Source organism: Pseudomonas sp. K8 (genome assembly GCF_014889455.1).
Lineage (GTDB): Bacteria > Pseudomonadota > Gammaproteobacteria > Pseudomonadales > Pseudomonadaceae > Aquipseudomonas > Aquipseudomonas veronii.
In genome coordinates this window covers 1-47420 of the sequence record NZ_VJWO01000048.1, presented here as the reverse complement: position 1 = coordinate 47420, position 47420 = coordinate 1, and the positions used below count along the sequence as shown (strand labels likewise).

At 62.8% G+C, this 47420-nt stretch carries 39 protein-coding genes, 1 rRNA gene and 2 pseudogenes; 27 read left to right on the top strand and 15 right to left on the bottom strand.

The window, feature by feature from the left end; translation table 11 throughout:
* The 7 genes from rrf to INT12_RS24905 all read left to right on the top strand — a co-directional run.
* Positions 1-101 (top strand): 5S ribosomal RNA (rrf, locus tag INT12_RS24935); the annotation flags it as partial.
* Between the two features lie 136 nt (positions 102-237).
* A complete protein-coding gene (recC, locus tag INT12_RS24930; protein ID WP_193059061.1) occupies positions 238-3690 on the top strand; it encodes an exodeoxyribonuclease V subunit gamma in 3453 nt (1150 codons plus the stop codon).
* Positions 3687-7361 carry an exodeoxyribonuclease V subunit beta gene (recB, locus tag INT12_RS24925; protein WP_193040537.1) on the top strand — a complete coding sequence of 1225 codons (3675 nt, stop codon included), beginning with the start codon at positions 3687-3689 and terminating at the stop codon, positions 7359-7361. The genes recC and recB overlap by 4 nt, the downstream gene beginning before the upstream one ends.
* Positions 7358-9427: an exodeoxyribonuclease V subunit alpha gene (recD, locus tag INT12_RS24920; RefSeq protein WP_193040538.1), complete on the top strand. Its 2070-nt coding sequence runs from the start codon at positions 7358-7360 to the stop codon at positions 9425-9427. The genes recB and recD overlap by 4 nt, the downstream gene beginning before the upstream one ends.
* 143 nt (positions 9428-9570) lie before the next feature.
* A complete protein-coding gene (locus INT12_RS24915) occupies positions 9571-10146 on the top strand; it encodes a YfiR family protein (protein ID WP_046382063.1) in 576 nt (191 codons plus the stop codon).
* A complete protein-coding gene (locus tag INT12_RS24910; RefSeq protein ID WP_046382064.1) occupies positions 10143-11405 on the top strand; it encodes a diguanylate cyclase domain-containing protein in 1263 nt (420 codons plus the stop codon). The genes INT12_RS24915 and INT12_RS24910 overlap by 4 nt, the downstream gene beginning before the upstream one ends.
* A 4-nt stretch (positions 11406-11409) precedes the next feature.
* The gene (locus INT12_RS24905) at positions 11410-11901 is read left to right on the top strand and encodes an OmpA family protein (RefSeq protein WP_046488232.1); all 492 of its coding nucleotides are present in this window, start codon (positions 11410-11412) and stop codon (positions 11899-11901) included.
* Between the two features lie 143 nt (positions 11902-12044).
* On the opposite strand, the gene INT12_RS24900 is transcribed toward INT12_RS24905, so the two are convergent.
* Together INT12_RS24900 and INT12_RS24895 are read right to left on the bottom strand one after the other, a co-directional pair.
* Positions 12045-12335, bottom strand: a complete 291-nt coding sequence (locus tag INT12_RS24900; RefSeq protein WP_046382066.1) for a DUF3077 domain-containing protein — start codon at positions 12333-12335, stop codon at positions 12045-12047.
* Positions 12336-12649: 314 nt separating this feature from the next.
* Positions 12650-13597, bottom strand: a complete 948-nt coding sequence (locus tag INT12_RS24895) for a LysR family transcriptional regulator (protein ID WP_046382067.1) — start codon at positions 13595-13597, stop codon at positions 12650-12652.
* Between the two features lie 131 nt (positions 13598-13728).
* Here INT12_RS24895 and INT12_RS24890 point away from each other — a divergent pair, with 131 nt between their 5' ends.
* A complete protein-coding gene (locus INT12_RS24890) occupies positions 13729-15246 on the top strand; it encodes a CoA-acylating methylmalonate-semialdehyde dehydrogenase (RefSeq protein WP_017849481.1) in 1518 nt (505 codons plus the stop codon).
* 15 nt (positions 15247-15261) lie between these two features.
* Entirely contained in the window at positions 15262-16149 is an 888-nt protein-coding gene (gene mmsB / locus INT12_RS24885; RefSeq protein WP_046488230.1) for a 3-hydroxyisobutyrate dehydrogenase, read from the top strand.
* Between the two features lie 50 nt (positions 16150-16199).
* Here mmsB and INT12_RS24880 read toward each other — a convergent pair whose 3' ends face one another.
* Entirely contained in the window at positions 16200-16544 is a 345-nt protein-coding gene (locus tag INT12_RS24880) for a cupin domain-containing protein (protein ID WP_010566207.1), read from the bottom strand.
* Positions 16545-16928: 384 nt separating this feature from the next.
* Between INT12_RS24880 and kynB the strand changes: the two genes are divergently transcribed.
* Positions 16929-17579: an arylformamidase gene (kynB, locus tag INT12_RS24875; protein WP_193059060.1), complete on the top strand. Its 651-nt coding sequence runs from the start codon at positions 16929-16931 to the stop codon at positions 17577-17579.
* Positions 17576-18448: a tryptophan 2,3-dioxygenase gene (gene kynA, locus INT12_RS24870; RefSeq protein ID WP_169884502.1), complete on the top strand. Its 873-nt coding sequence runs from the start codon at positions 17576-17578 to the stop codon at positions 18446-18448. The genes kynB and kynA overlap by 4 nt, the downstream gene beginning before the upstream one ends.
* A gap of 143 nt (positions 18449-18591) precedes the next feature.
* On the opposite strand, the gene INT12_RS24865 is transcribed toward kynA, so the two are convergent.
* From INT12_RS24865 to antA, 4 genes are all read right to left on the bottom strand, one after another.
* Positions 18592-19995, bottom strand: a complete 1404-nt coding sequence (locus INT12_RS24865) for an amino acid permease (protein ID WP_017849476.1) — start codon at positions 19993-19995, stop codon at positions 18592-18594.
* 73 nt (positions 19996-20068) lie between these two features.
* Positions 20069-21076 (bottom strand): anthranilate 1,2-dioxygenase electron transfer component AntC, encoded by a 1008-nt coding sequence (gene antC, locus INT12_RS24860; RefSeq protein WP_193040540.1) that lies wholly within the window; start codon positions 21074-21076, stop codon positions 20069-20071.
* A 150-nt stretch (positions 21077-21226) separates the two neighbouring features.
* Complete coding sequence (antB, locus tag INT12_RS24855; protein WP_017849473.1) at positions 21227-21718, bottom strand: anthranilate 1,2-dioxygenase small subunit; 492 nt, start codon at positions 21716-21718, stop codon at positions 21227-21229.
* Positions 21718-23109 (bottom strand): anthranilate 1,2-dioxygenase large subunit, encoded by a 1392-nt coding sequence (gene antA, locus INT12_RS24850; RefSeq protein ID WP_046382073.1) that lies wholly within the window; start codon positions 23107-23109, stop codon positions 21718-21720. The genes antB and antA overlap by 1 nt, the downstream gene beginning before the upstream one ends.
* 312 nt (positions 23110-23421) lie before the next feature.
* Here antA and INT12_RS24845 point away from each other — a divergent pair, with 312 nt between their 5' ends.
* Positions 23422-24414 (top strand): AraC family transcriptional regulator, encoded by a 993-nt coding sequence (locus tag INT12_RS24845; protein ID WP_193040541.1) that lies wholly within the window; start codon positions 23422-23424, stop codon positions 24412-24414.
* Positions 24415-24547: 133 nt separating this feature from the next.
* Here the strand turns inward: INT12_RS24845 and INT12_RS24840 are convergent, their stop codons facing one another.
* Complete coding sequence (locus INT12_RS24840; protein ID WP_046488219.1) at positions 24548-25423, bottom strand: LysR family transcriptional regulator; 876 nt, start codon at positions 25421-25423, stop codon at positions 24548-24550.
* A gap of 114 nt (positions 25424-25537) precedes the next feature.
* Here INT12_RS24840 and INT12_RS24835 point away from each other — a divergent pair, with 114 nt between their 5' ends.
* Genes INT12_RS24835 through catA form a run of 3 tightly spaced genes read left to right on the top strand, consistent with a single transcriptional unit; the run spans position 25538 to position 27939 of the window.
* Positions 25538-26665: a muconate cycloisomerase family protein gene (locus tag INT12_RS24835; protein ID WP_193040562.1), complete on the top strand. Its 1128-nt coding sequence runs from the start codon at positions 25538-25540 to the stop codon at positions 26663-26665.
* Between the two features lie 12 nt (positions 26666-26677).
* A complete protein-coding gene (gene catC / locus INT12_RS24830) occupies positions 26678-26968 on the top strand; it encodes a muconolactone Delta-isomerase (protein ID WP_017849468.1) in 291 nt (96 codons plus the stop codon).
* A 41-nt stretch (positions 26969-27009) separates the two neighbouring features.
* Entirely contained in the window at positions 27010-27939 is a 930-nt protein-coding gene (gene catA / locus INT12_RS24825; RefSeq protein WP_177033279.1) for a catechol 1,2-dioxygenase, read from the top strand.
* Between the two features lie 127 nt (positions 27940-28066).
* Here catA and INT12_RS24820 read toward each other — a convergent pair whose 3' ends face one another.
* Positions 28067-28540 (bottom strand): Lrp/AsnC family transcriptional regulator, encoded by a 474-nt coding sequence (locus tag INT12_RS24820; protein ID WP_017849466.1) that lies wholly within the window; start codon positions 28538-28540, stop codon positions 28067-28069.
* Positions 28541-28684: 144 nt separating this feature from the next.
* Here INT12_RS24820 and kynU point away from each other — a divergent pair, with 144 nt between their 5' ends.
* Both kynU and INT12_RS24810 read left to right on the top strand, forming a co-directional pair.
* Positions 28685-29935 (top strand): kynureninase, encoded by a 1251-nt coding sequence (gene kynU / locus INT12_RS24815; protein ID WP_193040561.1) that lies wholly within the window; start codon positions 28685-28687, stop codon positions 29933-29935.
* A gap of 636 nt (positions 29936-30571) precedes the next feature.
* Positions 30572-31978 carry an amino acid permease gene (locus INT12_RS24810; protein ID WP_193059059.1) on the top strand — a complete coding sequence of 469 codons (1407 nt, stop codon included), beginning with the start codon at positions 30572-30574 and terminating at the stop codon, positions 31976-31978.
* On the opposite strand, the gene INT12_RS24805 is transcribed toward INT12_RS24810, so the two are convergent.
* Entirely contained in the window at positions 31924-32820 is an 897-nt protein-coding gene (locus INT12_RS24805) for a LysR substrate-binding domain-containing protein (RefSeq protein WP_126586666.1), read from the bottom strand. The genes INT12_RS24810 and INT12_RS24805 overlap by 55 nt on opposite strands.
* Before the next feature lie 184 nt (positions 32821-33004).
* Between INT12_RS24805 and INT12_RS24800 the strand changes: the two genes are divergently transcribed.
* The 5 genes from INT12_RS24800 (at position 33005) to INT12_RS24780 (ending at position 38068) form a co-directional block, all read left to right on the top strand.
* On the top strand, positions 33005-33769 hold the full coding sequence (locus INT12_RS24800) for a sulfite exporter TauE/SafE family protein (RefSeq protein WP_193040559.1): 765 nt from the start codon (positions 33005-33007) through the stop codon (positions 33767-33769).
* Between the two features lie 123 nt (positions 33770-33892).
* Positions 33893-34483: an NAD(P)H-dependent oxidoreductase gene (locus INT12_RS24795; protein ID WP_046382082.1), complete on the top strand. Its 591-nt coding sequence runs from the start codon at positions 33893-33895 to the stop codon at positions 34481-34483.
* A 30-nt stretch (positions 34484-34513) separates the two neighbouring features.
* Positions 34514-35410: a LysR family transcriptional regulator gene (locus tag INT12_RS24790; protein WP_104904469.1), complete on the top strand. Its 897-nt coding sequence runs from the start codon at positions 34514-34516 to the stop codon at positions 35408-35410.
* Positions 35411-35513: 103 nt separating this feature from the next.
* Entirely contained in the window at positions 35514-36407 is an 894-nt protein-coding gene (locus tag INT12_RS24785) for an NAD-dependent epimerase/dehydratase family protein (RefSeq protein ID WP_046488201.1), read from the top strand.
* Positions 36408-36622: 215 nt separating this feature from the next.
* Positions 36623-38068 carry a SulP family inorganic anion transporter gene (locus tag INT12_RS24780; protein ID WP_046382084.1) on the top strand — a complete coding sequence of 482 codons (1446 nt, stop codon included), beginning with the start codon at positions 36623-36625 and terminating at the stop codon, positions 38066-38068.
* Positions 38069-38200: 132 nt separating this feature from the next.
* Here the strand turns inward: INT12_RS24780 and INT12_RS24775 are convergent, their stop codons facing one another.
* Positions 38201-38581: a lysozyme inhibitor LprI family protein gene (locus tag INT12_RS24775; RefSeq protein ID WP_193040558.1), complete on the bottom strand. Its 381-nt coding sequence runs from the start codon at positions 38579-38581 to the stop codon at positions 38201-38203.
* Between the two features lie 248 nt (positions 38582-38829).
* Here INT12_RS24775 and INT12_RS24770 point away from each other — a divergent pair, with 248 nt between their 5' ends.
* Genes INT12_RS24770 through INT12_RS24755 form a run of 4 tightly spaced genes read left to right on the top strand, consistent with a single transcriptional unit; the run spans position 38830 to position 42915 of the window.
* Positions 38830-40179 (top strand): gluconate:H+ symporter, encoded by a 1350-nt coding sequence (locus tag INT12_RS24770; RefSeq protein WP_198718519.1) that lies wholly within the window; start codon positions 38830-38832, stop codon positions 40177-40179.
* Positions 40180-40191: 12 nt separating this feature from the next.
* On the top strand, positions 40192-41052 hold the full coding sequence (locus tag INT12_RS24765; protein WP_017847741.1) for a MurR/RpiR family transcriptional regulator: 861 nt from the start codon (positions 40192-40194) through the stop codon (positions 41050-41052).
* 1 nt (position 41053) lies between these two features.
* On the top strand, positions 41054-42517 hold the full coding sequence (locus INT12_RS24760) for an N-acyl-D-amino-acid deacylase family protein (protein ID WP_193040557.1): 1464 nt from the start codon (positions 41054-41056) through the stop codon (positions 42515-42517).
* A 29-nt stretch (positions 42518-42546) separates the two neighbouring features.
* Positions 42547-42915 carry a glyoxalase superfamily protein gene (locus INT12_RS24755; RefSeq protein WP_017847743.1) on the top strand — a complete coding sequence of 123 codons (369 nt, stop codon included), beginning with the start codon at positions 42547-42549 and terminating at the stop codon, positions 42913-42915.
* Between the two features lie 605 nt (positions 42916-43520).
* Here the strand turns inward: INT12_RS24755 and INT12_RS32095 are convergent.
* Both INT12_RS32095 and INT12_RS32090 read right to left on the bottom strand, forming a co-directional pair.
* Positions 43521-44117: pseudogene (locus INT12_RS32095) on the bottom strand (methyl-accepting chemotaxis protein); the annotation flags it as partial.
* A 258-nt stretch (positions 44118-44375) separates the two neighbouring features.
* A pseudogene (locus tag INT12_RS32090) lies at positions 44376-45440 on the bottom strand (methyl-accepting chemotaxis protein); the annotation flags it as partial.
* 279 nt (positions 45441-45719) lie between these two features.
* On the opposite strand from INT12_RS32090, the gene INT12_RS24745 reads away from it, so the two are divergent.
* Positions 45720-46337 carry an FKBP-type peptidyl-prolyl cis-trans isomerase gene (locus tag INT12_RS24745; RefSeq protein WP_017847745.1) on the top strand — a complete coding sequence of 206 codons (618 nt, stop codon included), beginning with the start codon at positions 45720-45722 and terminating at the stop codon, positions 46335-46337.
* A gap of 135 nt (positions 46338-46472) precedes the next feature.
* Here the strand turns inward: INT12_RS24745 and INT12_RS24740 are convergent, their stop codons facing one another.
* Positions 46473-46730, bottom strand: coding sequence for a hypothetical protein (locus INT12_RS24740; RefSeq protein ID WP_003194088.1), 258 nt, complete (start codon positions 46728-46730; stop codon positions 46473-46475).
* Positions 46731-46888: 158 nt separating this feature from the next.
* Positions 46889-47230 carry a zinc ribbon domain-containing protein YjdM gene (locus INT12_RS24735; RefSeq protein WP_017847746.1) on the bottom strand — a complete coding sequence of 114 codons (342 nt, stop codon included), beginning with the start codon at positions 47228-47230 and terminating at the stop codon, positions 46889-46891.
* Between the last annotated feature and the right edge of the window lie 190 nt (positions 47231-47420).

The window sequence follows — 47420 nt, the reverse complement described above, 5'->3', positions numbered from 1 at the left end:
GCATTGGAACCACCTGATCCCATCCCGAACTCAGCAGTGAAACGATGCATCGCCGATGGTAGTGTGGGGTTTCCCCATGTGAGAGTAGGTCATCGTCAAGATTAAATTCCAGAACCCCTGTTTGCTTACGCAGACAGGGGTTTTGTTTTGGGCGGTTGGAAAGGGTCAAGTGGCTCATCGGACGGCCTTCAGTGCTAAAGTCCATGCCTCGATTTTGCTTTTGCCAAGGAAGCCGTTATGCCGGATGCGATGCCTCTCAGCGCAGGATTCATGGTGGTTCACGGTAACCGCCTGGACGAACTGCGCAGCCTAGTGGTCAGTTGGATGCGCCGTTATCCCCTGGCCCCTCTGGAAAATGAAATCGCCCTGGTCCAGAGCAACGGCATCGCCCAATGGCTCAAGCTGGCCCTGGCCGAAGATCCGGACGATGACGACATGGGCGGCTGCGGCATTGCTGCGGCGATCGACGTGCAACTGCCCGGCAGCTTCATGTGGCAGCTCTATCGCATGGTCCTGGGGCGCGACGAGATCCCGCCCAAATCCCTGCTCGATAAAGCCCCGCTGACCTGGCGCCTGATGCGCCTGCTCCCCGAGCTGATCAATCAACCGCACTTCGAGCCGCTGCAGCGCTTCCTCACGGACGACTCCGACCTGCGCAAACGCTACCAACTCGCCGAGCGATTGGCCGACCTGTTCGACCAATACCAGGTCTACCGCGCCGACTGGCTGGAAGATTGGGCCGCCGGCCGCCATCAACTGCGTAACGGCCGCGGCGAATCCAAACCCCTCGACCCCGCCAACTGCTGGCAAGCCGAGTTATGGCGCGCCCTACTGCTGGATGTGGGCGAAGCCGGCATGGCGCAAAGCCGTGCCGGTGTGCATCAGCGCTTTATCGAACGGATCAATAGCCTTGAGCAAGCGCCGCCAGGGCTGCCTTCCCGAGTGATTGTTTTCGGCATTTCCTCATTGCCCGCCCAAGCACTCGAAGCGCTCGCCGGCCTGGCGCGCTTCAGTCAGGTCCTGCTCTGCGTCCACAACCCCTGTCGCCACCACTGGTCCGACATCGTGGCCGACAAGGACTTGCTGCGTAACGAATACAAACGCCAGGCACGCAAAGCCGGCATGCCGGTCACCATCGACCCGCAAACCCTGCACCAGCATGCTCACCCGTTGCTCGCCGCCTGGGGCAAACAAGGTCGCGACTACATCAGCCTGCTCGACAGCTACGACGATCCCAACAGCTACCGCGCTGCCTTCCGCGACGGCCGCATCGACCTGTTCAGCGACGGCGAACCGACCACACTGCTCAACCAGCTCCAAGACGATATCCTCGAACTGCGCCCGCTCAACGAAACCCGCGACCTCTGGCCCGCCGTCGATCTGCAGCGCGATACCTCGATCCGCTTTCACATCGCCCACAGCGCCCAACGCGAAGTGGAAATCCTCCACGACCAATTGCTCCAACGCTTCAGCGCCGATCCGGCGTTGCGTCCCCGCGACATCATCGTCATGGTCCCCGACGTCGACAGTTACGCGCCGCACATTCGCGCGGTGTTCGGCCAGTTGGACCGCAATGACCCGCGCTTCATCCCCTTCACCCTCACCGACCAGGGCCAACGCGGCCGCGACCCGCTGTTGATCGCTGTCGAACACCTGCTCAAGCTCCCCGACAGCCGCTTCCCGGTCAGTGAAATCCTCGACCTGCTCGACGTCCCGGCCCTGCGCGAACGCTTCGCCATCAAGGAGCGCGACCTGCCGACGCTGCATCGCTGGATCGAAGGCGCCGGCATCCGCTGGGGCCTCAATGCCGAACAGCGCGCCGGTCTTGGCCTGCCCCACGAGCTGGAGCAAAACAGCTGGCGATTTGGTTTGCGCCGTATGCTGCTCGGTTATGCCGTGGGCACGGGTGTCGCCTGTGACGGCATCGAGCCCTACGACGAAATCGGCGGCCTCGACGCGGCCTTGATCGGCCCGCTGGTCGCGTTGCTCGACGCACTCAGCGACGCCCACCAAGCCTTGTCGCAACCTGCGGCTCCACAAGAATGGGGCGAGCGCCTGCAACGCTTGATGCAGCTGTTTTTCCTGCCCAGCAGCGAACACGACGACTACCTGTTGGGCCAGCTCGAACAGCTCCGCGAAACCTGGCTGGAAACCTGCGAATCCGTCGGCCTGCAGGACGAGTTACCGCTCACCGTAGTCCGCGAGGCATGGCTAGCCGGTCTCGACCAAGGGCGCCTGTCCCAGCGCTTCCTCGCCGGAGCTGTCCATTTCTGCACCCTGATGCCGATGCGCGCGATCCCGTTCAAGCTGGTCTGCCTGCTCGGCATGAATGACGGCGACTACCCACGCGCCCAACCACCGCTGGATTTCGACCTGATGGGCAGCGACTACCGCCCCGGCGACCGCTCACGCCGCGAAGACGACCGCTACCTGCTGCTCGAAGCCCTGTTGTCAGCCCGCGACCAGCTCTATATCAGCTGGGTCGGCCGCAGCATTCGCGACAACAGCGAGCGCCCGGCGTCGGTATTGATCGGCCAACTGCGTGATCATCTCGCCAGCGGCTGGCAGCCAAGCCAAAGCGACACACCGCTGCTTGACGCGATGACCCAGGAACACCCGCTCCAACCCTTCAGCGCACGCTATTTTCACGCCGGTGACCCGCTGTTCAGCTACGCCCGCGAATGGCAGTTGCTGCACGAAATCACGGATGCGCCGCCAGACAACACCGAACTGGCGGCCCATCGACAGGAAGAACCCCTGAGCCTCGGCCAGTTGCAGGACTTCTTGCGCAACCCGGTCAAACACTTCTTCAGCCAGCGTCTGAAAGTATTCTTCGAGGCTGCCGAAGTGCCGCTGGCCGATGAGGAACCCTTTGTCCTCGACGCCCTGCAACGCTACAGCCTGAGCGACAGCCTGCTGAACGCCGCGCTGAGCCAGCCCGATCATGTCGACCAGGCGCTCGCCGCCCAGGCCCGTCGCCTGCAAGGCAGTGGCCTGCTGCCCATGGTTGGTTTCGGCGAGTGTCTGCGCAACGAACTGATCGAGCCCTTGCCCGGCCTGCTGCAACGCTATCAACAACTGCTGGCCCTCTGGCCCACTCCGCACACCGGCGCGGAACCGATCAGTTTCGAGCATCAAGGCATTCAGCTCGAAGGCTGGATCAGCGGCCTGCATCGGCGCAGTGATGGCGGATTGTTGAGCGTCACCACCATCCCCAACAGCATCGGCTCGATCAAGACCCGCAAGTGGCATCGGCTGATTCGCCCGTGGGTCAACCACTTGGTCGCCTGCGCCTGCGGCCTGCCGTTGAGTACCGCGCTGGTGGCCAGCGACGACACCTTGTTGCTGGTCCCGTTGGAACCCTCCAGCGCCCAGGACATCCTCGGCGACCTGCTGCTGGCCTGGCACGTCGGCATGGCCAAACCGCTGCCCGTCGCGGTTAAAACCGCGTTCGCCTGGCTCGGTCAGACCGACCCGGCCAAAGCTGCGGCGGCCGCGAGCAAAGCCTACGAAGGTGATGGCATCAACACTGATGGCGAGCGCCGCGAAAGCCCCGCGCTGACCCGGCAATTCCCCGACTATGCGGCCCTGGTGGCCAGCGAAGCATTCGAAGGCTGGTGCGAAACCTTATACCGGCCCCTGATCAACGCCGCCTGGCGATCACTCACTGGCGAGGAGGCCGGCGCATGAGCAGCAAACCCTTGGCCCTGGCCTTCCCGCTCAAAGGCAGCCAGCTGATTGAAGCCAGCGCCGGCACCGGCAAGACCTTCACCATTTCCGCCCTGTACCTGCGCCTGGTGCTCGGCCACGGTGGCGATGACGCCGGCTTCGGCCGCGAACTGCTGCCGCCGCAGATCCTCGTGGTGACCTTCACCGACGCCGCCACCAAGGAACTGCGCGAACGCATCCGCATCCGCCTGGCCGAAGCCGCGCGGTTCTTTCGCGATGAGATCCAACAGCCCGACGCCCTGATCGCCGAACTGCGCGATCAATACCCGCCTGCGCAATGGCCGGCCTGCGCCAACCGTCTGGACATCGCCGCGCAATGGATGGACGAAGCCGCCGTTTCTACCATCCACAGTTGGTGCCAGCGCATGCTGCGCGAACACGCCTTCGACAGCGGCAGCCTGTTCACCCAGACCCTGGAAACCGACCACAGCGACCTGCTCGGCGAAGTGCTGCGCGACTACTGGCGGCTGTTTTGCTACCCGATGCACGACGATGCGCTCAACTGGGTGCGCAACAACTGGGGTGGCCCGGCTGCGCTGATGCCACGGGTGCGCGCGCTGTTTGGCAGCGAACGGCCCAGCGGCGAAAGCCGCGAGCCGGCCGAGTTGATCACTGCGTGCCTGCAAGAACGCCGCGCCGCCCTGGTCGCCCTCAAGGCGCCGTGGCCGCAATGGGCCGACGAGTTGCGTGAGATCTGCCTGCAAGCCGTCGCCGCCAAAGCCGTCGATGGGCGCAAGATGCAAGCGCGTTACTTCGAACCCTGGTTCGAAAAGATCAGCGCCTGGGCCGCGGACGAATCCCTCGAACAACTGGACATCGGCACCGGCTTCACCCGCCTGACCCCGGACGGCATGGCCGAAGCCTGGAAGGGCGAGCCGCCGCACCACCCGGGCATCGACGCCATGGCCAGCCTCAAGGCCAGCCTGGATGCGCTGCCCACCCCCGACGCCGCTGTGTTGCAACACGCCGCCGCGTGGGTCGGCAAACGCTTCGAAGATGAAAAACGCCGGCGCGCCGAAATGGGCTTCGACGACATGCTGATCCGCCTCAACGCCGCCCTGCAAACCGACGGCGGCGAGCGTCTGGCCAGCGTGATCCGCGAACAGTTCCCGGTCGCCCTGATCGACGAGTTCCAGGACACCGACCCGGTGCAATACAGCATCTTCGACAGCATCTACCGCATCGAAGAAAACCACCTCGACAGCGGCCTGTTCCTGATCGGCGACCCCAAGCAGGCGATCTACGCCTTCCGTGGCGCCGACATCTACACCTACCTGCGCGCGCGCCAATCCACCACCGGCCGGCATCACACCCTGGGCACCAACTTCCGCTCCAGCCACGCGATGGTCGAGGCGGTCAACCATGTGTTCCAGCGTGCGGAAACCGGGCGTGGCGCGTTTCTGTTCCGTAAGCCGAGTGGCGAAAACCCGGTGCCGTTCCAGCCGGTGCTGTCCCAAGGCCGCAAGGAGCAACTGCAGGTCGAGGGTCAGACGCTGCCCGCGCTGAACCTCTGGCACCTGCCCACCGATCAGCCGATTTCCAACGCGGTTTATCGCCAGCAACTGGCGGCGGCCTGCGCCACACAGATTGTCGAATTGCTCAACGGCGGGCAGCAAGGCCGCGCTGGTTTCCTACACGCCGACGGCAGCTTCGATGGCGTGTTGCCGTCGGACATCGCCATCCTCGTGCGCGACGGCAAGGAAGCCCAAGCCGTGCGCGGCGAGTTGGCCGCCCGTGGCGTGCGCAGCGTGTACCTGTCGGACAAGGACTCGGTGTTCGCCGCCCAAGAGGCGCACGACCTGCTGGCCTGGCTCAAGGCCTGTGCCGAACCGGACGTCGAACGCCCGCTGCGCGCCGCGCTGGCTTGCGTCACCTTGAACCTGTCACTGCCGGAACTTGAGCGTCTGAACCAGGACGAACTGGCGTGGGAAAGCCGCGTGATGCAGTTCCGTGGCTACCGCGCGATCTGGCGCAGCCAAGGCGTGCTGCCGATGCTGCGTCGCCTGCTGCACGACTTCAAACTGCCGCAAACCCTGATCGCCCGCAGCGATGGCGAGCGCGTGCTGACCAACCTGTTGCACCTCAGCGAACTGCTGCAACAGGCGGCCTCCGAACTGGACGGCGAACAGGCCTTGATCCGCCACCTGGCCGAACACCTCGCGCTGTCGGGGCAGGCCGGTGAAGAACAGATCCTGCGCCTGGAAAGCGACGAGCAACTGGTCAAGGTGGTGACCATCCACAAATCCAAGGGCCTGGAATACGACCTGGTGTTCCTGCCCTTCATCTGCTCGGCCAAACCGGTGGATGGCAGCCGCTTGCCGCTGCATTACCACGATGCCAACGGCAAGTCGCAGGTGAGCCTGCGCCCGACCACCGAGTTGATCGCCCAGGCCGATGACGAGCGCCTGGCGGAAGATCTGCGTCTGTTCTACGTCGCCCTGACCCGCGCCAAACATGCGTGCTGGCTGGGCATTGCCGACCTCAAGCGCGGCAACAACAGCAGCTCGGTGCTGCACCTGTCGGCGCTGGGCTATTTGCTCGGTGCCGGCGCCGCGTTGGCGGAGTCCGCCGGCCTGGCGCGCTGGTTGCTGGACCTGCAGGCAGGCTGTGCCGCCGTGCATTACGCGCCGATGCCCGAAGCCCACGCCAGCGTCTTCCACCCGCCGCGTAACGAAGCCACGCTGCTCGCGCCCTTGCTGCCCAAACGCAAGGCCGCGGAAAACTGGTGGATCGCGTCCTACAGCGCCTTGCGCATCGGCGACAGCATGAGCGCCGCCAACCTTGAAGCGCCGGAAAGCCCGCAAGCCCAGAAGCTGTTCGACGACGAACGCCTCGACCCTGACGCACCGCGTGAAGCGGCTGCGTCTGGCAGCGATATTCACCGTTTCCCACGCGGCCCTAACCCCGGCACCTTCCTCCATGGTCTGCTGGAGTGGGCGGGCGAAGACGGCTTCGACGTGACCCCGCAGGCTATCGAAAAGGCCGTGGGCGCGCGCTGCAACCGCCGCAACTGGGAAGGCTGGATCATCACCCTCAGCGGTTGGCTCGGCCATCTGCTGCAAACACCGCTGCCGCTGGATAACGATCAGGTCACGCTCAGCGGCCTGCAGCACTACCAGATCGAAATGGAGTTCTGGTTCGCTAGCCATAAAGTCGACGTGCTCGCCCTCGACAAACTGGTGTGCCAGTACACCCACAACGGCGTCTCCCGCGTCGCAGCGGAACCGGTGTTGCTCAACGGCATGTTCAAAGGCTTCATCGACCTGACCTTCGAGCACGACGGCCGTTACTACGTGGCCGACTACAAATCCAACTGGCTCGGCCCCGATGATTCGGCCTACACCCAGGACGCCATGGAACAGTCGATCCTTGAGCATCGGTACGACCTGCAATACGTGCTTTACCTGCTGGCCCTGCATCGCCAACTCAAGGCGCGCCTGCCGGATTACGACTACGACCGCCATGTCGGCGGCGCGCTCTATCTGTTCCTGCGCGGCACTCGGGCCGCCAGCCAGGGGGCGTACTTCACGCGGCCGCCACGGGCGCTGATCGAGAGCCTGGACCTGATGTTCCAAGGCCAATCGTTACCGCCCAAGGCTGAGCCCGCCTGGGAACAAGGAGTGTTGCTATGAGCCTGTCGCCGTTACCGCTGGAGGCACTGATGCCCCTCAGCCGCGCCGCCGATCTGGTGCAACTGTTCGAACGTTGGGTCGAGCGTGGCTGGCTGCGCGCGCTGGATAAGGCGTTCGTCGGCTTTCTGCACGAACTCGACCCGCAGGCCGCCCCCTTGGTGTTGCTGGCCGCGGCCCTGACCAGCCATCAACTGGGCCACGGCCATGTGTGCCTGGACCTGTTCGAGACCCTCAAGGCACCGGATTTCGCCCTGTCCCTGCCGCCGGAAGGCGACCTGCAAACCGGCACCATGCTGCTGCCGTCGCAACTGCTCGCGGGCCTGGACGGCGCGCATTGGTGCCACGCCCTGGCCGCCAGCCCCTTGGTCGCGTTGGCCGTCGACGGCAGCGAGGCCGCGCAAAGTCGCCCGTTGGTGCTGTCCGGCAAACGCTTGTACCTGCGCCGCTATTGGACCTACGAACGGCGCATCGACACGGCCTTGCGCCTGCGCCTGGCCACAGCAGAAAGCCTCGCCGCCGATCTGCCCCAGCGCCTGAACGGCCTGTTCGACCAAGCGCCGCCCGATGGCGTGATCGACTGGCAGAAACTCGCCTGCGCCCTGGCCACTCGCGGGGCGTTCAGTATCGTCACCGGCGGCCCCGGCACCGGCAAGACCACCACCGTGGTGCGCTTGCTCGCGCTGTTGCAGGCGCCGGCCGTGGAAGCCGGCAGCCCGTTGCGCATTCGTCTGGCGGCGCCCACCGGTAAAGCCGCCGCACGGCTTACCGAGTCCATCAGCCAGCAAGTGCTGTCGTTGAATGTGCCTGACGACGTGCGGGAAAAAATCCCGACCCAGGTCACCACCGTCCACCGCCTGCTCGGCAGCCGCCCGGGCACCCGCCACTTCCGTCATCACCTGGGCAATCCATTGCCGCTGGATGTGCTGGTGGTGGATGAAGCCTCGATGATCGACCTGGAAATGATGGCCAACCTGCTTGATGCCTTGCCGCCCCACGCACGCTTGGTGCTGCTGGGCGACAAGGACCAACTCGCCTCGGTCGAGGCTGGCGCCGTACTCGGCGACCTGTGCCGCGACGCCGAGGCCGGCTGGTACAGCGCCGACACCCGCCGATGGCTGCAAGCGGTCAGCGGTGAAGACCTGGGCAACAGCGGCCTGCAGGAAGACCGCGACGGCAGCCATCCGCTGGCCCAGCAAGTGGTGATGCTGCGCTACTCGCGGCGCTTCGGCGAAGGCAGCGGCATCGGCCAACTGGCGCGTTGGGTCAACCAGCAGAACGCCGAAGAAGCCCGACGGTTACTGACCGCGGGCAGCCACCGCGACCTGTTCTGCGTCAGCCTCAAGGGCGAACACGACCACGCATTGGAACGCCTGGTGCTGGACGGGCCGGGCGATGGCGCCGAGGGCTACCGTGCCTACCTGAACCTGCTGCACGCCGCGCGCCCGTCTCTCGACACCCCGCGTGATGACCCCGCCTGGACCCATTGGGCGCAACAACTGCTGCACGCCTTCGACGCCTTCCAACTGCTCTGCGCCGTGCGCAAGGGCCCTTGGGGCGTGGAAGGGCTGAACCTGCGCATCACCGCCGCCTTGCGCAAAGCGCGGCTGATCGACGGCGACGAGCAGTGGTACGAAGGCCGCCCGGTGCTGATGACCCGCAACGATTACGGCCTGGGCCTGATGAACGGCGACATCGGCATCGCCCTGAAATTGCCCGAAAGCGCCGGCGGCCCCCACGTGTTGCGCGTGGCCTTCCCGCGTAACGACGGCCAGGGCGGCGTGCGCTTTGTGCTGCCCAGCCGGCTCAACGATGTGGAAACCGTGTACGCCATGACCGTGCACAAATCCCAGGGCTCCGAGTTCACCCACACCGCGTTGATCCTGCCGGACGCGCTGAACCCGGTGCTCACCAAAGAACTGATCTACACCGGCATCACCCGCGCCAAGCGCTGGTTCAGCCTGATCGAGCCACGCGGCGGGGTGTTCGAAGAAGCCGTGCGGCGCAAGGTCAAGCGCTTGAGCGGGTTGATGCTGGAGTTGGGGCATGAGCCCGGGAAACCTGACTGATCGGTCATTTGGTATTTCGGATTTGAGTGTCATATTTTTCTGAAAAAATAGCGGGACCCTTCGAGGCGTAGCCTCGCGGGGCTTTCCGCCGCTGTGCTATCGTTGCGGCATCACCCCTCGTTGACACCTGAGAGAATCGCTGCATGAACGTGGCTGTCTCGTCCACAGAGCATCGCTTGAGCTGGAGACGCATGTTACTGGTGGCCGTGCTGTGCCTGCTCGCGCCGCGTGCTTTTGCCCAGACGGCCAGCCCCGTGGGCATGGCCGACTCCCGTGCCCAGGCGGTGACCCAGGTGGTGCTGGGTATCCTCAGTTATGCGCGCTGGCCGGTGGAACCGGCGCAACTGCGCCTGTGCGTCGTCGGGCCGACCCAATACACCGACGACCTGGTCAAAGGCACCACCCAAGCCACCGGTCGCCCGGTGGTGGTGCAGCGCCTGCTGGCCGACAACCCCGATATCGTCAATGCCTGCGACGCTGTGTACATCGGCGAACTCAATACTGATGAGCGCAGCCGCTTGTTTGCGTCATTGATGGGCCACCCGGTGCTGAGCATCAGCGAAGGCGGCGACCAATGCACCGTCGGCAGTCTGTTCTGCCTGCGGGTGGGCGATGAGCAGGTGTCGTTCGAGGTCAACCTCGACTCCGTGGCCCGCAGCGGCGTGCGTATTCACCCCAGCGTGTTGCAGCTGTCGCGCCGTCGAGCGCCTGCGTCATGAGATGGACGAAAGCGCAACCGACCCTGCGCTCGGTCATCGGCCGCGGGCACTTGATCCTGGCGTTGGTGGCGGTGACGCTGGCCAGTGTGTCCTTGACCTTGCTCGGGGTGCTGGCGCTGCGCGTGTATGCCGAGCACAACCTGCACCTGATCGCACGCTCCATCAATTACACCGTGGAAGCGGCGGTGGTGTTCAACGACCGTGCGGCGGCCACCGAAGCCCTCAGCCTGATCGCCTCCACCGAAGAAGTAGCCCAGGCCCAAGTCTTCGACGCCAACGGCCGGCTGCTGGCGCAGTGGCTGCGGCCGGACACCGGGATGTTGTCCCGGGTCGAGCTGCAACTGGCCCATTCTCTGCTCGAACAGCCGATCAGCCAGCCGATCGTTCACCAGGGGCGCACCATCGGCAGCATTCACCTGACCGGTCACGGCGCCAGCCTGTTGCGCTTTTTGCTCAGCGGCCTGGCCGGGATTCTGATCTGCACCGTCCTCAGCGCCTGGGTCGCCGTGCATTTGGCGCGGCGCCTGTTGCAGGGGATTACCGGGCCGTTGCATAGCCTCGCGGCGGTGGCCCACGCCGCGCGCATCGAGCGCGACTTCGACCGCCGCGTGCCACGGGCACAAATCGCCGAACTCGACAGCCTGGGCAACGACTTCAATGCCCTGCTGGAAGAAATGCAAGCCTGGCAAAACCACCTGCAAAGCGAAAACGAAAGCCTTGCCCACCAGGCCAATCACGACAGCCTGACCGGCCTGCCCAACCGCGCGTTCTTCGAAGGCCGCCTGATCCGTGCCCTGCGCAGCGCCGCCAAGGCCAACGAGCGGGTGGCGGTGCTGTTTCTCGACAGTGACCGCTTCAAAGACATCAACGACAACTTCGGTCACGCCGCCGGCGATGCGGTGCTGGTGGCGGTTGCCACGCGCGTGCGCGCGCAATTGCGCGAAGACGACCTGGTGGCACGCCTGGGCGGCGACGAGTTCGCCATCCTGCTCTCGCCGCTGCACAAACTAGAAGATGCCCAGCGCATCGCCGACAAGATCATTGCCAGCATGGACATACCGATTCCGGTGCCGGGCGACACCCACGTGTTGACCTCCCTGAGTATCGGCATCGCCATCTACCCCGATCATGGCGTCACCCCCGGCGCCCTGCTCAACGCCGCCGATGCGGCGATGTACCAGGCCAAACGGTTGTCACTGGGCGGCCAGCAAACGGCGGAGGCGGAGCTCCCCGTCGTCAACGTTCACCACAGGAGTTGATCCCTTGTTCTCGACTGCACGCGTTGTGTTTATCACCTTATTCGTGGCCCTGCTGGCCCTGAGCGGCTGCCAGACACCACCTCCCAAAGGCCTGAGCCCGGCGCAAGTCGCCGTCCTCAAGCAACAAGGCTTCGAACTGACCGACGACGGCTGGGCGTTCGGCTTGTCGGGCAAAGTGCTGTTCGGCAGCGACGTCGAAAGCCTCAACGCCCCCAGCACGGAAATCGTCGAGCGCATCGGCAAGGCATTGCTGGACGTGGGCATCGACCGCGTGCGGGTAGACGGCCACACCGACGCCTCGGGCAAAGAGAGCTATAACCAGCAACTGTCCCTGCGCCGCGCCAAAAGCGTGGCCACGGTGCTGACCCGCGTGGGGATGAAGGAGGAAAATATCCAACTGCGCGGCCTGGGCAGCAGCCAGCCGGTGGCCGCCAACGACACCGCCGCAGGGCGCACCGAGAATCGGCGGGTGTCGATTGTGGTAAGTACCGACTAAGCGACTTCGCCCATTCCAATGTATGAAATGCAATCAAATGTGGGAGGGGGCTTGCCCCCGATGGCGGTGTGTCAGTCAGCATGCATCTGTCTGACCGACCGCTATCGGGGGCAAGCCCCCTCCCACATTTATACCGTGTTCGCTTAACCGCTCGGCGTCAGCGCCTGCGTCAAGTCATCCACCACCGCCTTGCCCATCTCACACAGATAATGCGCCGCCCAGGCGTATTGCTCGCCGCGCACATCCATGGCGGCTTCCATCGCGAGTTTCTTGGCGTAGTAAAGCAGGGTAGAGGCGTGTTCCAGCGCCTCGCCGAGCGGCATGCCCGCGTTGACGCGGAACAGTGGTTTTTCGTTTTCGCCGTAGTCGCCGAAGGTGACGACGCCGAGGGTGGTGAAGGCAGAAAGCGGTGGATCGGGGACGATTTTGGTCATGATCTATACCTGGGAGTTTTAGGAACCACCCATTCATGTCGCTAAACATGAAAGGGTGGCAGCTGTACGCAGGTTAGCGAACCGGACCCAGGACCCGGCAGACCCGAAGATCTCCCACGCACAGCCGCCATAACACGAGAACGAAGAGCACAAAGCTCCTGCCGTTGGGGGCTGTGTCCGGGTTCGGGTCGCTAAACCCGTTCGCCGATTTCAGCGAAGTACGGAGGCTAGTGACTCGCACCCTAAGGCGCAATAGGGTGGAGATTCTCTAGGAATCGTCCTGCAATTTAAAGCGAATCGTCGTTGCTGGCCCTTTAATCCGCAAACCGCATCTCCCGCGTCTCCCCCATCAACAACCCCCGATTCTGCTCCGTCACTTCCCTGATGTAGTCCCACAACAACGTAATCCGTTTCAACTTCCTCAAGTCCTCCCGGCAATACATCCAAAACTGCCGCGTAACCGCAATCTGCTCCCCGAGCACCGGCAATAACCGTGGATCCTGCGCCGCCAAAAAGCACGGCAGAATCGCCATCGACCGTCCTTGCTGCGCCGCCACGTACTGCGCGATCACGCTGGTGCTGCGCAGGCTGGCGCTGGCGCCGGGGACTACGTTGGCCAGGTACAACAGCTCCGAGCTGAAGGCCAGGTCGTCGACGTAGCTGATGAACGGATGCTCGGCCAGATCCGTCGGGCGGTGGATGGGTGGGTGTTGGTCGAGGTAGTCCTGGGTCGCGTACAGCTGCAACTTGTAGTCGCACAGTTTGCAGCACACATACGGCCCGTGTTCCGGGCGTTCCAGGGCGATGACGATGTCGGCTTCGCGCTTGGACAGGCTGATGAAGTGGGGCAGGGGCAGGATGTCGACCGAGATCGCCGGGTAGGTGTCGACGAAGTGGCTCAACTGCGGGGTGACGAAGAAGCTGCCGAAACCTTCGGTGCAGCCCATGCGGACATGCCCGGACAGCGCCACGCCGGAGCCGGAGACTTGTTCGCAGGCCATGTGCAAGGTGCTTTCGATGGATTCGGCGTAGCCGAGCAAGCGCTGGCCTTCGTTGGTGAGGACGAAACCGCTGGTCCGGGATTTTTCGAACAGCAGGGTGCCGAGTGATACTTCCAGTGAACTGATGCGCCGCGACACGGTGGTGTAGTCCACCGCCAGCCGCTTGGCAGCGACGCTGGCCTTGCGGGTGCGGGCCACTTCGAGGAAAAACTTCAGGTCGTCCCAGTTCAGGGAACCCAGTGATGTGATGTTTTTTTGCATATTGGACCGGCTTTTATGTGCGTTCTTATTAGAAGTTTGCACATCTATACTCCAAAAACAGTCCGAACGCCTCATCCTCAAGGCGATTCAACGCCTTGGTTCTCTGCCTATAAATACAAATTGGAGACCACATGAACGCATCTGCCGATATTTCCGTGCAACAGGTCAAATTGTTGATCAACGGTGAATGGGTCGAGTCCAAGACCACCCACTGGCAAGACATCGTCAACCCGGCGACCCAGCAAGTGCTGGCCAAAGTCCCGTTTGCCACCGCTGAAGAAGTCAACGCTGCCATCGACGCCGCCCATCGTGCCTTCCAGACCTGGAAGCTGACCCCGATCGGCGCACGCATGCGTATCATGCTCAAGCTGCAAGCCTTGATCCGCGAGCACTCCAAGCGCATCGCCGTGGTCCTCAGCGCCGAGCAGGGCAAGACCATTGCCGATGCCGAGGGCGATATCTTCCGTGGCCTGGAAGTGGTGGAGCACGCCTGCTCCATCGGCACCCTGCAAATGGGCGAGTTCGCTGAAAACGTCGCCGGTGGTGTCGATACCTACACCCTGCGCCAACCCATCGGCGTGTGCGCCGGGATTACTCCGTTCAACTTCCCGGCGATGATTCCGCTGTGGATGTTCCCGATGGCGATTGCCTGCGGTAACACCTTCGTCCTCAAGCCTTCCGAGCAAGACCCGCTGTCCACGATGCTGCTGGTGGAGCTGGCGCTGGAAGCCGGTGTGCCGGCCGGCGTGCTCAACGTGGTACACGGCGGCAAGGACGTGGTGGATGCGCTCTGCACGCATAAAGACATCAAGGCCGTGTCGTTCGTCGGTTCGACCGCCGTGGGCACCCATGTGTACGACCTGGCCGGCAAACACGGCAAGCGCGTGCAATCGATGATGGGCGCCAAGAACCATGCGGTGGTGCTGCCGGATGCCAACCGCGAACACACCCTCAACGCCCTGGTCGGTGCCGGTTTCGGCGCGGCGGGCCAGCGTTGCATGGCCACTTCGGTGGTGGTGCTGGTGGGCGCTTCCAAGCAATGGCTGCCCGATCTGAAGGCGCTGGCGCAGAAGCTCAAGGTCAATGCCGGCAGCGAAGCGGGTACGGATGTCGGCCCGGTGATTTCCAAGCGTGCCAAGGCGCGCATCCTGGAACTGATCGAAAGCGGCGTGAAAGAAGGCGCCAAGCTGGAGCTGGACGGGCGTGATGTCCAGGTGCCGGGCTTCGAGCAAGGCAACTTCGTCGGCCCGACGCTGTTCTCGGGCGTGACCACCGACATGCAGATCTACACCCAGGAAATCTTCGGCCCGGTGCTGGTGGTACTGGAAGTCGACACCCTCGATGAAGCCATCGCGCTGGTCAACGCCAACCCGTTCGGCAACGGCACCGGCCTGTTCACCCAGAGCGGGGCGGCGGCGCGTAAGTTCCAGAGCGAAATCGACGTCGGCCAGGTCGGCATCAACATACCGATCCCGGTGCCGGTGCCGTTCTTCAGCTTCACCGGTTCGCGCGGTTCCAAGCTCGGCGACCTCGGCCCGTATGGCAAGCAAGTGGTGCAGTTCTACACTCAGACCAAAACCGTCACCAGCCGCTGGTTCGATGACGACACGGTCAACGATGGCGTCAACACCACCATCAACCTGCGCTGATTCCGGGAGACGAGCATGAAGATTGCATTTATCGGCTTGGGCAACATGGGCGCGCCCATGGCCCGCAACCTGATCAAGGCCGGCCACGCGCTGAACCTGTTCGACCTGAACCAGACGGTACTCAAGGAACTGGCCGAACTGGGCGGCAGCATCAGCGGTTCACCGCGCGATGCGGCCACCGGTGCCGAGCTGGTGATTACCATGCTGCCGGCCGCTGCCCATGTGCGCAGTGTCTGGCTGGGTGAAGACGGCGTTTTGGCCGGTATCGGCCAAGGCGTGCCGGCGGTGGATTGCAGCACCATCGACCCGCAGACCATCCGCGATGTCGCGGCGGCGGCAGCCAAGCAAGGCGTGGCCGTCGCCGATGCACCGGTCTCCGGCGGCACTGGCGGCGCGCAAGCCGGGACGCTGACCTTCATGGTCGGCGCCAGCGCGGACTTGTTCGCCACCCTGCAACCGGTGCTGGCGCAGATGGGCCGCAACATTGTGCGTTGCGGCGACGTCGGCACCGGCCAGATCGCCAAGATCTGCAACAACCTGCTGCTGGGCATCAGCATGGTCGGCGTCAGCGAAGCGATGGCCCTGGGCGATGCGCTGGGCATCGACACCCAGGTGCTGGCTGGCATCATCAACAGCTCCACCGGGCGCTGCTGGAGTTCCGACACGTACAACCCGTGGCCGGGCGTGATCGAAACCGCGCCGTCATCGCGGGGTTATACCGGTGGTTTCGGTGCCGACCTGATGCTCAAGGACCTGGGGCTGGCCACCGAAGCTGCGCGCCAGGCGCACCAGCCGGTGATCCTCGGCGCTGTGGCCCAGCAGTTGTATCAATCGATGAGCCAGCGCGGGGAAGGGGGCAAGGACTTCTCGGCGATCATCAACAGCTACCGCAAGCCCAAATAGATACCGCCTGTGGCGAGGGCGCTTGCTCCCTCGCCACTATTTATTGCGGTTCAGGCAAACACAAAATACTTACGCACCGTCTCGACCACTTCCCACGTCCCCTTCATCCCCGGCTCCACCACAAAAATATCCCCCGCGCGCAAATGGATCGGCTCCAGGCCTTCTGGGGTGATCACGCAGTAGCCTTCCTGGAAATGGCAGTATTCCCACTTCACGTATTCCACGTACCACTTGCCCGGTGTGCAGATCCAGGTGCCCATGATCTTGCTGCCGTCTTCGCTGGTGTAGGCGTTGAGGTTGACGGTGTGCGGGTCGCCTTCGAGCTTTTCCCATTTGCAGGCATCCAGGACCGGCAAGGGGTGGGTGTCGCGCAGTACGGTGATGGGCTTGGACATGATGACTCCGAGGCAAGTGAACGAGAGTCGAACCCTATAGCGTCGCAGGCAGGGTCAATGGTCTGAACTCGACATCGGGATGCCCAGAAGCGCAGGGACTGCGATTGTCCGGGAACCGCGAAGTTCATGTGGGAGGGGGCTTGCCCCCGATGGCTGCGGATCAGCTAGCACATGTGTCAACTGACACACTGCTATCGGGGGCAAGCCCCCTCCCACATTGACCCTCGGTGGCAGCGTCACTGTGGCTCGGCGACACTTTCGAGCGTAGATAAGCCCTTTCCTCGCATTAAGTGCGAAAGATTTCCCGCTTGTCGCAGGAATTCGCAAGAAAATTCACGGCTGGCCCTCGTATCATTCACTTCAGTCACGACCGAGAGCCTTGATATGAACCCAATAACAACGTGGTGGGACATCAGCCCGCCCTTGAGTACGGCGACCCCGACCTGGCCGGGGGATACGCCGTTCCAGGAAGAGCGCGTGTGGCAGTTCGGCCCGGAGTGCCCGGTGAATGTCGGGCGCGTTACCTTGTCGCCGCACACCGGCGCCCATGTCGATGCGCCGCTGCATTACAGCGCGGACGGCGCGCCGATCGGCGAGGTGTCGCTGGACGTGTACATGGGCCCGTGCCGTGTGTTGCATTGCCTGGACAGCGGCGCGCTGGTGCAGCCGCAGCAGTTGCAAGGGCGTGTGGATAACTTGCCGGAACGTGTGTTGCTGCGCACTTATCCACAGGCGCCGCTGACCGAATGGGATGCGAACTTCACCGCCATCGCCCCGCAGACCATCGAGTTGCTCGCCAGCCTGGGCGTGCGCCTGATTGGTATCGACACGCCGTCCCTGGACCCGCAACAGTCCAAGACCATGGAATCTCACAATGCCGTGGCCCGTCATGGCATGGCGATACTCGAAGGCATCGTGCTCAATGACGTGCCGGAGGGCGACTATGAACTGATCGCCCTGCCGCTGCGGTTTGCCCACCTCGATGCCAGCCCTGTCCGCGCAATCCTGCGCCCGCTTGTGGAGCCCGCACGATGAGCCAATGTCCCTTCTCTCCAGACTATAAGCATGCCGATCAGCAACCGCCGGAAGAATGGCATAACGCCGAGTTGAATTTTTCCGAGTCCATGAGCTACGGCGACTACCTGGACCTGGGCAAAGTCCTCAGCGCCCAGCACCCGCTGTCGCCGGACCACAACGAGATGCTCTTTATCATCCAGCACCAGACCTCCGAGCTGTGGATGAAACTGATGCTCCACGAGCTCAAGGCCGCCCGCGAACACCTGCGCCTGGGCGAGTTGCCGCCGGCGTTCAAGATGCTGGCGCGGGTCTCGCGGATCTTCGATCAACTGGTACACGCCTGGGCGGTGCTGGCGACCATGACCCCGTCGGAGTACAAGGCGATTCGCCCGTTCCTCGGCCAATCGTCCGGGTTCCAATCGTTCCAGTACCGTGAGATCGAATTCATCCTCGGCAACAAAAGCCCAGCGCTGTTGCGGCCTCACGCCCATCGCCCGCAATTGTTGCAAGAACTGCAGGTGGCGATTGCCACGCCGTCGCTGTACGACGAGGCGATCAACCTGATGGTCAAGGCCGGCCTGACGATCGACCCGCAACGCGCCGAACGCGACCCGACGGCGGCGACGGTTCACGATGCCTCCGTGGAAGCGGCGTGGCGCGAGGTCTACCGCGACCCGAGCCGTTATTGGGACCTGTACCAGTTGGCCGAAAAGTTTATCGACCTGGAAGACTCCTTCCGCCAATGGCGCTTTCGCCATGTGACCACGGTGGAACGGATCATCGGCTTCCAGCCCGGCACCGGCGGCACCGAGGGCGTGGGTTACCTGCGCAAGATGCTCGACACGGTGCTGTTCCCCGAGCTGTGGCGAGTACGTTCCACGCTCTAAACAAAAAGCCCCGGATCACCGGGGCTTTTCATTTGGAATGCAACCAAATGTGGGAGGGAGCTTGCTCCCGATAGCGGTGGGTCAGTAGACATATCAGTGACTGACACACCGCTATCGGGAGCAAGCTCCCTCCTACAGGAGTATTACTGCGCGGCGGCTACCGCTTTCGCGTTTTTGACGCGCAAGCGGTAGGCAATGTAGATAACCCCCACCCAAACCGGCATCGCATACACCGAATCGCGAACGCCCGGAATCGCCAGCATCACGCTGATGATCATCAGCATGAACGCCAGGCACAGGTAGTTGCTGAACGGGAACCAGAAGGTCTTGAACGACGGCACCACGCCTTGCTCGGCCATGGCCTTGCGGAACTTGATGTGGGTCAGGCTGATCAGCGCCCAGTTGATCATCAGCGAGGCGACCACCAGCGCGAACAGCAACTCCAGCGCGCTGTGCGGCGCGACGTAGTTGACCACCACGCACAGCAGCGTCACCAGCGCCGAAATCGCCAGGGCCCGCAGCGGCACGCCTTGTTTGTTGAGTTTCATTAGCGCTTTCGGTGCGTCGCCTTGCTCGGCCAGGCCGAACAGCATGCGGCTGTTGCAGTACACGCCGCTGTTGTACACCGACAGCGCCGCGGTCAGCACCACGAAGTTGAGGATGTGCGCGGCGGTGTCGTTACCGATCAGCGAGAAGATCTGCACAAACGGGCTGCCGCTGTAGGCATCGCCCGACGCGCCGAGGGTTTGCAGCAGTTGATCCCACGGGTACAGCGAGAGCAGCACGGTCAGCGCGCCGACGTAGAAAATCAGGATGCGGTACACCACCTGGTTGATCGCTTTCGGGATCACTTTACGCGGCTCGCTGGCCTCGGCGGCGGTGATGCCCACCAGCTCCAGGCCACCGAACGAGAACATGATGAACGCCATGGACATCAACAACCCCATGCCGCCGTTGGGGAAGAAACCGCCGTGGCTCCACAGGTTGCTGATCGACGCTTGCGGGCCGCCGGTGCCGCTGAACAACAGGTAGCAGCCGAGCACGATCATGCCGACAATCGCCACCACCTTGATGATCGCGAACCAGAACTCGGTCTCACCGAAGAACTTCACGTTCAGGGTGTTGATCAGGTTCACCGCGACAAAGAACACCAGTGCGCTGACCCAGGTCGGAATCTCCGGCCACCAGAACTGGATGTACTTGCCCACGGCCGTCAGTTCGGCCATGCCCACCAGCACGTAGAGTACCCAGTAGTTCCAGCCCGCCAGGAAGCCCGCGTAACCGCCCCAGTATTTGTGGGCAAAGTGGCTGAACGAACCGGCCACCGGCTCTTCGACGATCATCTCGCCGAGCTGGCGCATGATCAGGAACGCGATAAAACCGGCAATCGCGTAGCCGAGGATCATCGACGGCCCCGCCGACTTGAGCACGCCGGCCGAGCCGAGGAACAGCCCCGTACCGATCGCGCCGCCCAAGGCAATCAGCTGAATATGCCGGTTCTTCAGGCCACGCTTGAGGCCTACCGGGTTAACCATGTCATCCGCCATTAACATTCCCTTCTACTTGTTTTTCTTGGGGTTGATTGCACGCCGCGCCCAACCCCTCAGAAGTGCTGAGGGGTCAGATATTACTCTGCGTGAACTTTTCGTAATACAACTGAACGCCATCAAGTGCCTGATCCACCAGCCATTGTTGGATGGATTCGACCATCGGAGGAGGCCCGCACACGTACATATCGGCCGAACTGTCCCGCCATTCGGCCAGGTCGAAATGCTCGGTGAGGTAGCCACGCTTGCCGGGCCATGCGGGCGGCGGGTCGCTCAGTACTTCGGTGTAGCGAAAATCCGCGAGGGTGGACGCGTAACCCTCGATGCGCGCCGCTTCGCACAGGTCCTCGGCGCCGCGCACGCCGTAGTACAGGTGGACCGGCCGTTCGCAGGCGTTGGCCGCCAGTTCATCGAGCATGCCCAGCAACGCCGACAACCCGGTGCCGCCGGCGACCAGCACCAGCGGTCGGCTGACATGGCGCAGGTAGAACGCACCCAGCGGCGCCTCCATCAGCAGCGGATCGCCGACCTGGCAACGTTCGCGCAGGTAGTTGCTCATCACCCCGTCGGGCAGCAGGCGGATCAGAAACCGCAGCTGATTGCCCGGCCGGTTGGCGAAGGAATATGCGCGCCAGCTGTCGGTGCCCGGAACCGCCAGGCGGGCGTATTGGCCCGGCAGAAAGTCCAGCGCCTGGTCCAGCTGCACTTGCAGGATCGCCGTGCCGGTCGAGACCTGCCGCACCTCGCTCACCGTGCCGCGCACCTGCACCGGCCCCGGTGCGTTGCACAGGCTGGAATCGAAGTCGAAGTAGAACGTCGCATCCGACTTCACCCGGGTCTGGCAACTGAGCATCTTGCGCTGTTGCAGGTCGCGGCTGGAGAGGGCGTCCTCGTCCACATAGTCCTGGCTGTATTCACCGCTCTCGCAGCGGCCCTGGCAGGTGCCGCACACGCCTTCGCGGCAATCCAGCGGAATCTTGATGCCATTGCGCAGGGCCGCATCCAGCAGGATCTCATGCGCGCCCACCGGGAAAAACAGCGTCTTGCCGTCGGCAAAACTGAAGGCCACTTTGTGATTCATCCCCAGTACTCCGTGGGTTCATGTGTGAACCCTTGTAGGAGCGAGCTTGCTCGCGAAAAACTCAAGGACGCCGCGTACATTCAGGATGCCCGCGTCATCGTTGACGTCCTTCGCGAGCAAGCTCGCTCCTACAAGGGGCGTTCGCCAGCGTTACAGGTGATAGAAATCCAGCACCGAGTTGATGGTGTCGTTGAGCAACAACGCGTGCTTGCGGGTGATCAGCCAGCTGTCGCCATGGGGCTTGAGGCGATAGGTCGCGTGGCCGTAGAACTGCTCCGACGTGGCCAGGCGATAGAACAGCGTGTGCCAGTTCAAGCGCACCTCCAGCGTGCCGTCCGCCTGCTCGGCGATACGCACGTTGTGGATCAGGTGCAAGGTGCGCGGCATGGGCGTGGCCGACGCCGCCTTGCCGGTGCGCAGGCGGAACACGCGGTCTTCCAGGCCCGAGCGGTTGGCGTAATAGATCAGCGACATTTCGCGCTTGGGGTCGCGGGTGTAGACGTGTTCGGAGTCCCATTGCGGCAGGTGGAATTCGCTCTGCGGGTCGAACAGCTGCACGTAGGCGTCCCAGTCCTGGGCGTCGCACAGCTCGGATTTGCGATAGAAAAATTGCTCGATCCGGTACTGCAATGGCGCATTCATCATTCCACCTCCCGCAGCTTCAGCGCGCGTTGGTCGAGGCCGTTGAGCAGGAACTGCTGCCAGTTGCGGTGCTGGTTGACGTACAAGCCTTCGTGGGTGAATTCGGTGCCGGTCATGGCGGGCTGGATGCCGAGGGCTTCGCTGTTCGGCGTCGGCCCGGTGGCCCAGCGGTGGCTGCCGCGTGAGATATCGCTCCAGCGCTCCAGGCGGCCCTGGAAACCGCGCTGGGCCTCGCGAAACTCCACCAGATCGTCCGGCGTACCCATGCCCGAGACGTTGAAGAAGTCCTCGAATTGGCGGATGCGGTTTTCCCGGTCGGCGTCGGACTCGTGCTTCACCCCCAGGCACTGGCTGATGATCTCGGTCTTGTTCCACGCCAACGGGCGGATGATGCGCAACTGCGAGCTGATCTGGTCGAGGAAGAACAGGCTCGGGTAGATGTTCAGGTTGCGCAGGCGATGCATCATCCACTCGGCTTTTGGCTGGCCGTGTTCTGCCACCAGGCGCGGCATGATGGTTGCGTAGCCGGAGCGTACCGTGGGGTTGGGCATGTCGCTGAACAACAGGCTGTGGCCATTGTTGAAGGCGAACCAGCCGTCGTCGGTATTCGCGTCGCCGGCGCCGAGTTTGCTGTAGTCCAGCGTCGTGCCGGCCGCGGTGCCGTTCGCGGTATTGACCTGCTGGCGGTGCTGCACCGTGGCCACGTAGTTGTAGTGGACAGTGCTGACGTGATAACCGTCCAGGCCGTTTTCGTTCTGCAGCTTCCAGTTACCGTCGTAGGTGTAGGCGGACTTGCCCGGCAGCACCTCCAGCTCACCGGTGGCGGACTGGGCGACCATCATGTCGAAAAACACTTTGGCGTCGCCGAGGAAGTCTTCCAGGCTGTCGGTGCCGTTCACGTCCAGGCTGATGAACACAAAGCCTTTGTAGCTGTCGATGCGCGCCTTTTTCAGGCCGCGCGTGGCCTTGTCGAAACCTTCCGGGTATTCCCCCGGGGCCTTGACCTTCACCAGCCGGCCATCGCTCTTGTAGCACCAGGCGTGGAACGGGCAGGTGAAGGTCGACTGGTTGCCCTTGCCGACGCGGGTGAGGGTGGTGCCGCGATGTTGGCAGGCGTTGACCAGCGCGTTGAGCTGGCCGTCGCCGTCGCGGGTGATGATCATCGGCTGGCGCCCGGCGCGCATCGTCACGAAATCGTGGTTATTCGCCAGTTCGCTTTCGTGGCAGGCGTAGATCCAGTTCTTCTCGAAGATCAGTTCCATCTCCAGGTCGAACAGTTGCGGCTCGGTGAACATGTCGCGGGCGATGCGGAACACTTCATCGGCGGGGCGGAAATCCAGGCAGCTGTCGATGAAGCTTTTCCATTGCTCGACGCTTCTTGCACCACTCATGGGACGCACCTTTTGATAATGGCTGAACGGGTCAGCCATTAAGCGACTGCGCCGAGACGGCGGGCTATCCGCTTAATGGGCGAAGGCGGGCCGGATAGTTGGGCATGAAATACCCACGCCGGTGCAGGGCGGTGACGCAATGCGCTACTGTCATGCAGGGCGGTGCGCGCAGAAGTCGGTGGTTTATCCACATAGTCGAGCGTTGTTATCCACCCAGCAGCGAGACTGCCGCCGTGGCGCAGAACTTGCTGTCGATTTGTCACGACGCGCCGCCAGAGCGCGCAACCGCCTAACCGCCGTGGGTGCAGCCTGATGAATAGCCAGACACGCGATATCCGTATCCAACGCTTCGACCTGGAGGGCGCCTGCAGCTGGATGTCCGGCATCTGCGGGCCGCACCGCCTGGCGACGGCCACGCCCGAGCGCCTGCGTTTCCATCACAGCGCCAACGTGTTCAAGTCCCGCGCCACCACCCTGGGCGTGATCGAATACGGCACCGACGTGACCATCGACATCGAGGACGCCGAACACTTCAGCAGCTACAGCCTGAGCCTGCCTCTGGTAGGCGAGCAGGAGTTGAGCAAGAACGGCGAGCGCCTGAGTTCCAACCGCGATCAAGGCGTGATCATCTCGCCCAACGAGCACCAGGTGCTGGCGATTTCCGGCGATTGCCGCAAGTTGCAGGTGGTGATTACGCGGGCGGCGATGAGCGAGTCGCTGGAAGGGTTGCTGCAACGGCCGATCGAGGCGCCGCTGCGTTTCGAACCGGTGATGGACGCGGTGGACGGCGCCCCGGCCTCGTGGTGGCGCATGGCGCGTTACTTCATCGCAGAGCTTGCGCGCAGCAGCGAGTTGTACGAGCAGGCGGCGTTTACCCGCGACCTGGAAAGCTCGTTGATCAAGGGCCTGATCCTTGCCCAGCCGAATAATTACTCAGAGGAACTGCGCGACGTACTTGGCGTGAAGCTGCCGCACTACTTGATCCGCGCCCGCCAGCACATTCACGACAACGCCCGCGAAGCGGTGCATCTGGAAGACCTGGAAGCCGCCGCCGGGGTCTCGCGGTTCAAGCTGTTCGATGCGTTTCGCAAATACTTCGCGCTGTCGCCGATGGCTTACCTGAAAAAGTATCGGCTGGGGGCGGTGCGCCAGGAGATCCTCGAACACGGCTCCACTCGCACCATCTCCGAGATTGCTCTGGGCTGGGGCTTCACCCACCTGGGGCGGTTCTCGGCGGAGTATCGCAAGCTGTTCGATGAGTCACCGAGCCAAACCCTGCAGCGCAAGCGCCTGCGCACTGTCTAAAAAACACCGCAGATCAAATGTAGGAGGGGGCTTGCCCCCGATAGCGGTGTGACAGCCAACACATATACTGACTGACACACCGCCATCGGGGGCAAGCCCCCTCCTACATTAGATTTGCAGTGCCTGGGAGATTTCAGATCAGTTCTTCAACCAACTGCAAACAATGATTCAGCCCCGGCGACTGATCATTCACCCGCCGGCTGAGAATAATCGGCGAGGTCGCGGTGGCTTCCACCACCGGCGTGTAGGCGATGTCCGCGCGATGCAGCACCTGCACCGACGCCGGCACCAGCGTCACGCCCATGCCCGCGCCGACCAGGCCGATGGCGGTCTGCAACTCGTTGGTCCACTGCGCCACCTTGAGGCTCAAACCATGGGCGTCGAACAGCGCGATCACATGGTCGGCATAACTGGGCCGCGGGTTGCCGGGGTACAGCACAAACGGCTCGGCGGCCAATTGGGCGAGGGTGGCGGGCGCGCCCAGCAAGGCGTGGCCGGCGGGCAACACCGCAACCAGGCGGTCCTCGACCAGCACCCGCTGGACGATGGCCGGGTCATCGATGCGAATCCGCCCGAAGCCCACGTCGATCCGCCCGGCCTTGAGCGCTTCGACCTGCTGCAAGGTGGTCATTTCCGACAGCCCCAGTTCCAGTTCCAGCGCGTCGTGGTTGCGCAGCCGCCGAATCAGCTCGGGCAGCACGCCATACAAGGTCGACGGCGCAAAGCCGATGCCCAGCCAGGTCTTCTCGCCCTGGCCGATACGCCGGGTGGTGTCGCAGACCTTGCCCAACTGCTCCAGCAGCACAGTGGCGTGTTCATAGAAAAACCGTCCGGCCTCGGTCAGCCGCAGCGGTCGGCCGCGCTCGAGCAGTATCACGCCCAATTCATCCTCCAATTGCTGGATCTGCCGGCTCAACGGCGGCTGGGCGATGTGCAGGCGTTCGGCGGCGCGGGTGAAGTTGAGGGTTTCGCCCAGCACCTGGAAATAGCGCAGATGTCGCAGTTCCATGACAGCTCCTTTGATACCTTGAAGGTATTGTGCGAGACCAATTCTATATTGGAAGCCACGAAAAATGCGGCACAGAATCGGCTCAAATCTATAAAGAACCCAACGGGTATAGCCATGCCGATTTGTGCCATCGAGTCGATCGAAACCATCATCGTCGACCTCCCCACTATCCGCCCGCACAAGCTGGCGATGCACACGATGCAGAACCAGACCCTGGTGATCGTCCGCCTGCGTTGCGCCGACGGCGTCGAAGGCCTCGGCGAAGCCACCACCATCGGCGGCCTGAGCTACGGCAACGAAAGCCCCGACAGCATCAAGATCAACATCGACCGCCACTTCGCCCCGCTGCTGATCGGCCAGGACGCGAACAACATCAATGCCGCCATGTTGCGCCTGGCGCGCAGCATTCGCGGCAACACCTTCGCCAAGTCCGCCGTCGAAAGCGCCTTGCTCGATGCGCTGGGCAAACGCCTGCACCTGCCGGTCAGCGAACTGCTCGGCGGCCGTGTGCGCGATGCGTTGCCGGTGGCCTGGACCCTGGCCAGCGGCAACACCGAGCAGGACATTGCCGAAGCCGAGAAGATGCTCGACCTGCGCCGTCACCGCGTCTTCAAATTGAAGATCGGCGCCGGTGAGGTCAGTGCCGACCTGGCCCATGTGATCGCGATCAAAAAAGCCCTGGGCGAGCGCGCCAGTGTGCGCGTCGATGTCAACCAGGCCTGGGATGAAGCCGTCGCCCTGCGCGCCTGCAAGGTGCTCGGCGACAACGCTATCGACCTGATCGAACAGCCGATCTCGCGCAACAACCGCGCTGGCATGGCCCGGCTTCAGCTGTCGAGCCCGGCGCCGATCATGGCCGACGAATCCATCGAATGTGTCGAGGACGCCTTCAACCTGGCCCGCGAAGGCGCGGCTTCGGTGTTCGCCCTCAAGATCGCCAAGAACGGCGGCCCGCGCGCGGTGTTGCGCACGGCCGCGATTGCCGAAGCGGCCGGGATCGGCCTGTACGGCGGCACCATGCTCGAAGGCGGCCTCGGCACCCTGGCCTCGGCCCATGCGTTTCTCACCCTGGACACACTGGCGTGGGGCACCGAGCTGTTCGGCCCACTGCTGCTCACCGAAGACATCCTCACCGAGCCGCTGGTGTACCGCGATTTCCAGCTGCATGTCAGCACCGCACCGGGCCTGGGCCTGGCCATCGATGAAGAGCGCCTGGCGTTCTTCCGTCGTGACAACCACTAAGAGGCGCCTGCCATGTTGTTCCACGTAAAAATGAGCGTACACCTGCCCGTCGACATGAACCCCGAACGTGCCGCCAGCCTCAAGGCCGACGAAAAAGCCCTGGCGCAGCGCCTGCAGCAAGAGGGCAAATGGCGCCATCTGTGGCGCATCGCCGGGCTTTACGCCAACTACAGCGTGTTCGATGTCGACAGCGTGCAGGAACTGCACGACCTGCTGATGCAACTGCCGCTTTATCCCTACATGGCCATCGAAGTGAATGCGCTGTGCCGGCACCCGTCGTCGATCCACGCGGACGACCGCTGAGCCTGTTTTATCCCCAATAATTACAAGATGAGGATTGCACCATGTCCATCCGACTGTCCCAGACTGCCCATGCCCAACAGTTTCTCGAAGAAGCCAGCGGCCACCGCAGCGAAAGCGGCAACCCGCGCACCAAGACGCTGATTTACCGGATCCTGCGGGACACGGTGAACATCATCGAAGACCTGGAAGTCACCCCCGAAGAGTTCTGGGCGGCGGTCAACTACCTCAACGAATTGGGCCAACACCAGGAAGCCGGTTTGCTCGCCGCCGGGCTCGGCCTGGAGCATTACCTGGACCTGTTGATGGACGCCGCCGACGAAGAAACCGGCAAAACCGGCGGTACCCCGCGCACCATCGAAGGCCCGCTGTATGTGGCGGGGGCGCCGCTGTCGAAATACGAAGCGCGCCTGGACGACGGCCAGGACCCGGGCGTGCCGCTGTTCATGCGCGGCCAGGTACGGGACACGCAGGGCAAACCGTTGGCCGGGGCGATTGTCGATGTGTGGCAGGCCAATACCGGCGGCACTTACTCCTGGTTCGACACCGCGCAGTCGGAATTCAACCTGCGCCGCCGCATCGAGACCGATGCCCAGGGCAACTTCCGCTTTCGCAGCATCGTGCCGTCGGGTTATGGCTGCCCGCCGACCGGGCCGACCCAGCAGTTGCTCAATCAGTTGGGACGCCACGGGCAGCGGCCGGCGCATATTCACTTCTTCATCTCGGCGCCGGGGCATCGGCACCTGACCACGCAGATCAACCTGTCGGACGACCCGTACCTGCACGATGATTTTGCCTACGCGACACGGGATGAATTGATTGCCGAAATTCGTTTCAGCGACGATCAGCAGCTGGCGCGGGAGCTGGGTGTGGAAGGGCGCTTTGCGCAGATCGATTTTGACTTCGAGGTGCAGCTTGCCGATGCGCCGCTGGAGCAAAAGCGCATGCAGCGGGTTCGTGCATTGGAAGATTGATCAGCACGGTCAAAAAATGTGGGAGGGAGCTTGCTCCCGATAGCGGCGGATCAGTAAACATTTAAGTGACTGACACACGGCTATCGGGGGCAAGCCACCCTCCCACATTGTTTTGTGGCGTGGCTGACTATTTGCGCAACACCAGGTCCAACACTTCATCGCGATCCTTGATCTTCTGCAACACGATCTCCGAACGGATATCCATCACTCCCGCCGTGCGGTTCAGGTGGTTCACGATAAAGTCCGAAAAGTGCTTGAGGTTGCGCGCCTGCACCCGCAGCACGTAGTTGCTGGCGCCGGTGATCACATAGGCGCTGGCCACTTCCGGCCAGCCTTGCACCTTCTGGATAAACGTCTCGTGCCAGTCCTCCACGTCCTGGCGCACCGACAGGTGGACGATGGCCTCGAGTTCGATCCCCAACCGCTCGGCATTCAACACCGCCCGATAGCCGCTGATGATGCCTTCGCTTTCCAACAGGCGCAGACGGCGCAGGCAGGCGGAGGGCGACAGCGCGACTTTTTCTGCGAGTTCCTGGTTGCTGATACGGCCGTCCTGTTGCAGGAAATGCAGGAGGCGCAGGTCGGTGGCGTCGAGAATCATGCTTAGAATAAATCCGCGTGTTTTCGGTTGAACTTCGAATTTCCTACAGCTTAATTAGCCTGTTGCCCACAACTTTGCACGAAAATTCTCTAAAACTTCGCTCATTATTTACGGCATCTTCACTTATAAAAACCAGGACAGCCCATGATCACTCGAAGCCATTGCCAAGCCCTTGACGACCAGGACCGGTTGGCGCCGCTGCGCCACCAGTTCGCCTTGCCGCAGGGGGTGATCTACCTTGACGGCAACTCCCTCGGCGCACGTCCGGTGGCCGCGCTTGCGCGGGCGCAGCAGGTGATCGCCGAGGAGTGGGGCAATGGCTTGATTCGCAGCTGGAACAGCGCGGGTTGGGCGGACTTGTCCCAGCGCCTGGGCAATCGCCTGGCACCGTTGATCGGCGCGGGGGAGGGCGAAGTGGTGATCACCGATACCACTTCCATCAACCTGTTCAAGGTGCTCAGCGCCGCCTTGAGCGTGCAGCGCCAACGCGCGCCGCAGCGCAAGGTGATCGTCAGCGAAGCGAGCAACTTCCCCACCGACCTGTACATCGCCGAAGGCCTCGCCGAACTGCTGCAACAGGGCTATTCGCTGCGCCTGGTCAACAGCCCGGACGAACTGCCCCAGGCCATCGACCCGGACGTGGCGGTGGTGATGCTCACCCACGTCAACTACAAGACCGGCTACATGTACGACATGCACGCGCTCACCGCGTTGAGCCACGAGTGCGGCGCGCTGAGCCTCTGGGACCTGGCGCATTCGGCAGGTGCGGTGCCCATCGACCTGCATCGGGCCGGCGCTGATTATGCGATCGGTTGCACCTACAAATACCTCAATGGCGGCCCTGGTTCCCAGGCGTTCGTGTGGGTCAACCCGGCGCTGGTGGACGTGGTGCGCCAGCCGTTGTCGGGCTGGTTCGGGCATACCCGGCAGTTCGCCATGGAGACGCGTTATGCACCGAGTGCCGGCATCGCCCGTTACCTGTGCGGCACCCAGCCGATCACCTCGCTGGCCATGGTGGAATGCGGCCTGGAGATTTTCGAACAGACCGACATGGCCAGCCTGCGCGGTAAATCCCTGGCCTTGACCGACCTGTTTATCGCACTGGTCGAGGCCCGTTGCGCCGCCCATGGCCTGGTGTTGATCACCCCGCGTGAACACGCCAGACGCGGCAGCCATGTGAGTTTCGAACACCCTGAAGGTTATGCGGTGATCCAGGCACTGATTGCCCGTGGAGTGATTGGCGACTACCGCGAGCCGCGCATCATGCGCTTTGGTTTTACGCCGCTGTACACCTGCTTTACCGAAGTGTGGGACGCCGTGGAAATCCTCGGTGAGATCCTCGACAACCGCACCTGGGACCAGGCGCAATTCAAGGTCCGTAACAGCGTCACCTGAACAAACACAGACAACAATGGGGGGAGGGAGCTTGCTCCCGATAGCGCTGTATCAGCGTGCGAATCCGGCGACCGACACACCGCCATCGGGGGCAAGCCCCCTCCCACATGGGGGGCTGCGGTGTTCATCCATTGAGTGCCTGACGCAGGCTCAATGTGGGAGGGGGCTTGCCCCCGATGGCGGCGGGTCAGTCACCTAGGTATCGACTGAAAGACTGCTATATGGGGTCTGCGGTGTTCATCCATTGAGTGCCTGACGCAGGCTCAATGTGGGAGGGGGCTTGCCCCCGATGGCGGCGGATCAGTCACCTAGGTATCGGCTGAAAGACTGCTATATGGGGGCTGCGGTGTTCATCCATTGAGTGCCTGACGCAGGCTCAATGTGGGAGGGGGCTTGCCCCCGATGGCGGCGGATCAGTCACCTAGGTATCAACTGAAAGACTGCTATATGGGGTCTGCGGTGTTCATCTATTGAGTGCCTGACGCAGGCTCAATGTGGGAGGGGGCTTGCCCCCGATGGCGGCGGATCAGTCACCTAGGTATCGACTGAACGACTGCTATCACCAGCAAGCCCCCTCCCACAGGGATCTGCGGCAACAGACAAATCGTGCAATCACAACAATAAGGGGCACACCACGTGACCACGCCAAACGACGGCTTTGCAGAAATCACCCACCGCGAACTGGGCCTGAGGCGCCAGCTCACTTCCGGCCAGATGAGCATGATCGCCATCGGTGGCGCCATTGGCACCGGGCTGTTCATGGGCAGCGCCTATGCCATCGGCTATGCCGGGCCCAGCGTGCTGCTGAGTTACGCCATTGGAGCGTTGATCACCTTGCTGCTGATGGGCTGCCTGGCGGAGATGACGGTGGCCCATTCCACCTCCGGCTCCTTCGGGGCCTACGCCGAGTTCTACATCAGCCCGCTGGCCGGGTTCCTGGTGCGCTACGCCTATTGGGCGGCGATTGTGCTGGCGGTGGGCGCCGAGGTCACGGCGGTGGCGATGTACATGAAGTACTGGTTCGCCAACGTGCCGGAGTGGGTGTGGATCGTGTCGTTCTCCAGCGTGCTGATCCTGCTCAATGCCATCAGCGTGAAAACCTTCGGCAACTTCGAATACTGGTTTTCGACGATCAAGATCAGCGCCATCGTCGGTTTCATCCTCCTCGCGGTGTACGTGGTGTTCGGCTCCGGTAACCCGCAGTACGGGGTGCAGAACTACACGGCCCACGACGGCTTTTTCCCGCATGGCTTGAGCGGTATGTGGATCGCAGTGATCGTCTCGATCTTCAGCTACTTGAGCGTAGAGATGATCGCCGTCGCCGCCGGTGAAGCGGCCGACCCGGAGCAGGCGGTGAAGAAAGCCTTTCGCGCGACCATCGCGCTCCTGGTGGTGTTTTACCTGCTGACCCTGGCGCTGATGCTGGCCATCGTGCCGTGGAACCAGGCCGGGCAGACGCAGAGCCCGTTCGTCACGGTGATGCAGACCCTCGGCATTCCCGGCGCCACCGGGGTGATGAATTTCGTGATCCTGATCGCGGCGCTGTCAGCGATGAACAGCCAGCTCTACATCACCACGCGCATGATGTTCAGCCTGTCCCGCGCCGGCTTTGCGCCCACGTCCATGGGCGCGTTGAGCAAGAGCGGCATCCCGCTGAACGCCTTGTTGCTGTCCAGCTCGGGCATCGGCCTGGCGACCTTGCTTAACGTGGTCTACCCGGAAAGCTCGTTCACGCTGATGATGGCGATCTCGATGTTCGGCGCGATCTTCACCTGGTTCATGATCTTCCTGACGCACCTGTTCTTCCGCCGTTATCGCAAGCGTCATGGCGGGGCGAAGTTGTCGTTCCAACTGCGCCTGTTTCCCTACAGCACGCTGCTGGGCCTGGTGCTGATGGGCGCGGTGATGATCACTACGTATTTCACCGATGCGTTCAAGATGACCTTGGTGTTCGGCGTGCCGTTCCTGCTGATTCTGTCGGCGGTGTATTACGGATTTTTCCGCAAGGGCAGGGCCAAGGCGTCGAGCAAGGCCCTGGCATAACCCGGCAGGTGTTCGAACGAGCGCGCGCATAACAGCAGCGTTCGACAGGCCCAAGCTTCTCGCAACGGCTGGGCCTTGACGCGCTGCGCCAACGGCCAGCGCGCCAGCGCCGCCTGGGGCACGATCCCCAGGCCCGCACCGCGTGCGACCATGCGCAGCACGCCGTCAAAACCCTCGGCGCGGATCCGCGTGTGCAAGCGAAACCCCGCGTGCAACGCCTGTTCTTCCAGGTACACCGCCAGCGCGCTGTGGGCGGCCAGGCCCACATAGTCGTAATGCAGGCTGTCGATAAAACTCACCGTACTTGCCGCCAACGGATGCTCCAGCGGCATGACCAGCACCAGCGGATCGTCGCGAAACGCCAGGGTCTGCAAGCCGTGGGTGTCCACCGCGTCGGAGATGATCCCGAGGTCTGCGGTGCCCTGGCGCAAGGCCTGGGTGATGCGCAGGCTGGGCAGTTCCTGCAGGTCGATGTCCAGGTTGGGGTGGTCGCGCAGGAAATCCGCGAGCAGTTCCGGCAGGTATTCGCTGAGGGCGGTGGTGTTGCACAGCAGGCGCACCTGGCCTTTGACGCCGTTGGCGTATTCCGCCAGGTCCTGTTGCAGGTGCTCGGCCTGTTGCAGCAACAGCCGGGCATGACGCGCCAAGGCCTGGCCCGCAGCCGTCGGCGTGACGCCACGGCGGCCGCGTTCAAGGCATTCAACCCCGAGCGCAGCTTCCATCGCTCGGATGCGCGCGCTGGCGGCGGCCAGGGACAAGTGGCTGCGGCTGGCGCCGGCGGTGATGTTGCCGGCATCGAGGACGTGCAGGTAGAGGCGCAGGTCGATCAGGTCAAAGTGCATGGCTGGAAGATTTCCTTTCGCTGGACTGGCGCCATCGCGAGCAAGCCCGCTCCCACACTTGGAATGCATTTCAACAGTGGGAGGGGGCTTGCCCGCGATGGCGGCATCAGCCTCATGCAAAACAAGAGGCTGCCTCAGTATATGGCGAATTTCCAACCCCGGCGAAAGCCCTCACAATCCCGCCATGCAGACATTCCTCGCGTTCTACCAAAACCTCGGCCCCGCCCTGACCCTGCTGGTGATCGGCACCTTCCTGCTGGCCGGCACCGTCAAAGGTGTGATTGGCCTGGGCCTGCCCACCGTCGCCATGGGCTTGCTCGGCCTGGCTATGTTGCCGGCGCAGGCTGCGGCGTTGCTGCTCATCCCTTCGACGGTGACCAACCTTTGGCAGCTGGCCTTCGGCGACCACTTGAGCGTGTTGCTCAAGCGCTTGTGGCCGCTGTTGCTGCTGATTGTCCTCGGCACCGGGTTGGGCACGCGGTGGCTGGGAATGGGCAGTGGCGCCGGGGTGGTGCGCGCATTGGGCGCGGCCTTGCTGGTGTATGCGTTGAGTGGGCTGTTCCTGCCCGCATTCAAGGTGAAGCCCGCGACCGAGCGTTGGTTGGCGCCGGTGTGTGGGCTGGTCACCGGCCTGATCACCTCGGCCACCGGCGTCTTCGTGATTCCGGCGGTGCCGTATCTGCAGGCGCTGGGGTTGAATCGCGATCAGTTGGTGCAGGCATTGGGGCTGTCGTTCAGTGTATCGACACTGGCGCTGGCGGCTGGGTTGGCCTGGCGCGGCAGTCTCGGCGGCGGCGAGATCAATGCCTCGTTGTTGGCGCTGGCGCCGGCCTTGTTGGGCATGTGGCTGGGGCAGGCGTTGCGCCAACGGATCAGTGCCGTGTTGTTCAAGCGGGTGTTTTTTATCGGCATGGCGCTGTTGGGCGCGCATCTGTTGATCAGTGGATAAAGGCAACAATAGAGTTTTATTCGTGACTTTTAGTCAAATGTATTTTGCCGCGCCAAGGCTTATTCCGCGCAAGGCACATCGATACCCTGCCTTCAGACATTTTTAATCTCAAGGCGCTCCCCCATGAAAAAAGTCCTGCTGCTCAACGGCGGTAAAAAATTCGCCCACTCCGACGGTCGCTACAACAGCACCCTGCATGACGCTGCCGTGGCTGTGCTCGACCGTGGCGGTATCGACGTCAAGGTCACGCATATCGATGAAGGCTACGACGTCGCCGAAGAAGTCGCCAAATTCCTCTGGGCCGACGTGATCATCTACCAGATGCCCGGCTGGTGGATGGGCGCGCCATGGATCGTGAAGAAGTACATCGACGAAGTCTTCACCGAAGGCCACGGCAGCCTCTACGCCAGCGATGGCCGTACCCGTTCCGACGCCTCGCAGAAATACGGCAGCGGCGGCCTGATCCACGGCAAGCAATACATGTTGTCGCTGACCTGGAACGCCCCGCAGCAAGCCTTCGACGACCCGAGCGATTTCTTTGAGGGCAAAGGCGTGGACGCGGTGTACTTCGCGTTTCACAAGGCCAATGAGTTCCTCGGCATGACGGCCTTGCCGACGTTCCTCTGCGTGGACGTCATGAAGCGCCCGGCCATCGACGCCGATGTGGCGCGCTACGAGCAGCATCTGGCGCAGGTGTTCGACCTCTCGGTGTAAGCTGCGCTGAACCGAGAAAGAGGACAGCCTGTGAAAGCCCGATCCGATGAGCTACAGATCTTCGTCAACGTGATTGAGTGCGGCTCGATTTCGGCAGCGGCGGAGCAGGTCGGGCAGACACCATCGGCGGTCAGCCGCACCTTGTCGCGCCTGGAAGCCAAGCTCGACACCACGCTGATCAACCGCACCACGCGGCGCATGGACCTGACCGAGGAGGGCAAGTACTTCTTCGAACAGGCCAAGGTGATCCTGGCGCAGATGGATGATCTGGAGGAGCGCTTGTCGTCGCGCCAGAAAAAACCGGCGGGGCGCTTGCGCATCAACGCCGCCGTGCCGTTCATGCTGCATGGGATCGTGCCGTACATCGCCGAGTTTCGCGGGCTGTACCCTGAGATCCAACTGGAACTGAACAGTGATGACTTGATCATCGACCTGTTGGAGCAGAGCACCGACATTGCGATTCGTATCGGCGCGCTGGCCGATTCCACCCTGCATGCGCGGTCCCTGGGCTGCACCCCGCTGCATATCCTCGCCAGCCCCGCTTACCTCAAGCAGTACGGTACGCCGACGACGGTCGCCGAGTTGGCCGAGCACACCTTGCTCGGTTTCACCCAGACCGAGACGCTCAACCACTGGCCGTTGCGCCACGTGGCGGGCGACCGCTGGCTGATCGAGCCCGGCATTGCTGCGTCCAGCGGTGAAACCGTGCGCCAGCTGGCGCTCGAAGGGCAGGGCATTGGCTGCCTGTCGAACTTCATGACCAGCGACGACATCAATGCCGGGCGCCTGGTGCCGCTGCTGGAAGCCTTCAACAGCGGTTATCGCCAGCCGATCCACGCGGTGTTTTACCGCAACTCGCAACTGGCCTTGCGCATCCAATGCTTCCTGGACTTTATCCAGGCCAAGCTGGCGCGGTACGCCTGCTGATTCGTGACCTGCGCGCAAGATTGAATTGGGCAACACGGTCTTATTCGCCAGGGATGGGGGCTTGATACTGGGCCCATTACTTACTCAGTCAGGAGAGACCTCCATGAACGTATTCGTTACCGGCGCCGCCGGATTTATCGGCGGCTCCATCGCCACCGGCCTGGTCAAGGCCGGCCACCATGTGACGGGCCTGGTGCGCAGCGCCGAGCAAGCCGCCGAGATGACGGCCCTGGGCATCACCCCGGTCATCGGCACCCTGGATGACCGTGCGGTGTTGACCGAACAGGCCCGGCAGGCCGACGCGGTGATCAACGCCGCCAGCAGCGACCATCGCGCGGCGGTGGAAACGCTGTTGGCCGCCTTGAAAGGTTCGAACAAACCGTTCCTGCACACCAGCGGTTCGAGCATCGTCGGCGATGCATCGGGCGGCAAGGCCAGCGATATCATCTACTTCGAGGACCACCTGCCGGAACCGACCGTCGACAAGGCCGCACGTGTCGCCATCGACAACCTGATCCTGGCAGCCGCCCAAGACGGGGTGAACTCGGCGGTGATCTGCAACACCCTGATCTACGGCCACAGCCTGGGCGTGAAGCGCGACAGCGTGCAACTGCCGCGCTTGCTCAAGCAGGCGCGCAAGAGCGGAGTGGTGCGCCATGTCGGCACGGGGCAGAACATCTGGTCCAATGTGCATATCGAGGATGTGGTCGCGCTCTATCTGCTGGCGCTGGAGAAGAATGTGCCGGGCACGTTCTACTTCGTGGAAAGCGGTGAAGCGGCGTTCATCGACATGACCACCGCCATCGCCGAAGCCCTGAACCTGGGCAAGCCGCAGGACTGGCCGTTGGCCGACGCAGAAGCCGAATGGGGCTATGAAATGGCCAACTACGGCCTGGGTTCCAACAGCCGGGTGCGCGGCAAGCATGCCCGTGAATTGTTGGGGTGGGCGCCCAAGCGCACATCGGTGGTGGAGTGGATTCGCCGCGAAATGGTCTGATGTCGGCGTGAGACCGTGGTGCACCCTTCGCGGGCAAGCCCACTCCCACATTTGACGGTGTTCACACCTCGATAACGGGTGTACCGATCAAACCATGGGAGTGGGCTTGCCCGCGAACGGGGCATCCCGGTCAATCTGCCCTGACGCTTCACTGGCACCACCGACCGCATTTCCGTACCATTCCCCGCCTTATTCCCCGCAATGCCCGGTACCTCATGAACCTCACCCGTCTTCGCGCCGACGCCCTGGCCGGCCTCACCACGTCTTTTGCCTTGCTGCCCGAGTGCATCGCCTTTGCCCTGGTGGCACACCTCAACCCGCTGATGGGGCTCTACGGCGCGTTCATCATCTGCACCCTCACGGCATTGTTCGGCGGGCGGCCAGGGATGGTCTCTGGCGCCGCAGGGTCGATGGCGGTGGTGATCGTCGCGCTGGTGGTGCAACACGGCGTGGAGTATTTGCTCGCGACGGTGCTGCTGGGCGGGCTGATCATGCTGGTCTTCGGCCTGCTGCGCCTGGGCAAGCTGGTGCGGATGGTGCCGCACCCGGTGATGCTGGGGTTCGTCAACGGCCTGGCGATCATCATCGCCCTGGCGCAGTTGGAGCATTTCAAGAGCGGTGATACCTGGCTCAGCGGCACGCCGCTGTATGTGATGAGCGGCCTGGTGCTGGTGACCATGGCCATTGTCTACCTGTTGCCGCGCCTGACCCGTGCCGTGCCGCCCGCCCTGGTGGCGATCCTCGGCGTGGGGCTGGCGGTGTACCTGCTGGGCTTGCCGACGCGCACGCTGGGCGACATGGCCCACATCGCCGGTGGCCTGCCGAGCTTCGCACTGCCGCAGATCCCCTGGAGCCTGGATACCCTCGGCATCATCGCGCCCTACGCGTTTCTGATGGCGATGGTCGGCCTGCTGGAAACCCTGTTGACCCTCAACCTCACCGACGAAATCACCGAGAGCCGCGGCTACCCCGACCGCGAAAGCATGGCCCTGGGCGCGGCGAATATGGTCTCGGGCCTGTTCGGCGGCATGGGCGGCTGCGCGATGATCGGGCAAACCGTGATCAACCTCAGCTCCGGCGGACGCGGACGTTTGTCCGGGGTCTTGGCTGGGGTGATGATCCTGTTGTTCATTCTGTTTCTGTCACCGCTGATCGAGCGCATTCCGCTGGCGGCGCTGGTCGGGGTGATGTTCGTGGTGTCGCAGCAGACCTTCGCCTGGGCGTCGCTGCGGGTGATCAACAAGGTGCCGCTCAATGACGTGCTGGTGATCATTGCGGTGACCGTGATCACTGTGTTCACCGACCTGGCCACGGCGGTGCTCTGCGGTATCGTAATCGCGGCGCTGAACTTTGCCTGGCAACAGGCGCGTGAACTGTACGCCGATGAATATCTGGAAGCGGACGGCAGCAAACTCTACCGCGTGCATGGCACGTTGTTCTTTGCCTCGACCACGCCGTTTTTGAATCAATTCGACCCGGCCAACGACCCGGCCGCGGTGACGCTGGATTGCCGCCACCTGAGCGTTGTCGACTACTCCGCGATTGCCGCGCTGATGACCTTGCGCGAGCGTTACAGCAAGGCCGGCAAGCATCTGCGCGTGCTGCATTTGTCCGAGCGCTGCAAGAAGCTGCTCAAGCGCGCCAAGGTCCATCACGACTGACCGCAACCCCTGTAGGAGCGAGCTTGCTCGCGAAAAACCCGAGAGCGCCACGTCTATCCAGACAACACGCGTCATCGTTGACGATTTTCGCGAGCAAGCGCGCTCCTACGGGAGGGCGAGGGTTTTCATTCATTACGGCCCGACCAGGTCTTCCAGTTCCTGGGCGCGGGTCTGGGTCATGTCCAGCACACAGGCGGAGCCGTTGACCTGATCGATGCTGCCGCCGGTGGCACTGCCGGCAAAGGCGCAATTGGCGTCGCGGTATTTGATCCACAGGCGCTGCACGTCCTGCAATTGCTGCTTGCGCGCGCCTTCCTGGGCGGCGAGGGCGGTCTGGTAGGCAGTGTTCAGGCGTTTGTCCTGCACCTTGGCCTGCTGGGTGTTGCACTTGACCATGTCCACGGTCGTGTTGGCGCTGTCCATGCATTTCTTCAGTGCGGCGTTGTTGGCGGCCGACGCGCTCCCGCACAGGGCGAGCAGCAGGGCGCAGGCGGTGAGAGAGGTGCGGGTCATGATCGAGTGTCCTGGATGTTCGTGGGGGCGCATTTTAAGACTCAAGCGTGCGCGTTGAGTTTCCGGTCTTTTCTGAATTTGATGTAAGAACACCCCCCGAATTTTCATGCACGGCCGTTGGGCATGTCCCAACGCGACAGCGCTTATCTGTGGGCGAAAATTACTTTCATAAAAATTGAAAATGCTCCTCGGTAATGATTTATGAGTTTCACAACCAATTCGACGTGACCCTTTCCGAGGAGTACCGCATGGCCGCATCACCGGGCTTCGGGCTATTGGCATACGCCGCCATCGCCATCATTGCTTTGATCGTGCTGATTGCACGTTACCGACTCAACCCGTTTATCGTCATCACCCTGGTGTCCATCGGCCTCGCGCTGATGGCCGGGATGCCGGCGGACACCATCATGGGCTCCTACGAAGCGGGCGTCGGCAAAACCCTGGGGCATATCGCCCTGGTGGTTGCGCTGGGCACCATGCTCGGCAAGATGATGGCTGAATCCGGCGGCGCCGAGCAGGTGGCACGCACGTTGATCAACCGGTTCGGCGAGCGCAATGCCCATTGGGCGATGGTGTGCATTGCCTTTCTGGTGGGGCTGCCGCTGTTTTTCGAGGTCGGTTTTGTGTTGCTGGTGCCGATCGCCTTTACCGTGGCGCGGCGTGTGGGGGTGTCGATCCTGATGGTCGGCTTGCCGATGGTCGCCGGCCTGTCGGTGGTGCATGCGCTGGTGCCGCCGCACCCGGCGGCGATGATGGCGGTGCTGGCGTATAACGCCTCGGTCGGGCAGACCGTGCTCTATGCGATTTTGATCGGCATTCCCACGGCGATCATCGCTGGCCCGCTGTACGCCAAGTTCATCGTGCCGCGCATTCACCTGCCGGCGGAAAACCCGCTGGAGCGCCAGTTCATCGAGCGCGAGCCACGCAGCCGTTTGCCGAGTTTCGCCCTGACCATGGGCACCATTCTGTTGCCGGTGGTGCTGATGATGATCGGCGGCTGGGCCAATCTGATTTCCACGCCCGGCAGCGGTTTCAACCAGTTCCTGTTGTTTATCGGCAACTCGGTGATCGCGCTGCTGGTGGCGACCCTGGTGAGTTTCTGGACCCTCGGCCTGGCGCAGGGTTTCAACCGCGAGTCGATCCTCAAGTTCACCAACGAATGCCTGGCGCCGACCGCGAGTATCACCTTGCTGGTGGGCGCGGGCGGCGGGTTGAACCGGATTCTGGTGGACGCCGGCGTGACCAACGAAATCCTTGGCCTGGCCCATGCGTTCAACCTGTCGCCGCTGGTGATGGGCTGGTTGTTCGCCGCGTTGATGCGTATCGCCACCGGCTCGGCCACCGTGGCCATGACCACCGCTTCCGGGGTGGTTGCGCCGGTTGCGCTGGGCCTGGGTTATCCACACCCTGAATTGCTGGTGCTGGCGACCGGGGCGGGTTCGGTGATCTTTTCCCACGTCAACGACGGCGGCTTCTGGCTGATCAAGGAATACTTCAATATGACTGTGATCCAGACCTTCAAGACCTGGACCGTGTTGGAGACCCTGATTTCGCTGGTCGCCTTCGGTCTGACGTATGGTCTGTCCTGCGTCCTGTAACCCGGAGCCTCTATGGACATCCTCTACCAGATCCGCGCCCGCCAGGCGTCTTTCAGTGCCGGCGAAGGGCGTATCGCCAAGCTGATGCTCGATGACGTGGGCTTTGCCGCGTCGGCCAGCCTGGAGGCGTTGTCCCAACGCGCCGAGGTCAGCACCGCCACGTTGTCGCGGTTTGCGCGCAGCGTCGGGTGCCGGGATTTGCGCGACTTGCGCCTGCAACTGGCCCAGGCCAGTGGCGTGGGCAGCCGCTTCCTCGACCCGGCGGGCAAGCCTGAGCAGTCGGGGTTTCATCGGCAGATTCTCGGTGATATCGAGGCGACGTTGCGCCAGCACCTGTCGGGGTTCGATCAGGCCGGCTTCGTCGATGCGGTCAGCCTGCTGGGCAAGGCGCGGATGATCCACGCGTTCGGCATGGGCGGCCCGTCGAGCCTGTGCAGCGAGGAGTTGCAAGTGCGTCTGGTGCGCCTGGGCTATCCGATTGCCGCCTGCCATGACCCGGTGATGATGCGCGTCACGGCGGCGACGCTGGGGCCCGAGCAGGCGCTGATCGTCTGTTCGCTCAGCGGCCTCACCCCGGAGTTGCTGGACGTGGTGGCCCTGGCGCGCAACTACGACACGCCCATCGTCGCCATCACCCTGGCCGGTTCACCCTTGGCCGGGCTGGCGGATGTGGTGCTGGCGCTGCAACCGGCCGAAACCAGCTTCATCTACAAACCCACGGCGGCGCGCTACGGCATGCTGCTGGCCATCGACCTGCTCGCCACCGAGCTGGCGCTGGCCATGCCGGACGACAACCAGGAACGCCTGCGCCGCATCAAGCTGGCCCTCGACGACTATCGCGGCGGGCCCGACAGCCTGCCGCTGGGAGACTGATATGCAGTACGACACGCTGATCCGCCAGGCGCTGATCATGGATGGCCGCAACACGCCTGGGTATGTCGCCGATGTGGGGCTGCGCGACGGGCGTATCGAGGCGATCGGCGACTTGTCGGCCGCGCTGGCCACGCAGGTGATCGACGCCCGCGGCCGGGTGTTGGCGCCGGGGTTTATCGATGTACACACCCACGATGACACGGTGGTGATCCGTCAGCCGCAGATGCTGCCCAAGCTCAGCCAGGGGGTGACCACGGTGATTGTCGGCAACTGCGGTATCAGCGCCTCGCCGGTGAGTTTGCGCGCTGAGCCGCCGGACCCGATGAACCTGCTGGGCCCGCGTGAAGCGTTCACCTATCCGCGTTTTGCCGATTACCGCGCCGCCGTGGAACGCGCCCAGCCGGCGGTCAACGTCGCGGCGCTGATCGGCCACACGGCGCTGCGCAGCAACCATATGGACGACCTGCATCGCAGTGCCACTTTCGATGAAATCGCCGCGATGCGCGCGCAGTTGCGCGAAAGCCTGGAGGATGGCGCCCTTGGCTTATCCACCGGCCTGGCCTACGCCAGCGCGTTCAATGCCGAGACCGATGAAGTGCTGCAACTGAGCGAAGAACTGACGGCGTTCGGCGCGGTGTACACCACCCATCTGCGCAGTGAGTTCGAGCCGGTGCTGGCGGCCATGGACGAGGCGTTTCTGATCGGTCGGCATGCTCAGGTGCCGGTGATCATTTCCCACCTCAAATGTGCCGGCGCGGGTAACTGGGGGCGTAGTCCGCAGCTGTTGGCGGCGCTGGAGCAGGCGGCGAAAACCCATCCGGTGGGGTGTGATTGTTACCCCTATGCGGCGAGTTCTTCGACCCTGGATCTCAAGCAAGTCACCGATGCGTTTCGCATCACCATCACCTGGTCGACAGCGCACCCGGAAATGAGCGGGCGCGACTTGCAGGCGATCGCCGCCGAGTGGGATGTTTCGCTGATGGACGCGGCCCGTCGGCTGCAACCGGCGGGGGCGGTGTATTACGGCATGGACGAAGCGGATGTGCGCCGTATCCTTGCGCATCCGCTGTCGATGGTCGGGTCGGATGGGTTGCCCGAAGATCCGTTCCCGCATCCGCGCTTGTGGGGCGCGTTTCCGCGGGTGTTGGGCCACTTCAGTCGGGACGTCGGGCTGTTCCCGCTGCACACGGCGGTGCATAAGATGACCGGCTTGTCGGCGGCACGGTTCGGCTTGTCGGAGCGGGGCGAAATCCGTGTAGGGCACTGGGCCGACTTGGTGCTGTTCGATCCGCTGCGCGTGCGCGATGTGGCGGATTTCAAGGCGCCGCAGCAGGCGGCGGAAGGGATTGATGGCGTGTGGGTCAACGGCGTGTTGAGCTACAGCGACGGGCAGCCGAATGGTCAGCGGCCGGGGCGGTTCCTGGCGCGCAGTGGGGATTTGCGGGGTGGGTTTTCGACTCTATAGTGGGCGCTCTTACACACGGAGCGGTTGCCATGCACTTAGGAAAAGTCACCCCCATCCTGCGGATTTTCGACGAGGCCAAGGCGTTGGAGTTTTATGTCGACTTCCTTGGGTTCAAGGTCGATTGGCAACATCGCTTCGAGGCGAATTTTCCGTTGTACCTGCAGGTGTCGTTGGGTGAGTGCGTGCTGCATTTGTCCGAGCACCATGGCGATGCATCGCCGGGTGCGGCGGTGCGGATTCAGGCGCAGGGTGTAGACGCCTATCAGCAGCAATTGCAGGGCAAGGACTATCGTTTTGCCAAGCCAGGCGTTGAAGAAATGCCCTGGGGTTCGCGGGAGATGAGCATCCACGATCCGTTTGGCAATCGGCTGGTGTTTGTCGAGGAAGGCGAGGGCTGAGGGGGAAATTGCAGGCAATAAAAAACCGCCTTAGTAGGGCGGTTTTTTTGTGCAAACCCGGTTTGCGGCTGGGGTTGCGATCTCACAGGAAGCACTGACGTGTTGGCGATACTACTGCCGCTTCGGGGCTTTATGCAAGGCCTGACGATAGGTGGTCTTTTACTTGAGCCCCGCAAAAAACAGCAACAACTTTGAAGCGGAATTGGCCGTTGCTTGTCACACCTTGGCGTAGGGGACTGAGCTAGTATCGCCCTCGTTCTGCGTTCATCGTGAGGTAGGTTGGCTGGGTTCGCGCGCAAATTTTGGACCGACTGCCACGGGCTAGTAATCCGTGCCGGATTCATGCAAGAGGACCATAAACCCAGCCGCCTCACAGGAGCACTGACGTGCGTCCAAAGGCTCACATGTTCCGGTAAGTGCGCTGGAGGTAAGGCCCAACTCATGGAGGGCCGAGTATGTCTAAGTTTGCACGACGTGAGTGGAACCTCGTCATGAATGCCCTGCGTGTTTATCACGTATGGACATTCCTGCGAGACAGCTTCGATGACCGCTAAGGTCTGAGAAGTGGAGCCGCCCCGGTGCAGACCGAGGCGGCTTTTTGGTTTTTACACCCGGAAGTGGCTGACCATCTGCTGCAACTGGCTGCCCAAGCGCGCTAGTTCCACGCTCGATTTGGCCGTCTCATCACTCGCGGTGGCGGTCTGTTCCGACACGTCACGCACGTTGATGATGCTGCGGCTGATTTCTTCGGCCACGGCGCTTTGCTCTTCGGCTGCCGCTGCAATCTGCTGGTTCATCGACTGGATATTCGACACCGTGCGGGTGATGTTTTCCAGGGATACGCCGGCCTTGCGCGTCAGCTCGACACTGCTGTCGGTGAGGCTGCGGCTGTTGTTCATCACCGCGGCCACCTGCTGGGTGCCGTTCTGCAAGCCGGCCACCAGGCCTTCGATTTCTTCGGTGGATTTCTGCGTGCGCTGGGCCAGGCCACGCACTTCGTCGGCGACGACGGCAAAGCCGCGACCGGCTTCACCGGCACGCGCTGCTTCAATCGCGGCATTGAGCGCGAGCAAGTTGGTCTGTTCAGCCACGGCCTTGATCACGTCCATTACGCTGCCGATCTTGTTGCTCTCTTGTTGCAGATGGCTCATGGCGTCGGTGGAGCGCGCCACTTCGGCGGCCAGGCGTTCGATCTGGGCGATGGCTTCGGCCACTACCTTGTCGCCTGCACGGGCTTGGCCATCGGCATCGGCAGCGGCCTGGGAGGCTTGCTCGGCGTTGCGTGCGACTTCCTGCACGGTGGCGGTCATTTCGTGCATGGCGGTGGCGACTTGATCGGTCTCGATCTTCTGGCTGTTCACCCCGGCACTGGTCTGTTCGGTCACGGCCGACAACTCTTCGGCGGCGCTGGCGATCTGGGTCACGCCGTCACGAATGCCGCTGATCAACTCGCGCAGGGTCGTGCCCATGCGCTGGATGCCTTGTTGCAGTACGCCCAGTTCATCGCGGCGGGTGACCTGGATATTGTGGCTCAGGTCGCCGGAGGCAATGCGTTCGACCCCGGCCAGGGTTTCCTGGATCGGGCGTGTGATCTGGCGGGTGATCACCAGTGCCGCGACGATGCCGACCAGTAACGCGAGCAGCGTGCTGATCAATTGCAGGCTGCGGGCTTGGGCGCTTTCGGCGTCGCGGCGGGTGAGCTGGATGTCGTAGAGCTTGTCGCTGATGGTGACGATATCCGCCCCTTGGGTGGTCATTTCGGCGCGCGCGGCGACGATATTGGCGTTAGCCGCCTTGTAGTTCTGCACCGCACTGCGATAGGCGCCGAGCGCGCTTTCCAGGGCGCTGAGCGCGACCTGTTGGCTGCCGCCGAACGCCGCGCCGAGGCCTTTCAAGCCGTTGATGGCTTTTTCGATCTGGGCGGCGGCGCGGGCTTCGGTGTCGGCGTTGACGTTGCCGGTGTAGCCGCGCACTTCGTAGCGGGCCAACTGGAACTCTTGTTTGGCATGAGTCACGGCCTGGTACTGGGTGAAGCGCTCGGGGTTGTCGGGCGTCTGCTGCACACTGCTGTCCAGTGCGTCGATCTGGGCGTTGGCGATGTCGGCCTTATCGCCCATGACCTGGCGCGCAGCATTGCCGGCACGGTAGGCCTCACGCATTTTGTTCAGCGATTGCTGATACGCCGTGATGACGGCTTTCTGCTCGTTGAGCAGCTTGACGTTGTCCGGGCTCTTGAAGCTGTCCAGGAGTTTTTGCTGCTGGGCGACGAAGGCATCCAGGCTGGTTTGTACGTTCTGCGCCACGCTTTCATCGCCGTTGGCCAGCATGTATTGCAGGCGCACGATGCGCAGCTTGGTCAGGGAGGCGTTGAGCTGGGTGATGTCGCTCATCCAGTTGCTACGGTCGATCAGGCCGCCGAGGCTGGTCCAGCCGGTCAGCGCCAGGATCGAGGTGAGGACAAGCACCAGGCCGAAGCCCAGGCCCAGTTTGAGGTTGACGCTGATGTTACCGAACCAGCTGTTCATCGAGTGCTCCGCAAAAATGATGTTTGTCTGCTGGACGGTGTTGTTGTTTGAGCCAGCCAAGGTGTTTAGGCCATATCGGCGGGCACAGGGGAAACTGAAACGATTAATTAGCCTGCGCGATGCACGGAGCCCTGCATCACCGACTACCGGCGCCAGGCAGGCATGACGTGGGCGGCGCTCATCCCGCACGCACATTCTGTGCTAGTCTGCTGGCCCTTTTAGTTCTGGGCGGTGCGGGAAAACCGTGTTTTCAGCGCTGCCCTACAGCGGAGCCTCTTCATGTCCGAAGTTAATCTGTCCACCGACGAAACCCGCGTCAGCTACGGTATCGGCCGTCAGTTGGGCGACCAACTGCGCGACAACCCGCCACCGGGCGTGAGCCTGGACGCAATCCTGGCCGGCCTGACCGACGCGTTCGCCGGCAAGCCAAGCCGTGTTGATCAAGAGCAAATGGCCGCGAGCTTCAAGGTCATCCGCGAAATCATGCAAGCCGAAGCGGCTGCCAAGGCGGAAGCGGCTGCAGGCGAGGGCCTGGCGTTCCTGGCGGAAAACGCCAAGCGTGACGGCATCACCACTCTGGCTTCCGGCCTGCAATTCGAAGTGCTGACTGCCGGTGAAGGCGCCAAGCCGACCCGTGAAGACCAAGTGCGTACTCACTACCACGGCACCCTGATCGACGGCACGGTGTTCGACAGCTCCTACGAGCGCGGCCAGCCTGCAGAATTCCCGGTTGGCGGCGTGATCGCCGGCTGGACCGAAGCCCTGCAACTGATGAATGCCGGCAGCAAATGGCGCCTGTTCGTGCCAAGCGAACTGGCTTACGGCGCTCAAGGCGTTGGCAGCATTCCGCCGCACAGCGTTCTGGTATTCGACGTCGAGTTGCTCGACGTTCTGTAAGACCTGCTTTTGATTACCTGTAGGAACGAGCTTGCTCGCGACAAACGTCAACGATGACGCGAGCATCCTGGATGAACGCGTTGCTTGTGCGTTCTTCGCGAGCAAGCTCGCTCCTACAGGGGTTTGCGCGGTCGCTCATGGGTGAAACTTGCCATTGAGTTCCGTCGCCGGGCGCAATGCTCGGGCATAGCAGAACAGAAACAGGTTGCGCACCACTTCCTTCAGTACACCGGGTTCACTGGAACTCAGGCCATTCACGTCCAGGTCGCCCTGGTCCTGCAGTTCGTTCAGCGCTTCTTCCTCCAGCACCGCACAGACTTCCCCGGTTTCCCGATGGAGGATGCGCAGGTAAGGGTGTGGGCGGTCCAGCCAGGCATCTATCAAATAAGTCATGTCGTTCTCCTTGATGGGTTTCAATGAGAATAATTCTTATTCGTAGAATAGCAAGTGCCTATTGGCGGTTTGCGGATTTTTCTGCGTGGGTCGTGCGAGGGATCAACAGCCAGGGCGAAACGCCATCCCGCGGCGGGCGCGGGATGGAAGCAGCAGGATCAGACCTTGCGGACGAACTCGGACTTGAGTTTCATCGGGCCGATACCGTCGATCTTGCAGTCGATATCGTGGTCGCCGTCGCACAAGCGGATGTTCTTGACCTTGGTGCCGACCTTGACCACCAGGGAGGTGCCCTTGACCTTGAGGTCTTTGATCACGGTGATGGTGTCGCCGTCCTGCAGGACGTTGCCTACAGAGTCTTTCTTCACGGTTTCATCGCTGGCCACTTCGGCCTCGCCAGTGGCGGACCACTCATGGGCGCATTCCGGGCAGATCAGTTGGGCGCCGTCTTCGTAGGTGAATTCGGAATTGCATTTCGGGCAGGGTGGCAACGTGCTCACTAAAGCTCCTTAAAGGTCAGGATGGCTAAAGTCGCACATTATATAGGGAATTGTAGGGAGACAGTGTAGTGGTCTAATGAAACCGGACACCCATTTAGGCGAGAATGCTCGCCAGAACGAGGTGTCAGATGACCAAACAACGCCGTACCTTTTCCCCTGAATTCAAACGCGAGGCTGCCGACCTCGTTCT

Coding starts and splice junctions, on each gene's coding strand:
- catA (WP_177033279.1), top strand. CDS start 27,010: ATGTCCATCCGACTGTCCCAGACTGCCCATGCCCAACAGTTTCTCGAA.
- mmsB (WP_046488230.1), top strand. CDS start 15,262: ATGAAGATTGCATTTATCGGCTTGGGCAACATGGGCGCGCCCATGGCC.
- INT12_RS24800 (WP_193040559.1), top strand. CDS start 33,005: ATGCAGACATTCCTCGCGTTCTACCAAAACCTCGGCCCCGCCCTGACC.
- INT12_RS24895 (WP_046382067.1), bottom strand. CDS start 13,597: ATGCAAAAAAACATCACATCACTGGGTTCCCTGAACTGGGACGACCTG.
- INT12_RS24910 (WP_046382064.1), top strand. CDS start 10,143: ATGAGATGGACGAAAGCGCAACCGACCCTGCGCTCGGTCATCGGCCGC.
- INT12_RS24845 (WP_193040541.1), top strand. CDS start 23,422: ATGAATAGCCAGACACGCGATATCCGTATCCAACGCTTCGACCTGGAG.
- recD (WP_193040538.1), top strand. CDS start 7,358: ATGAGCCTGTCGCCGTTACCGCTGGAGGCACTGATGCCCCTCAGCCGC.
- kynB (WP_193059060.1), top strand. CDS start 16,929: ATGAACCCAATAACAACGTGGTGGGACATCAGCCCGCCCTTGAGTACG.
- INT12_RS24795 (WP_046382082.1), top strand. CDS start 33,893: ATGAAAAAAGTCCTGCTGCTCAACGGCGGTAAAAAATTCGCCCACTCC.
- INT12_RS24840 (WP_046488219.1), bottom strand. CDS start 25,423: ATGGAACTGCGACATCTGCGCTATTTCCAGGTGCTGGGCGAAACCCTC.
- antC (WP_193040540.1), bottom strand. CDS start 21,076: ATGAATCACAAAGTGGCCTTCAGTTTTGCCGACGGCAAGACGCTGTTT.
- INT12_RS24760 (WP_193040557.1), top strand. CDS start 41,054: ATGCAGTACGACACGCTGATCCGCCAGGCGCTGATCATGGATGGCCGC.
- INT12_RS24915 (WP_046382063.1), top strand. CDS start 9,571: ATGAACGTGGCTGTCTCGTCCACAGAGCATCGCTTGAGCTGGAGACGC.
- catC (WP_017849468.1), top strand. CDS start 26,678: ATGTTGTTCCACGTAAAAATGAGCGTACACCTGCCCGTCGACATGAAC.
- INT12_RS24770 (WP_198718519.1), top strand. CDS start 38,830: ATGGCCGCATCACCGGGCTTCGGGCTATTGGCATACGCCGCCATCGCC.
- INT12_RS24880 (WP_010566207.1), bottom strand. CDS start 16,544: ATGTCCAAGCCCATCACCGTACTGCGCGACACCCACCCCTTGCCGGTC.
- INT12_RS24765 (WP_017847741.1), top strand. CDS start 40,192: ATGGACATCCTCTACCAGATCCGCGCCCGCCAGGCGTCTTTCAGTGCC.
- recB (WP_193040537.1), top strand. CDS start 3,687: ATGAGCAGCAAACCCTTGGCCCTGGCCTTCCCGCTCAAAGGCAGCCAG.
- INT12_RS24780 (WP_046382084.1), top strand. CDS start 36,623: ATGAACCTCACCCGTCTTCGCGCCGACGCCCTGGCCGGCCTCACCACG.
- INT12_RS24775 (WP_193040558.1), bottom strand. CDS start 38,581: ATGACCCGCACCTCTCTCACCGCCTGCGCCCTGCTGCTCGCCCTGTGC.
- INT12_RS24900 (WP_046382066.1), bottom strand. CDS start 12,335: ATGACCAAAATCGTCCCCGATCCACCGCTTTCTGCCTTCACCACCCTC.
- INT12_RS24835 (WP_193040562.1), top strand. CDS start 25,538: ATGCCGATTTGTGCCATCGAGTCGATCGAAACCATCATCGTCGACCTC.
- INT12_RS24740 (WP_003194088.1), bottom strand. CDS start 46,730: ATGACTTATTTGATAGATGCCTGGCTGGACCGCCCACACCCTTACCTG.
- INT12_RS24745 (WP_017847745.1), top strand. CDS start 45,720: ATGTCCGAAGTTAATCTGTCCACCGACGAAACCCGCGTCAGCTACGGT.
- kynA (WP_169884502.1), top strand. CDS start 17,576: ATGAGCCAATGTCCCTTCTCTCCAGACTATAAGCATGCCGATCAGCAA.
- INT12_RS24865 (WP_017849476.1), bottom strand. CDS start 19,995: ATGGCGGATGACATGGTTAACCCGGTAGGCCTCAAGCGTGGCCTGAAG.
- recC (WP_193059061.1), top strand. CDS start 238: ATGCCGGATGCGATGCCTCTCAGCGCAGGATTCATGGTGGTTCACGGT.
- kynU (WP_193040561.1), top strand. CDS start 28,685: ATGATCACTCGAAGCCATTGCCAAGCCCTTGACGACCAGGACCGGTTG.
- INT12_RS24890 (WP_017849481.1), top strand. CDS start 13,729: ATGAACGCATCTGCCGATATTTCCGTGCAACAGGTCAAATTGTTGATC.
- antB (WP_017849473.1), bottom strand. CDS start 21,718: ATGAATGCGCCATTGCAGTACCGGATCGAGCAATTTTTCTATCGCAAA.
- INT12_RS24820 (WP_017849466.1), bottom strand. CDS start 28,540: ATGATTCTCGACGCCACCGACCTGCGCCTCCTGCATTTCCTGCAACAG.
- INT12_RS24785 (WP_046488201.1), top strand. CDS start 35,514: ATGAACGTATTCGTTACCGGCGCCGCCGGATTTATCGGCGGCTCCATC.
- antA (WP_046382073.1), bottom strand. CDS start 23,109: ATGAGTGGTGCAAGAAGCGTCGAGCAATGGAAAAGCTTCATCGACAGC.
- INT12_RS24805 (WP_126586666.1), bottom strand. CDS start 32,820: ATGCACTTTGACCTGATCGACCTGCGCCTCTACCTGCACGTCCTCGAT.
- INT12_RS24755 (WP_017847743.1), top strand. CDS start 42,547: ATGCACTTAGGAAAAGTCACCCCCATCCTGCGGATTTTCGACGAGGCC.